The organism is Kitasatospora cystarginea, from assembly GCF_039533515.1.
GTDB classification, from domain to species: Bacteria; Actinomycetota; Actinomycetes; order Streptomycetales; family Streptomycetaceae; genus Kitasatospora; species Kitasatospora cystarginea.
The window spans coordinates 56,277-113,947 of record NZ_BAAATR010000024.1; the positions used below are offsets into that span (position 1 = coordinate 56,277).

Consider the following 57,671-nt stretch of genomic DNA (forward strand, 5'->3'; position numbering starts at 1 on the left):
GGCACGCGCCTTCCGTCTGCTCTCTCTGATCGACGCTCCCGACCTTCCCCTGAGCGCTGTCACAGATCTGCTCGGCGTCAGTGAGGACGCTGCGGAGCAGCTTGCGGAAGCCCTGGTAGAGGCCAACATGCTGGAGTGCTTTACTCCCGGCCGCTATCGGTACCACGACCTGCTTCGTCTCTTTGCCCAACGACAGAACGAGAAGCTCCGGGACACCACTGCTCAACACGCCGCTCTCCTCCGCCTGCTGGATTCACTGGTGGCAACCATGCGGAATGCCGCCCAGGCGATCGAGCCCGACGACGTGCTGACGGAGTCGCTTCACCAACCCGTCTCCACGGGTTGCTCCTTCAGCGGGGGTGACGCTGCCCGGAACTGGCTTCGGTCGGAACTCGCTCTGGTGCTCAGTAGCATCGAGGCTGCTGTTCAAGGCCCCCTGCAGCTGCTGCGGCCTGCCGTGGACCTGCTCATCGTCCTGAACGGTCTGGTCGAGGACCCAACTCATGGGCAGCGGATAAGAGTGGCGCTGGACACCGCCGACGCCAACGCCCGGTCGAACTCCGACAATGCCGCCCTGGCGCGGATCCAACTGGCTCTCGGCTTCCTGCAGCACGTCGCCGGCGAGTACCACAACGCGGAACTCTCCTTCCGCCGCAGTCTGGACCTGCAGGGGAAGGATGACCAGACGCACCTCCGGGCGAATGTCGCCAACCTGCTCGCCGTCGTCCTGAGCCTGGCCGACCGCCCCGCCGAGGCACTTCCGTTCCTTGCTGAGGCCCGTCTGGTCAGCCGTAGCCTCGGAGCCAGGATCAGCGAGGCACGACTGTTGGGCAATCTTGCCCGGGCACATCTCGACCTGGGTCAGCACGACGAAGCCGTCAGCTCCGCGCAGGCCGCCGTGGAGGCGGCGCGCTCGTCGGGGAACACGCCGTGCCTGGCGGACACGCTGTACCAGCTCGGCGTGGTGCTGCGGTCCACCGGGTCGCCCGGGGAGGCCGCGGCGCAGTTGCGGGAGGCGCACCGGCTGTACCAGTCCGATCAGCGGCGGATCTGGGAAGGCTACTCGCTGGCGAGGCTGGCGCCCTGCCTGCTGGCGGACGGTCAGCCTCCGGAAGCCGCCGAGGCGGCGGAGGAGGCGCTGGCGATCGCACAGGAGCTGGATGCCGCCTACTGCCAGGGCCTGGCGAACGCGGCATTGGGTGAGGCGCTCCTGGAGTTGGGACAGCCCGCACGTGGGTTGGCCTGTCTCCAGGAGGCGCACTCGATCTTCACGCGGCTCGGTGTGCCCGAGGCCCTCCCCCTACGGGACCTCATCGAGCAGCAGCACACCGAGCCCTCCGCTCCCCCTGCGCCGTAATCTCCGTCCCCCGACAGGAGATCCCCCGTGCGTCAGTTCCCCCGTGCCGTCGGCGTTCCCGCAGCCCCCCGGCTGCGGGAACGCCCTGACGCTTCCCCGGCGCTGAAAGAACTCTGACAGACGCCGATTGACGTTCAATAAACGCCGTCGCCAATCGCGTTTCCGCAGTTCAGAGGCGCGGCGCTCGATGAACTGTGCGGCGCGGGGCAGCTGCCCGCACCACCCCCTCCTGCCCCGATGTGCTCCGACGATCCCGGCCAAATTCGTCCCAACGAAGACGAGTTGGCCGGAAAGGGATCCCATCGCCGAGTGATCACGCCTATTCTCAAAGGCCAGTGCAGTGTGCCCGAAGCACTGCCGGGAGGAAAACGGACCGAGCGGGGGCCCGAGCGGGGAAGCCCGGCGCGCCGGCGGGCACGACAGCGAGTAGCGGGACACGGAAACCAGCAGGGCAACAGGCAGCACAGTGACGCGGGAGCGTGGCGGACCGCAGCAGGTGGCGAGGCCGGGGGCCGAGGGCGGCCGCCGGTCCCGCGGCCGTGCTGCGGCCAGGGTGGAAAGGTGCCTCGAAATCGTGACGACCGGACAGATATCCGATCCCGCCCAGAGCCGCGGGCCCGCCTCCGCCGACCAGCAGACCGACCATACGGCCGCCCGGCAGACAGACCACGCGGCCGCCCGGAACTCCGGCCGCACGACCGACCGGCAGACCGGTCGGCCAACCACCCGGCAGACCGGCCCGCACGCGGACGACCGCGCCGGCCGCAACGCCGATCAACGGGAGAGCCGGCGCCGCACCGAGCGCGCGCTGCAGGCGGTGGCCTTCGACACCATCGGCGCCCGCTACGGCGAGGTCTTCCCCGCCAAGGCCGGCCAGCTGGAGTGCGGAGACTGGCTGCTGGCCGAACTCGAGCCCGGTGCACCCGTCCTCGACATCGGCTGCGGCACGGGGGATCCGACCATCCGCCAGCTCTCCGAGGGCGGCCTGCGGGTGACCGGGGTCGATCTCTCCGACGGGATGCTCGCCCTGGCCCGCCACACCGTCCCGGCGGCCGCGTACCACCGGATGGACATGTACGACCTGGCCACGCCGCGCGCCGTACACGCCTGGGGCGTACCGGAGTTGGGCCCGGAGGCGGCGGGCAGCCTCGCCGCCGCGGTCGCCTTCTTCTCGCTGATCCTGCTGCCCCAGGACGAGATACCCGTGGTGCTGGCCCGGATCCGCGACCTACTGCGGCCCGGGGGGCTGCTGGCCCTCGGCATGGTGGAGGCCGACCTCGACTACGCACCGCTGCCCTTCCTCGGGCACGAGATCAGGATCAGCGGCTACCTGCGCGAGGAGCTGGAGCAGACCCTGGCCGAGGCCGGCTTCACGGTCGAGGGCCACTCGGGCCACCCGTACGCCCCCGCGAGCACCACCCTGCCGCCGGAGGAGCAGTTGTTCCTGCGGTGTCGGCGGACCGGCTGACGGCCGCGGTGGATCCACCGGCGGGCCGGGCGGCGAGGCACCCGGCCGCGGCCCGGCGCCCGAGGCCCACCGACCGAGGATCCACCGCCCGCGGGACACATCGAGAAACACGAACGATCGGCCACCGGATCGCTGAACTCCCCCAGACTCCTACGACCTACCGGAACGGGCAGCCCGTGCGCGACCACTACCAGCCCCAGACCGGGCAGCCGCCCACCGTGCCCACCCAGCGCCGCTCGCCACCCTCGATGACACCCATGACCATTCCCCCGCCCGCACCGCCCGCCGCCACCATCCCGCCGCAGACCCCGGCCGGACGCCGGCCGATCGCCGAGCGCCTGGCGTACCTGGACAGCGCCGCCCGGCGGATCAACAGCTCGCTCGACCTGACGGCGACCCTGCGCAACCTCGGGCGGGTCGTGGTCCCGGCGCTGGCCGACGCCGCCGTGGTGCACCTGCGCGACCCGCTGCCGAACCTCGAACGCGACCCGGGCTGCCCGACCGCCCTGCGGATCCACCACGCCCACGGCACCCGGCTCGGCCGCCGCTCGCCCACCCTCCGGGTGGAGCCGGACGGAGTGCTCGCCCGAACGCTCCGCCAGCAGCTGCCGTCCGGTCCGGTGGTCCTGGGCACCCCGTCCGCCGCCGGGCTGCGCCCGCTGCTGGAGGAGCTGTACGGCGCCCGTACGATGGCCCGGCTGGCGGCGGGCACGGCGCTGCTCGCCCTGCCGCTGCGCGGCCGGAAGGCGGCGCTCGGACTCCTGCTGCTGATCCGCCGGCCGGGCAAGGTCCCGGCGCAGCAGCCCGCCGTGGCGGACCCGGTGACGGCCGCCTTCGACGCCGCGACCGCCTTCGATCTCGCGGACACCGCCACCGCCACCCACCTGGCCACCCAGGCCGGGCTCGCGGTGGACACCGCGCTGCGCTACTCCCGCGAGTGGGAGATCGCCGACGAGCTGCAGCGCAGCATGCTGCCCGCCCGTCTTCCGCAGCGGCACGGCGTCCGGCTGGCGCACCGCTACCTGCCCGGCGAGAGCGGCGCCCAGGTCGGCGGCGACTGGTACGACTCGGTACCGCTGCCGGGCAATCGGATGGCCCTGATCGTCGGCGATGTCATGGGCCACTCGCTGACCTCGGCCGCGATCATGGGCCAGCTGCGCACCAGCGCGCAGACCCTGGCCGCCCTCGACCTACCGCCGCACGAGGTGCTCTACCACCTCGACGAACAGGCCCAACGACTGGGCCACGAACAGCACTTGGCCACATGCGTGTACGCGGTCTACGACCCGATCGCGAACCGGGTGGTGCTGGCCAACGCCGGACACGTACCGCCCGTCCTGATCCATCCGGACGGCCGCAGCGAGCTGCTCGACCTGGAGCCCGGCGCGCCGATCGGGGTCGGCGGGGTCGACTTCCAGTCGGTCGAACTGCCCGCACCGCCCGGCTCCGCGCTGCTGCTCTTCACCGACGGACTGGTCGAATCCCGGCGCCGCCCGATCGGCACCGGCCTGGAGGTGCTGCGCAGCCGCCTCGGCAACGCGGAGCCGCGCTCGCCCGAGCAGCTCTGCCAGGAGGCGCTGCGGATCCTCCCGCCCGGCGACCGGGCCGACGACATCGCGCTGCTGGCCGCCGCCTTCGACGGCATCCCGGCCGAGGACGTCGCGTACTGGTACCTCCAGCCCCGGCACGAGACGCCCGGCCGGGCCCGCCGCCTGGCCGGGCACGCGCTGCGCCGCTGGGGACTCGAACCACTGGCCGAGAGCACCGAGTTGATGGTCAGCGAACTGGTCACCAACGCCATCCAGCACGCCACTCGGCCGGTCACCCTGCGGCTGGTCCGGACTTCGGTGCTGCGCTGCGAGATCGGGGACGACAGCCCCGTCCTGCCCCGGGCCCAGCGGGTCGGACCGGAGGACGAACGGGGCCGGGGGCTGCAGATAGTGGCCAGGTGCGCGGACCGCTGGGGCGCGACCAGGCTCGGCGCGGGCAAGGTCGTCTGGTTCGAGCAGCGGCTCCCCCGGCCGGCCGAACGCGGCCGGTGAGCCGGCCGGAGCGCGGCAGGCTGCGCGGGCTGCACGCGCCGAAGGCGTACGGCTGACCGCGCCGACCCGGGCGCCCCGGACGGTCAGGTGAACCGCTCGTCCAGGCAGGCCAGTTGCCCGAGCGCCGCATGGGCGTCCGGGCCGAGGACGGTTTCGGCGAGGGACGGGGTCCGGGCGAGTCGGACGACCGCGCGGAACACGTCGGCCTGCCAGAGCATCGCGAGGGCGTCCGCCAACTCCCGTGCGGTCGCCGGGGACACGCCGCTGTGCTGGTGCCACTCCCGCAGCAGCGCCTTGACCACGGTGAAGGCCAGCCGCCGCCCCCGGACCAGTTCGCCGCGGGCGTTGAGGCCGAACACGTCTATGGTGGTGCGCCCCTTGGCCGTCAGTCCCTGATAGGCACCGGACTCCAGATAGAGCAGCAGGTGGTCGGCGGGGTCCTCGCGGGAGGGGTCGATCAGCAGGTGGGCACCGGTGACGGGGTCGCAGGGGAACTGGTCGCGCTTGAGGTTGCTGTTGCAGTAGGCGCAGGCGAGCAGGTGGTTGTGCCAGTCGAAGGTGCGCAGCGGGGCGCGGGCGATCGGCTCGAAGTGGTCGATGTCGGTGCCGAGGCTGTCGCCGCAGTACATGCAGCGGACCAGACCGGGGGCCATCCCGTGCAGCAGGGTGCGCAGCCGGGCCTTGGTGTCGCGGGCGTCGCGCCAGGCCGCCCGTCCGGTGGCGGTGGTCGCCCCGGAGGTACGGAGCACCTCGGTGCGCCGGGTCAGCTCGGCGGCCAGTCTGCCGCGCAGCTGCGGGCGCTGGAGCGGGATCACCTGTTGCCGCCTCGTCGTGAGCGGGTCTCGTCGACCCGGGCGGTGAGCGGACTGCCCAGGCGGGCACCGAGTGCGTGGTACTCGGCGATGTCGGTCTTGGAGGCCTTGCCCGTGTACAGCTTGCGCTCCAGCGCGATCAGCAGCTGCCGTTCCTCCTCGGCCTGCGGGGAGTGGGCGCTGGGCAGGGCGAAGAGCTCGGTGAGCGCGACGTCGTCGCCACTGCCGTAGGCGATGCGCTGGTGCAGGTCCTCGTCCAGGACGTAGGGCGGGGCCTGCTCGGTGGGACCGGGCAGGCGGACCAGGCCGCCGGGATCGGCCGCCTGGCAGATGTAGGGGCTGTGGGTGGTGACCAGGAACTGGACCTCGGGGAAGTGCGCGACCAGCCACTCGCCGAGCCACTGCTGCCGGGCGGGGTGGAGGTGGGCCTCGGCCTCGTCGATCAGGGCCAGGCCGGGCGCGGGGGCGGTGGGCGATTCGCCGTCGATCACCAACTCCTCGTCCGGATCGGCCGCCTGGGCGCTCCTGAGCAGGTCGAGGACGAGGGCGAGGACGCTCCTGACGCCCTCCCCGAGAGCGGCCGCCGGCCGGGTGCTGCCGCCCCGGGTGACCCAGAGACCGTCCGGGTCGATCCGGGCGATGCGGTGGCCGTCGGGCAGCAGTCCGTCGCCGAGCAGTGCGAGTAAGGAGTCGCCGCGCTGCCCGGCCAGCCAGTGCAGGCCTGCGGCGAGGCCGGCCGAGCCGTGGAGGCGGGTGGCGACGGCCCCGGCGCCCGCGGCGGGGCCCGAACGGTGCTCGGTGCAGCCACCTTCGGTCCGACTGAGCCGCCAGCGCAGTTCGTCCGCCCCGGCGCCGGTGATCCGCACCTCGCCCTCGCCCAGCCAGGACGGGTCGTCGGGCCCGTGCCCGAGCGCGTGGGCGACGGCGTGCAGCAGCGCGGTCTTGCCCGAGCCGCCCGGCCCGGCGAACACCGTCCAGCCGGCGTGCGAGCCGTCGGGCCTGGTCAGCTCCAGGTCGAGGCTGCGTTCGCCCTGGAAGCCCCCGATGTTCTCGATCCCGATCCTGGCGACGTACATGACGACCACCCCTCAACCGATCGGCACGGTGCATGGGTTGAGTACCCGTCGGCAGAGCCGCTCGAACGGCCCCGGTGGACCGCCGGGTCACGACACGATGCGGACCGGCAGATCGCACAGCGCCTCGCGCAGCGAGGCGGCGAAGCGCTCGTACTCGCCACTGCGCGCCGAGCCGGGGCGGGTGGCGAGACCGATCCGGCGGCCGGGGGCCGGGTCGGCGAAGCGGACGGTGGCCAGCCGGTCGGTGCGACCGGCCTCGACGTCCAGGGCCGTGGCGGGCAGCAGGGTGACGCCGAGCCCTCCGGCGACCAGCTGGACCAGGGTGGAGAGCCCGGCGGCCCTGGTCGAGCCGCCCGAGGTGTCGGCACCGACCTCACGGCAGATGTCCAACGCCTGGTCGCGCAGGCAGTGGCCCTCCTCCAGCAGCAGCACGTCGAGGTCGAGCAGCACGTCCCGGGGTACGCCGGTGCGCCCGGCCAGCTCGTGGTCGGGCGGGGTGACCAGCACGAAGTCCTCGTCGAACAGCGGGATGTCGCGGGTGGGTGACGCCCCGCCGGCCGGGAGCGCGAGCAGCAGCAGGTCGAGCCGACCGGCGGCGAGCCCCTCCAGCAGCGAGGGGGTGCGCTGCTCGTGGACGTGCAGGTCCAGGTCGGGGTAGCTACGGCGGACCAGCCTGAGCACGCCGGGCAGCAGGTACGGGGCGACGGTCGGAATCACGCCGAGGTGCAGCGGGCCGGTGAACGGGCGACGGGCCGCCTCCACCTCCTCGGAGAGGTCGTACAGCGAGGCGAGCACCCGGCGCGCGTGCTCGGCCACCCGCTCCCCCAGTGGCGTGATGATGACCTTCCGCGTCGTACGCTCGACCAGCTGTGATCCGAGCGTCTCCTCCAGCGCCGCGACCGCGCCGGAGAGGGCCGGCTGGCTGAGGCCCACGGCGGTGGCCGCATCGCGGAAGTGCAGGTGCTCGGCTACCGCCAGGAAGGCCTTGAGCTGGGCGATGGTCGGGGTGCGGGACTTGGGGTGGCGCAAGATACTGATAGCTCTCTCCGATCAGATGGATCGAGTCTAGCTATTTCCCCGATCAGTGAGCGGTGTGTCAGGCTGGGATCCGTCCGCAATCCGGACGGCCCTCCCCGCAATCGCATCACACAGGAGAAGCGAACGTGCTCACGATCGGTGACAAGTTCCCCGAGTTCGAACTCAACGCCTGCGTCGACCTGGACGCCGCGAACGCCTTCGCGCAGATCAACCACAAGACCTACGAGGGCAAGTGGAAGATCGTCTTCTTCTGGCCGATGGACTTCACCTTCATCTGCCCGACCGAGATCGCCGCGTTCGGCAAGCTGAACGAGGAGTTCGCCGACCGTGACGCCCAGATCCTCGGCGTCTCGGGCGACTCGGAGTACGTCCACCACGCCTGGCGCAAGGACCACAAGGACCTGCGTGACCTGCCCTTCCCGATGCTGGCCGACGTCAAGCACGACCTGATGCGTGCCTGTGGCGTCGAGGGTGCCGACGGCCTGGCCCAGCGCGCCGTCTTCGTCGTGGACCCGAACAACGAGGTCCAGTTCGCCATGGTGACCGCCGGTTCCGTCGGCCGTAACCCCAAGGAGGTCCTGCGGGTGCTGGACGCCCTGCAGACCGACGAGCTGTGCCCCTGCAACTGGAACAAGGGCGAGGAGACCCTCGACGCCCAGGCCCTGCTGGCCGGCTGATCATGGCCCTCGACGAACTGAAGGCGGCCCTGCCGGACTACGCCAAGGACCTCAAGCTCAACCTGAGCGCGGTCATCGGCAACTCCGAGCTCCCCGCCCAGCAGCTCTGGGGCACCGTGCTGGCCTGCGCCATGGCCACCCGGAGCGCCGCCGTGCTGCGTGAGCTGGAGCCCGAGGCCAAGGCGAACCTGACCCCGGAGGCGTACACCGCCGCCAAGGGTGCCGCCTCGATCATGGGCATGAACAACGTCTACTACCGGACGTTGCACCTGCTCTCCAACAACGAGTACAGCACCATGCGCGCCGGGCTGCGGATGAACATCATCGGCACCCCGGGCGTGGAGAAGGCCGACTTCGAGCTGTGGTGCTTCGCGGTCTCCGCGATCAACGGCTGCGGCCAGTGCCTCGACTCGCACGAGCAGGTCCTGCGCAAGGCGGGCGTGGACGCCGCGACCGTCCAGGCGTCGATGAAGATCGCCGCCGTCGTCCAGGCCGTTGCCGCGACCCTCGACTCCGAGGCCGTCCTGGCTGCGCTCTGACGCACGCGACAACGCGGGAGGCCCTGCCGGACGATGTGTCCGGCAGGGCCTCCCGCGTTCTCTTGGCTGAACCCGGCAGTCTCCCCGGCCGTTTCGTGCCGCCCGGTGAGCCTTCCGCGTTCTCTCGAGTGAGCCTCCGCACCGTCCGGAGGCGGCCTGCAGGGCGCTGCTCGCGCCCTGGCAGTACGGCCCTACCGTTCGGCCGCCCCGCGGGCGGCTTCGAGGGCCTCGAAGACCTGCTGGCCGGCCGCGTTGCGCTGGCGCAGGTGGGAGACGACGGTGTTGGTCACCGCGATCAGCGGGACGGCCACGATCGCGCCCCCGATCCCACCGATGATCGAGCCGGTCGCCACACCGAGCACCACGCCCAGCGGGTGCACCCGGACCGCACGGCCGAGGATCAGCGGCTGGAGCAGGTGCCCCTCGATGTTCTGCACCGCGACCAGCACGACTAGCACCATCAGCGCGATGAACGGCCCCTGCGTCACCAGTGCGATCAGCACCGCGATGGTGCCGGTGACCAGTGCGCCGACCAGCGGCACGAACGCCCCGAGGAAGACGATCACCGCCAGCGGCATCGCCAGCGGTACGCCCAGCAGCTGGATGCCGATGCCGATGCAGAGCGCGTCGATGAAGGCCACGCACACGGTGCCGCGCACGTACGCGGTGAGGGTCGCCCACGCCTTCGGGCCCGCACCGGCGAGCGCGTAACGGGAGTGCCGGGGCAGGCCCCGCAGCAGCCAGCTCCAGATCCGGGCGCCGTCGTAGAGCAGGAAGAAGGTGGTGAAGGCGGCGAGCAGGACGCCGGTGAGGACCTCGACCGCTATCGTCACACCGGTGAACCCGGCCGAGGTGATCTGGTCCGAGTTGGTGCCGATCGCGTTCGTGATCTGCTTGGCGAAGTCGTTGATCTGCTGCTGGGTCAGGTGCAGCGGCCCGGTGACCAGCCACTCGCGCAACTGGTTGACACCGGCCTGGACCTTCCCGGTGACCGAGTTGAGGTTGGTGGACACCTGCCAGACCACGAACCAGCCGACCAGTCCGATCCCGGCCAGACCGCTGAGGAAGGTCGCCGCCGCCGCCAGTGAGCGGGGCACCCCGTGCCGCCGCAGCCAGGAGACCGTCGGCTCCAGCAGCGCGGAGATCAGCAACGCGGCCAGCACCGCGAAGGCGACCAGCCGCAGCATGTCCACCACCCGGAAGACCAGGTAGAGAGCCGCCGCGAGCAGCAGCAGCCGCCAGGTGGACTCGGCCGCCACCCGCAGCGTCCACGGCACCGCGTCGACCGGGTCCGCCGGACGGCCCGGTACGACGCCTTCACGGCCGTACGGCGCCTGGGTCCGCTCGGCCCCGGAGCGCCGCTCGGATCCGTCCGGCAGCGGGGAACGAGGTGCCGGGACCTGCTCCATGGACAGCAGGAAGTCGTCCGGGTCCGCTACCTGTTCCTCCACGGCGCGGGCAGCCCGGCGCCGTTCTGCCAGTGCCGCCACCAGTCGCGAGGCGAGGGCTCCAGCCCCCGACACCGCGAGCACTCTTGCGCCCCGCGCCACCTTCGACACACCGCTCCCCGATCGGCTCTTGCTACGCCGTCGGTCATCCCCGTCACGGCTGTCAGGGACGACGCTACCCGCCCGAACGGATCGGTTTCGCCGTTGGAGCGAGGTGGGCGCGGGGAATCTTCAATGTCACAGCGGCAAAAATTATCTCAATATCGGATAATTCGGCGGTTTCGGACCGCGGTTCCACGGGGAGGGGTCGGGTGTAACAGAGGGCCAACTGTCGGCGGACCGGCCGGTGCCGGGGCAAACCAGGACCCTCCCCGGCCCCCGCGTCCGCATCTGGACCGCACCGCCCACCGGCGTCATGGTCAGCGCAGCGCTGGGCGGCGCGGCCCGCAGTTTTCCGGCCCGCAGCTCTTCCGGCGCGAAGCGTGTCCGACCCGCGGCGTGTCCGGCCCCGGCAGCACTCAGGACCTCCGGGCCCGCGGAACGCCGAGAGGCCCCCGACCACGGTCGGGGGCCTCTCGGCGAAGCGGCTGCGCTCCTAGTACCACTGGTGCGCCTGCCAGAAGGACCAGGCGCCGCACGGCGAGCCGTAGCGGTCGTTCATGTAGTTCAGGCCCCACTTGATCTGGGTCGCGGGGTTGGTCCGCCAGTCCGAGCCGACCGAGGCCATCTTCGAACCCGGCAGCGCCTGGACCAGGCCGTACGCACCGGAGCTCGCGTTGGTCGCGGTGTAGTCCCAGCCGCTCTCGCGCTTCACGATCTGACTGAAGCACTGGAACTGGCCGGAGTCGCCGATGATCGAGGCGGCCATTGCCTGGACCGAGCCGGGGTCGGTGGCGACGACGGCGGCCATCTCGGTCCGCGCCTTGGCGCGGTTCGCGGCCTCCTCGTCGGCCTGCCGCTTCTCCTCGGCGGCCTTGGCGGCCTTCTCCGCGTCGGCCTTCGCCTGGGCGTCGGCGGCGGCCTTCTGGCGCGCGGCCTCGTCGGCGGCCTTCTTGGCGGCGGCTTCCTGCGCGGCCTGGTCGGCGGCTGCCTCCTGAGCGGTGGCCTGCTGCTTGAAGTTGTCACTGACGGTCTGTGCGTGAGCGCCCGTCGGGACGTCGGCGAGCAGGGTGGCACCTGCGACGTCGACCGTCTGGGTGTTCTTGCCCTCGCTACCGGACGCCACGCCGACGACGGCACCTACAGCGGTGACCGCGGTGGCAGAGGCCACAGCGACTCCCCGGACCGAGATCCGAGTCACATGGTTTCCTTCCAGCATCGCCCGCGCGTGACCGTTCGGACGCAACATGCCCCTTGGCGCTGGTCCCCACAGGTGCTGGTCACGGGAGACTCGGGCCCGGCGCCGGGCCGAGACTGAGTCGGACAGGCGTGTGGATCGGGCGGCATACGGCTCAAGCGGTGTTCAGTTGTCCGCCCGCCGACCGGAGTTGCCGGGCGAGTTGTGCCGTACGCGGGGCCTGACAGAACCCTCACCATGCCGCACCAGGACGTGTCTACGCAATTCCCGGTTGCGTGGCGCATCTCACAATTCCCGCGAGCAGCGGGTTTGCCGGTACTCCAGAGAAGGGACAGTCAGGTGTGGTGACAGCCAAGGGACCTGCCGCTATGCGGCAGGTCCCTTGATCCAGTTTTAGGGTGATTTGCCCCGGTGTGGCGTGTCATTGACCACCCGTTCGCCTCCGGGCGCCCCGGGCCGGCGCGCCGTCCGGCTCGGGCCGGTCTCAGGGCTGGATGTCCTCCAGCATCTCCGTCACCAGGGCGGCGATCGGCGAGCGCTCGGAGCGGGTGAGTGTGACGTGCGCGAACAGCGGGTGGCCTTTGAGCTTCTCCACCACCGCGACCACGCCGTCGTACCGACCGACTCTCAGGTTGTCGCGCTGGGCGACGTCGTGGGTGAGCACCACCCGCGAACCCTGGCCGATCCGGGACAGGACGGTCAGCAGGACGTTCCGCTCCAGGGACTGCGCCTCGTCCACGATCACGAACGCGTCGTGCAGCGACCGCCCCCTGATGTGGGTCAGCGGCAGGACCTCCAGCATCCCCCGGGCGATCACCTCCTCGATCACGTCCGGGGTGGTGACCGCGGACAGGGTGTCGAAGACCGCCTGGGCCCACGGACCCATCTTCTCGGCCTCGCTGCCCGGCAGGTAGCCCAACTCCTGCCCGCCGACCGCGTACAGCGGACGGAACACCATCACCTTGCGGTGCTGCTGCCGCTCCAGCACCGCCTCAAGGCCGGCGCAGAGCGCCAGCGCGGACTTGCCGGTGCCCGCCCGGCCGCCCATCGAGACGATGCCGACCTCGGGGTCGAGCAGCAGCTCCAGGGCCACCCGCTGCTCGGCGCTGCGGCCCCGCAGCCCGAACGCCTCGCGGTCCCCCCGGACCAGCCGTACCCGGCCGTCCTGCGTCACCCGGCCGAGCGCCCGGCCGCGCTCCGAGGTGAGCACCAGGCCGGTGTGCACGGGCAGTTCCTCGGTACCGTCGACGTCCACCGCGACGTCGTGGCCGGCCCCGAACAGGGCGTCCACCTGGTCGCCGGACACATGCAGCTCGGACATCCCGGTCCAGCCCGAGGTGATCGCCAGCTCCGCGCGGTACTCCTCCGCCAACAGCCCGACCGAGCTGGCCTTGATCCGCAGCGGCAGGTCCTTGGAGACCACGGTGACGTCGTAGCCCTCGGCCTGCAGATTGCGGGCGACCGCCAGGATCCGGGTGTCCGCCTCGCCTCCGCCCGAGCGGTACCCGGCCGGCAGCGCGGAGGGGTCGGAGTGGTTGAGCTCGACCCGGATGGTGCCGCCGAAGTCGCCCACCGGGATCGGCTCGTCGAGCCGGCCGTGGCGGATGCGGTAGTCGTCCAGCAGGCGCAGCGCCTGGCGGGCGAAGTAGCCCAGCTCCGGGTGGTGCCGCTTGGCCTCCAGCTCGGTGACCACGACCACCGGGAGGACCACCTCGTGCTCCTCGAAGCGCGTCATGGCGAACGGGTCGGCCAGGAGCACGCTGGTGTCGAGAACGTACGTGCGCCGGTCTGGTGTCCGACGGCTCTTGGTACTGACCACTAGGCCTCCCGAGCGGATGACCCAGCGTCACCCGCGGCAAGCCGGTCCCCGCGACCCCGGTGGCCGGGGTACCGGTCTGACTGGGGTATTCCCAGGCGAACCATGGTGCATACCCGCCGCACGGAACTGACGGATCATTGTCGGCGAACGTTTACCCGAACGCCTCACGGGCAGACGATCTGAACTCGGTTCAGCGCCCCGGCGGCTTGGAACCGACGTCCGTCACAGGCCCAGTCGGCGGTGGCGCAGCTGGTAGTCGCGCAGCGCGCGGAGGAAGTCGACCTTGCGGAAGGCCGGCCAGTACGCCTCGCAGAAGTAGAACTCGCTGTGGGCGCTCTGCCAGAGCAGGAAGCCGGACAGACGCTGCTCGCCGGAGGTCCGGATGATCAGGTCGGGGTCGGGCTGGCCGGTGGTATAGAGGTGTTCGGCGATGTGCTCGACGGTGAGGATTTCGGCCAATTCCTCGATCGAGGTACCCCGGCCGGCGTGCTCCTGGAGGAGCGAGCGGACGGCATCGGCGATCTCGTGCCGGCCGCCGTAGCCGACGGCGACGTTGACGGTGACGCCCTGGACGTGCTCGGTGGCCTGGGCCGCCTGCTTGAGCACCTCCGCGGTGTGCTCGGGCAGCAGGTCGAGCGCGCCGACCGGGTTGACCCGCCAGCGACGGGCCTCGGCCAACCCACGGACCGCGTCCTCGATGATCCCGAGCAGCGGGACCAGTTCCTCGGCCGGGCGGGAGAGGTTGTCGGTGGAGAGCATCCAGAGCGTGACGACCTTGACGTGCGTCTCGTCGCACCAGCCGAGGAACTCGCTGATCTTGTCCGCCCCGCGCTGGTGCCCGTACGCGGTGGTCCCGCCGGTCGCCTTCGCCCAGCGGCGATTACCGTCCAGAATGACCCCGATGTGGTGCGGGGTGTTGTCGAGGTGCACCTCGACCCGGCGGCCGTAGAGCCGGTATGCGTTGTCCAGCAGGCTGCGCAGACCCGGCGTGCGCTCGACCACATCGCGCAGACCCATGACGTTCGGCCCCTCCGTGCTTGGTCCCCCGGTGCGACTAAAAACCCCCGCCGCAGCCTACTCCCGCACGGGTGCACGAAGGTAAAACCGCACGTAGCGAACCTGTCACAAGAGTGAACAGAAATCCTCGGCCCTATGTGGGTCCGATGTGGCCGTGGTCGCGGGCTGCCCCGACTCGGTCGCGGCCGCCATGGACACGGAACGGTCACCGGTTCCTTAACCGGGCCGTAAGTCGGGCTCCGGATGCTTGACGCCCACCATTGGTCTAGTCCAGTTTTCTGTGTGAGGGCGGCGGACGGCGGCGCGTACCGACCCCGCCCCCGACAGCCCTACCGCGGACCACCCTCCCCCACACGGAGCCGTCGCGCCCCCACCGCGGCGGCTCCCCTCTTCCCACGGAGCGCCTCCATGGCCCGTACGCTGCAGCCGCCGTCCCACCGGCGCCACCGAAGCACCCTCCCCACGGCCCTCGCGGCCGGCACCACCGCGCTCGCCCTGGCCGGCGGCGGCCTCGCGCTGTTCACGGGCAGCGCCGGCGCGGCGGTCGGCGACCTCGTCGCCAACGGCGGCTTCGAGACCGGCACGCTCGCCGGCTGGAGCTGCGCCGGCACCGCGAGCGCGGTCTCCTCCCCGGCGCACTCCGGCTCGTACGCCCTGCAGGGGACTCCGGGCGGCTCGGACACCGCCGACTGCCGGCAGACCGTCAGCGTGCTGCCCAACACCCGCTACACGCTGAGCGGTTGGGTCCAGGGCCCGTACGTCTACCTGGGCGTGAGCGGCACCGGCGGCACGGACCCCTCCACCTGGTCCAGCCAGAACGGCTGGAACCAGCTCAGCACGACCTTCACCACCGGCGCCGGCACCAGCGCCGTCACGGTGTACGTGCACGGCTGGTACGGCCAGGGCGCCTACGGCGCGGACGACATCACGCTGACCGGCCCTGCGGGTACCTCCTCCCCGACGCCGGCGCCGAGCACCTCCTCCTCCCCGTCGAGCTCGCCGTCCTCGTCGCCCGGCGGGCCGAGCAGCAGCCCCACCTCGGCCCCGAGCGGCAGCTCCAGTCCGGCGCCGAGCTCCTCCCCGAGTTCGTCGCCGACCGGCAGCCCCCCGCCGAGCGGGCCCGCCACCCCGCCGAGCGGGCCCCTCCCGGCGCACTTGCTGACCGGCTACTGGCAGAACTTCGACAACGGCGCCGCCGTGCAGCGGCTGCGCGACGTGCAGAGCGCCTACGACATCATTGCGGTCTCCTTCGCGGACGCGACCGGTACTCCCGGCGCGATCGGCTTCACCCTGGACCCGGCGCTCGCGAGCAGGCTGGGCGGCTACACCGACGCGGACTTCAGGGCCGACATCGCCGCCGAGCACGCGGCGGGCAAGCGGGTCGTGCTTTCGGTCGGCGGCCAGAACGGCACCGTCACGGTGAACAGCTCCGCCACCGCCGACAACTTCGCCACCAGTGCGTCCGCCCTGATCCGCAGCTACGGCTTCGACGGTGTGGACATCGACCTGGAGAACGGTGTCGACCCCGTCCACCTGGCACAGGCGCTGCACACCCTGCAGAGCAAGGTCGGCTCCGGCTTCGTACTGACCATGGCACCGGAGACCATCGGGATGTACAGCACCTCGGGCGCGTACTTCCAACTGGCGCTGAACACCAGGGACATCCTGACCGTCGTCAACACCCAGTTCTACAACTCCGGTGGGATGAACGGCTGTGACGGCAAGGTCTACAACCAGGGCACCGTCGACTTCATCACCAGCCAGGTCTGCACCCACATCCAGGGCGGTCTGCGTCCGGACCAGGTCGGCATCGGGGTCCCCGCCTCCGGCAAGGCGGCGGGCGGCGGTTACGTCGACTCCACCGTGGTGAACCACGCGTTGGACTGCCTGGCCACCGGCACCAACTGCGGCAGCTTCGTCCCGCCGGCCAGGTGGCCGGCCATCCGCGGCGCGATGAGCTGGTCGACCAACTGGGACGCCGCCAACGGCAACGACTTCTCCGCCAACGTGGGCGCCCACGTCCACGCGATGCCGTGACCCCCTCGGGACGCCGCCTTTCGAGGGTGGGGCGGTGTCCCGGCCGAGGCTCGTCGTGCCCGCCGGGTGCGGCGGGCCTCCTGGCCGCGGTTACCGCGGCCCCTACCTTGGTCGGGCCGCGGCGGCCGGTCGGGCCCCGCTCTTCAGGAGGGAGACCGCACGGTCGTAGGCGGAGTCGCGGTGGTGGCCGAACTCCTCGTCGGTGAAGACCGGTTCGCGGTACTGCGGCGGGATGCCCGGCCCGTCGAACGTGCGCCCGGAGGGGGTGCGGAACTCCTCGTTGGGCAGGCCGATCTGCCAGCCGTTGGGAAGGGTGCGCTCCAGGACGTCCGAGAAGACGCCCTGGGTGGACTGGCCGATCCGCACCGAGCCGCCAGGGCGGTCCATCAGCGCCTGGGTGAACGTCTCCCCCGCGCTGACCGTGGACCCGCTGGTCAGGACCGCGACCGGGCCGGTGTAGCGGGCACCCGGGGTGGGCTGGACGACGATCGGCTGTGGACGCGTGAACGCGCTGGGATCGGCCGGATCGTCACGCGTCACCTTGCCGTACGCGAGGTACCCGCGGTCGGTGAGCCGCGAGGCGATCTGCAGGCCGAGGCTGTCGGAACCGCCGCCGTTGATCCGCACGTCGATGATCAGACCGCTGAGCCGGGCGGTGCGCTCCGGGGTGAGGATGTCGTCCAGCGCCCGCTGCAGCTCGGCGCTGTTGGCGGCGTAGCTGTCGTCCGGGTCGTCCGTGTAGCCGCCGAAGCCGGAAATCCTGAGGTAGCCCTGGCTGTTCGGCAGGTCCGCGTAGCCGATCCGGCCCTTGGCGTAGGACCGCAGCTGCCCTCCGCCGAGGTCGCGCTCCTCGATGTAGGCACGGAGCCGGTCGTCCAGCTCACTGCTCGGCACGACCGTGCCGGGGCGGCCCTGGGCGAAGCGACCGGTGCCCTTGGCCGCGATGTGGACGTGCGCGTCGTACAGCGGCCGGACCATCTCGCTGAGGACGGCGAACAGTTGGGCGTCGCTGGTCCGCGCGTTGATCTGCGGCCGGTAGTGCTCCCTGACGGCGTGCCAGTCGATGCCCTTGGCAGCGAAGAAGGGGTAGTTCTCCTCGAACGTCTGCCAGAAGACGTCGAAGGTGGCCACCCGATCGGCCGGCGCGGGCCGACCGCAGTCGGCGGGCAGGGACGGAACGCGGTGCAGCATGCGATCGCCGGGTGAGCCGTCGACGTGCAGGGCCGCGCCGGCCTGGCCGGGCAGTACCCGGACGGTGAGGACCGTTGCGTCGGGGCCGGTGAAGGTGACCGACCCCGGGGCGGTGTGCGAGCGCTGGGCGTCGTCGCCCTTGAGGCAGCTGATCGAGGTGGTCTGGTAGGTCTGGAGGTGGTCGCCCGCGATGGTGAGGACGGTGCCGTAGCCGTCCATCCGCCAGGTGCCGTCCGCCCAGTGGGAGGCCGTGGCGTCCGGTGGATGGCCGGCGGCGCTCGCCGGCTGGGCGCCCAGGGCCGATCCGCCCGTGATGACGAGCAGTGCGGCTGTGAGAGCGGTCCTGGCGGAAGAGTTCCTGAGCGGCATGGTCGAGCCTCCCCGTGCTTGGCCTGACGCCGTACGGCGTCCGGTGACCATGCTCCCGACGGCGCCCCCGGAGTGGCGATGGTGCTGGCTACCGAGTTCGGGTGGTGCCTGCACCACCCTGCCAGGACCCCCCGTACGGATGCGCCGGGTACACCACGTGGGCGCCCGGGTGTGCCGGGGCGGCCGCCTCTTGGGAGCGCACCCCTGCCCGGTGTCAGTGGAGGAGGACCGCCAGCAGGGCGCCGAGGAGCATGCAGGGCCCGAAGGGCAGGGCGTCGCCGCCCTTCATCCGGTGGGCCAGCAGCTGCGCTCCGCCCCACAGGGCGGCGAGCACGAAGCCGTACCAGAAGCCGGTCAGCACGGTGCTCCAGCCGTACCAACCGAGGACCGCGCCCAGGGAGGGGGCCAGTTTGGCGTCGCCGAAGCCCATCGGTGCCAGCAGTGCGAGCGCGCCGTAGCAGGCCCCGAGCGCCAGTGCGGCGTAGAGGCAGCGCAGCAGTACGGCGCCCTGGTGTTCGGTCAGGACGAGCAGCAGGGCCGTGCCGAGGGCGAGCGGGAGGGTGAGGACGTCCGGCAGGCGGTGGACGGCCGCGTCGACGAAGGCGAGCACCACGCCGAACAGGGCGGCCCAGGCCAGCGGCAGCACGAGCGGCCAGTGGGCGGCCGCGCCGACCGCCGCGCCCGTCCCGGCCGCGACCAGCCCGACCCGGAGGAGGCCGGGGCCGCCCGGGGCTCCGGGCGCGCGCCACGGCTCGCCGTAGGGCACCGCGTAGCGCGCCGCCGCCGCACGCAGCAGCGGTGCCGCGAGCAGACCGCCCCCCGCTCCGACCAGTTCGCCGACCACAGCCGCCCCCTCCGCCCGAACGGGTCGAGCGTACGGCCCGTACCATCTGCGGAACCAGCGGCCAGTGATGGCGGATCAGCTTGTGAACGGGGAGCAGTGCATGGAGCCCTTGGAGGTCACCGATCCGGAGGCGGTCGGACCGTACCGCCTCCTGGCCCGACTGGGCGCGGGCGGGATGGGACGGGTGTACCTGGCCCGTTCGGCGGGTGGCCGGACCGTGGCGGTCAAGGTCGTCCGGCCGGAGCTCGCGGAGGACCGGGAGTTCCGCAGCAGGTTCGCACGCGAGGTGGAGGCCGCGCGCGCGGTTGACGGCACGTACACCGCTCCGGTGGTGGACGCCGACCAGGACGGCCCGACGCCCTGGCTGGCCACCGCCTACGTACTCGGTCCCCCGCTGACCGACGCCGTGCTGGCGCACGGACCGCTGCCCGAGGAGTCGGTACGGGCACTCGGCGCCGGCCTGGCCCAGGCGCTGGCCGCCGTACACCGGGTCGGACTGGTGCACCGCGACCTCAAGCCGTCCAACGTGCTGCTGGCCGCCGACGGACCCCGACTGATCGACTTCGGGATCGCCAGGGCGATGGAGGGCGACAGCGTCACCCGGACCGGGATCGTGGTCGGCTCACCCGGCTACATGAGCCCCGAGCAGGCGTCGGGGCAGCCGATCGGCCCGGCCAGCGACGTCTTCTCGCTCGGTTCGGTGCTGGTGTACGCCGCCACCGGCGAGGGTCCGTTCGAGTCCGCCTCGGGACCGGCCGCGCAGCTGTACAAGGTGGTGAACGACCAGCCCGACCTGGCGGGGCTGCCCGCCGGACTGCGTCCCGCCGTGGCGGCCTGCCTCGCCAAGGACCCGGCGCGGCGGCCGAGCCCGCAGGAGCTCACCGAACTGCTGGCGCCGGAGGGCACCGCGGCGGTGCTGCGCCACGGCTGGTTGCCCGCACCGGTCACCGGGGCGCTGGCGCAGCACGCCGCGCAGGTGATGGACATGGAGACCCCGGCGCGCGGCACCGCCGCGGCATCGGTGGACGGCTACTCGCCGACCGGGGCGGACCACTCCCCCGCTCCCGGCACCATGCGGCTGGGTCGCGGCGCCAAAGAGCAGGATCCGCCGTCCGTGCACGGCGCGCCGACCTCGTTCACGCCCCAGCCCCCGCAGGCGGTGCCCGACACCGAGCCGGTGGCCGGTCCCCGGCCGTCCCGGCGGGCCTTCCTGTTCGGCGGCGGTGCGCTCGCGGTCGCGGCCGTCGGCGGCGGTGCGGTGTGGGCACTGTCCCCGAACCAGAACCACTATCCGGCGCAGAACCCGACCGCCACCGCACAGCCGGTGCCGAAGCAGTCCCGCCCGGCCGGGGTGCCGCCGGAGCCGCTGTGGACGTACGACGTGCAGGGGCGCGTGTCGGCGGCACCGCCACTGTTGGTCGCCGGGGTGCTCTGCCCGCAGGGCGAGGGCCTGGTGGCGCTGGACCCGGCGACCGGCAAGGAGAGGTGGGCCAGGCGGGACGTACCGGCCACCATCCTGGTGACCGCCAGGGGAATGGTCTTCGCCGCGGTCGACACCCAGATCACCGGCTTCGCCGCGGACAGCGGCGTGCCGCGCTGGACGTTCGCGGGCAAGGACACCGACGGCAACCTGCTCGCCCCCGACGGCCTGCTCGGCGCGGACGACCAGGCCGTCTACACCCTGGCCGACCTGTCGCCCAAGGGGGTGGTGTTCGGCGACACCAAGTCCGGAGTGGCCGCGGTCTCGCTCGACAACCAGCGGGAGCTCTGGTTCCAGGAGCGGAAGAAGAGCGCCAGCCCCTTCGTCTCCGGCCTGGCCGCCGCCGGCAACGTCTACTACACCGACGCCAGCAACAACCTGGTCGCCCGCAGCGGCAAGGACGGCACCCAGGTCTGGTACGCCGACACCGGCTCCTCCGCCGCCTTCCCGGCCGCCGCCGACGACACCCAGGCGTACTGCCTCACCGAGCGGACCGGCCTGCAGGCCGTCCGGCTCTCCGACGGCAGGCAGCAGTGGAAGATCACCGTGCCGGCGGACGAGAAGCGGATGTTCACTCCGGTGGCCGCGGTGAAGGGCGTGGTGTACGGCAGCGACGGCACCTCCTCGGTCTGCGGCTGGGACGCCGCCAGCGGCAAGGAGCTGTGGCGCTGCGCGCTGCCCAGGAACGTCTCGGCGATGACGGCACCGGTACTGGTCGGCAGCACCCTGTTCGTGCCGGGCGCGTTCGGCGCGGGGGTCTTCGCGGTGGACGTCAGGAGCGCGAGCCTGCGCTGGACCTTCTCCGTCCAGGGCACCTCGACGGACGACTGGTACCTGGGCACGGACGGCAAGCGGCTGTTCGCCCAGCTCGGCCCGCACATCTACGCGCTGCCGCCGGAGTAGGCGGTAATAAGGGGAGAGCACCGGGCTGTGGCCCAGAGCACGAGGTGGCCGGCGGCCGAGCACCGTAGAGTACTCAGACATGCAGGTCATCCAGTCCAGCAAGCTCGCCAATGTCTGCTACGACATCCGCGGCCCGGTGCTCGACGAGGCGATGCGTCTGGAGGACCAGGGGCAGCGCATCCTCAAGCTGAACACCGGGAACCCGGCCCTGTTCGGGTTCGAGGCGCCGCCGGAGATCCTCCAGGACATCCTGCGGAACCTGGCCGGCGCCCACGGCTACGGGGACTCCAAGGGGCTGCTCTCCGCGCGCCGCGCCGTGGTCATGCACTACGAGGACCGCGGACTGCACGGCCTCTCGGTCGATGACGTCTTCCTCGGGAACGGGGTCTCCGAGCTGATCCAGCTCGCCATGACCGCGCTGCTGGACGACGGCGACGAGGTGCTGGTCCCGGCGCCCGACTACCCGCTGTGGACGGCCTCGGTCAGCCTGGCGGGCGGCACCGCCGTGCACTACCGCTGCGACGAGCAGTCGGAGTGGTACCCCGACCTGGCGGACATCGAGTCCAAGGTCACCGACCGGACCCGCGCGCTGGTGGTGATCAACCCCAACAACCCGACCGGCGCGGTCTATCCGCGCGAAGTCCTGGAGGGCCTGGTCGAGATCGCCCGCCGGCACAAGCTGGTGGTCTACGCGGACGAGATCTACGACAAGATCCTCTACGACGACGCGGAGCACGTCCCGCTCGCCACCCTGGCGCCGGACCTGTTCTGCGTCACCTTCAACGGCCTGTCCAAGGCGTACCGGGTGGCGGGCTTCCGCTCCGGCTGGATGGTGCTCTCCGGCGACCGGGCGCGGGCTCACAGCTACATCGAGGGCCTGAACGTGCTGGCCTCGATGCGGCTGTGCGCCAACATGCCGGCTCAGCACGCGGTGGCGGCGGCGCTCGGCGGGCGGCAGTCGATCAAGGACCTGGTGCTGCCCGGCGGGCGGCTGCTGGAGTCCCGGGACGCGGCGTACCGGCTGCTGAACGAGATCCCGGGCGTGAGCTGTGTGAAGCCCAAGGGCGCGCTCTACGCGTTCCCGCGGCTGGACCCGCAGGTGTACAAGATCAAGGACGACCAGCAGATGGTGCTCGACCTGCTGCGGGCCCAGCGGATCCTGATCGTCCAGGGCACCGGCTTCAACTGGCCCGAGCCTGACCACTTCCGGCTGGTCACACTGCCGCGCCCGGAGGAGATCACCGACGCGGTCACCCGGATCGGGGACTTCCTCTCGGGCTACACGCAGCCCTGAGGGACGGGCCGCACACGGCCCCGAACTCGCGCTGCCCGTAGCCTTGCGGGTCGGATCCGGGCGCCCGGGGCGACGGAGAAGCGGCCGACGGCCGGAGCGGGGCTCCGGCCGTCGGCCGATGTCTTTTGAGCGCCGCCGCCCCCGGTGAGGAGTAGGGGCGGCGGCCCCTCAAACCCGGGCCCGTCAGCCCAGGCGCTTGACCAGCGCTCGGTACTCGTCCCACAGCTCGGTCGGCGTGTGGTCGCCGAAGAGCTCCAGGTGGGCCGGCACCAGCGCCGCTTCCTGCCGCCAGATGTCCGCGTCGACGGAGAACAGCAGGTCGAGGTCCTCCTGCGGGATCTCCAGGCCGTCGAGGTCGAAGCCCTCGACGGCAGGCAGCACACCGATCGGCGTCTCGACGCCCTCGCCGGTGCCGTCCAGCCGCTCGACGATCCACTTCAGCACCCGGCTGTTCTCGCCGTAGCCGGGCCAGACGAACTTGCCCGCGCTGTTCTTGCGGAACCAGTTCACGTAGTAGATCTTCGGCAGCTTGTCCGCGTCGGCCTGGCCGCCGATCTTCAGCCAGTGGGCGAAGTAGTCGCCCATGTTGTAGCCGCAGAACGGGAGCATCGCGAACGGGTCGCGGCGCAGCTCGCCCACGGTGCCCTCGGCGGCGGCGGTCTTCTCGGAGGCGATGTTCGCGCCCAGGAAGACGCCGTGCTGCCAGTCGAAGGACTCGGTCACCAGCGGGACCGCGGTGGCACGGCGGCCGCCGAACAGGATGGCCGAGATCGGCACACCCGCCGGGTCCTCCCACTCGGGGGCGATGGTCGGGCACTGCGCGGCCGGGACGGCGAAGCGCGCGTTCGGGTGGGCGGCGGGGGTGCCGGACTCCGGGGTCCAGTCGTTGCCGCGCCAGTCGGTCAGGTGGGCCGGCGGCTCGTCGGTGAGGCCCTCCCACCAGACGTCACCGTCGTCGGTGAGCGCGACGTTGGTGAAGACGGTGTTGCTGTGCAGGGTGGCGATGGCGTTGGCGTTGGTGTCCGTGCCGGTGCCCGGGGCGACTCCGAAGAAGCCGGCCTCCGGGTTGATCGCGTAGAGGCGGCCGTCGGCACCGAAGCGCATCCAGGCGATGTCGTCGCCGATGGTCTCGACCTTCCAGCCCGGGATGGTGGGCTGGAGCATGGCGAGGTTGGTCTTGCCGCAGGCGCTCGGGAAGGCGGCCGCGACGTACTTGGCCTCACCGGTGGGCGGGGTGAGCTTCAGGATGAGCATGTGCTCGGCCAGCCAGCCCTCGTCCCGGGCCATGGTCGAGGCGATGCGCAGCGCGTAGCACTTCTTGCCGAGCAGGGCGTTGCCGCCGTAGCCGGAGCCGAAGGACCAGATCTCCTTGGTCTCCGGGAAGTGCGAGATGTACTTGGTGCTGTTGCACGGCCACGGCACGTCCTGCTCGCCCTCCGCGAGCGGGGCGCCCACGGTGTGGACGGCCTTGACGAACTCGCCGTCCTCGCCGAGCTGGTCGATCACGGCCTGGCCCATCCGGGTCATGACGCGCATCGACACGGCGACGTAGGCGGAGTCGGTGATCTCGACGCCGTACGCGGCCAGCGGGGAGCCGACCGGTCCCATGGAGAACGGCACGACGTACATCGTGCGGCCCTTCATCGCACCGCGGAACAGGCCCTTCTCGCCCTGGAAGATCTCGCGCATCTCGGCGGGAGCCTTCCAGTTGTTGGTCGGCCCCGCGTCCTTCTCCTGCTCGGAGCAGATGTACGTCCGGTCCTCGACGCGGGCGACGTCCGAGGGGTCGGAGGCCGCGTAGTAGGAGTTGGGGCGCTTCTTCTCGTCGAGCTTCCGGAAGGTGCCCTGGGCGACGAGCAGGTCGGCGAGGCGCTGGTACTCCTCGTCCGAGCCGTCACACCACTCGACGCGGTCCGGCTGGGTCAGCTCCGCGATCTCGCTCACCCAGGCGAGCAGGGCCTTGTGGCGGGTGGGCGCGGTTGCGAGAGCAGAGTTCTCGTACGACACGATCGCTCCGTTTCACGCCATCTCGGACAGGAGACGGCGTTGCGGGGGTTTGAGGGTGGTTACACCGTAGCCCCGCCATGTCAGCCCGAATACAGCGCCTTGGCGCTTTTGACGGAAGCTTTGCGCCACAGTGTCGAACTTGGGGTCGGTTTCGCGACTCCGCGAGCACGATCACGACCCTCGAACGCCGGGCTCGAACACTCCAGAACGTCCAAAAGTGAGTAGGGCCACTTTCTACGCATTGGTAACCTACGGTTCCGTAAGTAGCATGTTGGCCATGACTGCCGACCAGAGCACGGCCTGTGAGAACCTCCCCGAGCCGCTCGCCGCCCCGGCCGTGCCTGCGGTCGTGGACCAGGCCGCGGCCCTTCCGACGGATCCGGTCACCGGCATGGTCAAGCCGCGATGGCGGGGCTGGCTGCACGCCGGGATGTTCCCGGCCTCGGTCGCCGGCGGGATCGTGCTGATCTGCCTGGCCCAGTCGACGGCTGCCCGGGTCGCCTGCGCGGTCTACTCGGTCAGCGCCTGGCTGCTCTTCGGTGTCAGCGCCGTCTACCACCGCTTCACCTGGGGCCCGCGCGGCGAGGCCGTGCTGCGCAGGCTCGACCACGCGAACATCTTCCTGATCATCGCAGGCAGCTACACACCGTTCACGATCCTGCTGCTGCACGGCGGACGGCGCCGGATACTGCTCTGGCTGGTCTGGGGTGGCGCGCTCGCCGGGATCGCCTTCCGGGTCTTCTGGGTCGGCGCCCCGCGCTGGCTCTACACGCCCTGCTACCTCGCGCTCGGGTGGGCGGCGGTCTTCTTCCTGCCGGACTTCCTGCGGACCGGCGGCGCCGCCGTCCTCACCCTGATCATCGTCGGCGGTGTGCTCTACACCCTGGGCGGTGTGGTGTACGGGCTCAAGCGGCCCAACCCGTCACCGCGCTGGTTCGGGTTCCACGAGGTGTTCCACGCCTTCACCCTGGGCGCGTTCATCGTGCAGTACGTCGGCGTCTCGATGGTCGCGTACAGCCCGGCCGGCTGACGGCGCCGCAGGAGCGGGCCGTCGTTCCGGCTCCGGTCAGTGCCGCCCCAGCCGGGCGCGGGCGCGGGCGCAGCGCTCGCAGTGGGCCGCGTCCGGACCGTGGACGGCGGGCCCGGTCAGTACCCTGCCCCGGAAGCGGCGGGCCACCCAGCCCATGAACACCAGGGTCTCGGCGGCGGCCACCACCCAGACCATCCGCTCCCCGCCGACCAGATAGCCGCCGACCACCGCCAGCGCCGCCGCCACCCCGGCCACAGCCCCCCAGAGCTGCCCATCCCTCGCCATCGGCGCCCCTCCAGCCGCATGACCGCATGCCACACCGTCTCCACCCACGGTGACATGCGTCCCTCCCCTCCGGGGCGAACGGGGGATCAACGTTGCATCAATTCCGTGTGAGGACCGACCCGCAGGCGATCCGGCGAGTGCCCGCGACAGCGACCTCCGGTCAGCGGACCCGAGGAGCGACCCGGGGGTCCGCGGCCCCCGGGCCGCTCCGTTCGCTGGGACTGGGAGTGGCCCGGCGGACCGGATCAACCGAGCTCCAGGACCAGGCCGTCCTCGACCGGACGGTAACCCAGCTTCCGGTAGATCGAGTTGCTGGTCGGATTGGCCAGGTCGGTGTAGAGCACCACCTCCTCGGCGCCCGCCCTGCGGGCGTGGACGGAACCGGCCGCGACCACGGCGCTCGCGTAGCCCCGGCCGCGCAGCTCGGGCGGGGTGAAGACCGGCGCGATCCGGGACATCCCCGCGAGCACCGGGCTGACCCCGGCGAACGAGACCGGGCGGCCCCCGTCCTCCCAGATCCGCAGCTCACCGAGGGCGGTCCGCCGGTCGACCATCGCCCCGAGGTCGGCCGGATGCGATGCCCCGATCTCGGCCGCGAAGGCCGCGAGCCAGTCGGTCAGCAGTTCCCGGTCGTCCACCGTCGCCGGCCGGGCCCGGCCGCCCGGAGCGGGTGAGGGCTCGACCAACTCGCCCAGCCGGTGGAGCCGCTCGTTGGTCCGGACGCGCGCGGTCGCACGGCCGCCCCGGCACCACGCGGCGCCGAACGCCTCCACCGGCGCCTTCCCGCCGCCGACCCCGCCCGGCTCCACGCCCTGCGCCCGGAGCAGCTCGGCCAGCTCCGCTCCCGCCTGGGGCGGGGTCAGCCCCAACCTGAGCTGGCGCGGCGGCGTCTGCAGGAAGACCCCGGCGACCGGCGCACCCGGCCCCGGACGCCACCAGCCGAAGCGCGGGGGCTGCTCGTGCGAGTCGGAGTCGACCGCGGCGAGACGGTCCACCAGGGTGAGCAGCACGGTGTTCTCGGCGGGGTGCGCGGCGAGGAAGGTACCGGCCGCGGAACGGAATTCGTCCAGCGATGAGCTCAGGGTCCACGTCATGGTTCATGATGGCCGCCGCCCGGAGCGCGGTGCAGCTCGATTTCACCCGGGCGCACGGCGGCCGGGCGGCCCGCGCTACCCCTCCCGGACGCCCAGGCTCGCCGCCAGCACCTCCGGGTCCGCCGTCGGGGCGTCGCAGGTGAAGTGCCGGCAGACGTACGCGGCGGGACGCCCGTCCAGCAGCGGACGGTCGGCGAGCAGCGGGACGTCCGCGGTGCCGGGCTCGCCGAGGGCCACCACGGCGCCGGGCGCGGTGCCGAGGAGTGCGGTGCGGTGCAGTGCGGCGGCGGCCGGGTCGTCGGCCGGGCCGACCACGGCGACCTCGCGCGGGCCGTCAGCCAGTGCCTCGGCGACGGCCAGCCCCCAGCCGATGAAGCGCGGCGCCCGGCTGCTGAGCGCGCCGACGATGCCCAGCGCCCGCTCGGCGGCACCGCGGTGCCGGGCCGAACCGGTGTACGCGGCGTACGCGAGCAGGGCACCCGCGGCGGCGGTCCAGCCGGACGGGGTGGCGTTGTCGGTCGGGTCCTGCGGGCGGCGGATCAACTCCTCGGCGTCATCGGCCGTGTCGTACATGGCGCCTGACGCCGCGTCGACGAAGTGCGCCAGCACGGTGTCGAGCAGCCCGCCCGCCAGGTCGAGCCATTCGGCCTCGCCGGTGACCGCGTACAGGGCGAGGAAGCCCTCCGCGGTGTCCGCGTAGTCCTCCAGGACTCCGGCGTTCTCGCCGGCCCTGCCGTCCCGGGAGGTGCGCAACAGGCGTCCGTCGGCGGTGAGATGGACGGCCAGCAGCAGGTCGGCCGCGCGCTCGGCCGCCTCGATCAGGTCCGGGCGCTCCAGCAGTGCGCCGGTCTCGGCGAGGGCGGCGATGGCCAGCCCGTTCCAGGCGGCCACCACCTTGTCGTCCCGGGCGGGCGCGGGGCGCAGGGCGCGCGCCTCGAACAGCCGGGTGCGGATCCGCTCGTACTCCGCCGGGTCCTCGGGGTCGGCCGGAAGCTGCAGGACCGAGGTGCCGTGCTCGAACGTCCCGGTGGGCGTCACGGAGAACAGCCGGGCCGCGAGCGCGGCGTCCGCCGGCCCGAGTACGTCCACCAACTGCCCCGGCTCCCAGGCGTAGTACGCGCCCTCGGCCGGCCGCCCGGTCTCCTCGTCAAAGCTGTCGGCATCCAGTGCGGAGGCGAATCCGCCCTCGGCCGTGCGGAGTTCGCGCACCAGGAAGTCGGCGGTCTCCAGCGCGACCCGGCGGGCGAACGCTCCGCCGGTGGCCCGCCACAGGTGCAGCTGGACCCGCAGCAGCAGGGCGTTGTCGTAGAGCATCTTCTCGAAGTGCGGCACCACCCAGTCCGCGTCCACCGAGTAGCGGGCGAAGCCGCCGCCGAGCTGGTCGTAGATGCCGCCCCTGGCCATCGCCTCACAGGTCCGCTCGGCCATCTGCAGCGCCGCCTCGGAGCCGGTCCTGGCGTGGTGGCGCAGCAGGAACTCCAGCACCATCGACGGCGGGAACTTGGGCGCGCCGCCGAAGCCGCCGCGCTGCTGGTCGAAGCTCCGGCTGAGCGCGACCAGCGCCTGGTGCAGGTCCGCCGCACCGGGCGGGCCGGCCACCCCGGCCCCGGCGCCGTACACCGAGGCCCGCTCGGACAGCTCGGCCCGGATCCGCGCGGCCACCTCGCCGACCTCGTCCCGCCGGTCCCGCCAAGCCGCGCTCACGCCCTCCAGCACCTGCCGGAAGCCCGGCATCCCGTGCCGGGGCTCGGGCGGGAAGTACGTCCCGAAGTAGAACGGGTCCTTCTCGGGCGTCAGGAAGACCGTCATCGGCCACCCGCCCTGCCCGGTGGCCGCCTGCACCGCCTCCATGTAGACGGCGTCCACGTCCGGCCGCTCCTCGCGGTCCACCTTCACCGCGACGAAGTGCTCGTTGGCGTAGGCGGCCACCGCCTCGTCCTCGAAGCTCTCGTGCGCCATGACGTGGCACCAGTGGCAGGCGGCGTACCCGACGCTCAGCAGCACCGGCACCCCGCGCCGCTCGGCCTCCGCGAACGCCTCGGGGGACCACGGCCACCAGTCGACGGGGTTGTCGGCGTGTTGCAACAGGTACGGGGAGGTGGCATCGGCCAGGCGGTTCACCATGTGGGCAGTATCGCAGCACCGGCCGCGGGAACCCCGAAACCGGAACGGACTGGCGGGGTCGGTGCCGGCCGGTCGATCCGTGCGGTCCCGCCGTACGCGCCGCGACTGCGGAGTCGAGCGGCACAGCAATCCCCGTCACCCCCTTCTTGTGCAAGTGACACTGAGAAGTACCGTGAACAGCTGACCGCACGACAGATCGCCCACCAGCGCTGGCAGTCGCTTCTGGACGCCACGCGCCCCAGCGAGCTGGAAATGGAGACCTGGCTCACCTGCGACAAGACTTCCTTCCTCGATGAAGCGCTCCGGCACCACCGGCTCACCTGGCGCGACCTGATCACTCACACCGTCCTGGTGGCCCCAGCCCCTTCCTACAAGCGAGGCCGGGTCAGAGGCGGCCCCTGGCGGTACTCGCACTATGTCTTCCGCCTGTTCCTGTTCACCCAGGACGGGATCCGCGAGATCAGCTCCGAGTTCAAGTTCTCCGACGCAACGCGCAGGAACGAGCAGCGGAGCAACTACCGGTTCGACGCGCTGTCCTCCGTGCAGGTGACGGAGAACGTCGACGTCGGCTACGACCTGGAACTCGTCCTCACCAACGGACCAGCCAGGAAGATCCGCGTCAAGGACGCCGATGCCCATCAACTGGCGCCGGACGAGAACTCTCAGGAAATCTCCGAGATCAACCTCAACGCTGCCGGCTCCACCCACACCTTCCGCCTCCTGGAGGGGATAGCGGCGGACGGGAAGGGCTGGATCGAACGGCACAGCCCCGACAACCTGACGCCCTTCCAGATCGCCGGCTGATCCTGAACTCGAGCATAGGAATGCCTGTGGCCTCCACGGACGATGTCACCGAGAGCAAAATCCTGCTGGCCGAGTACGACTGCCTCAAGGAGGAACAGAAGACCCGCATAGGGTTCCGCGACAACCTGCTCTACTTCACGCTCGCCGCGGCCACTGCGGTCGTGGCAGTCAGCGTCCAGAGCGGCCAGTCCCGACTGCTGCTCTCCGTCCCCGCGATCTGCCTGATCCTGGGCTGGACCTACCTGGTCAACGACGAGAAGATCTCGGCGATCGGCTGCTACGTCCGCGACCAACTGGGACCGCGCCTGGAGGAACTCGCCTCCGCCCACGGCACGGTGTTCGGCTGGGAGGTCTACCACCGCAACGTTGCGGGCCGCACCATGCGCAAGCGGCTTCAGACCGCGGTGGACCTGTTCACGTACCTGGTCCTGCCAATGGTCTGCACGACCGCGTTCTGGTGCTCTCCCACCGTTCAGCCCCTGCTCGTGCTCACTTCTCTCGTACAGACGCTCGCCCTGGCCGTACTGGGCTGGCAGTTCCTGCTCCGTGCGGAGCGGTAGCACCAGCCCCGCCGGACCCGCTCCACACACGCGTACGACGCCTCCGGTGCGCGGAGGCGCCGGCCGGGCTCCGCTATACGGTCAGCAGGCGTCCGGCTCGGGCCGGGGCAGTTCGTCCAGGTCGAGGGTGTAGGTGCGTCCGTCGGCCAGCTCGATGGGCAGCTTGCCCGAGCCGTACTTGTGCGTGTGCGCCGCGATGTAGCCGGAGCCGGTGGGCCGGGTGTGGACGACGACCTCGGCGGCGTACGGGTCCACCACCAGGTAGACCGGGATGCCGTAGCGGGCGTACTTCGCCGTGCAGTCGTCGTAGTCCTTGCGCGCGGAGGAGACCGACACCACCTCGGCGATCAGCAGCGCGTCCTCGAAGCCGTAGCGCTTGCCCCGCCGCTGCGCGTCCTCCCGCATGATCGCGAAATCGGGAGCTGAGTTCTCGTCCGCCGGGAAGTCGATGTACACGTCGGAGATGACCTTCGCATGTCGACCGAGGGCCAAGGAGTCGATCTGCATCGACCTGATGGTGCTGGAGTGCTCCTCGCTCTGCGGAGTCATGATCACCTTCCCGTCGGCACCGAAGAAGACCACGTACCCCGTGGGGAACTCGGTGTGCATGACCGCGTCGACGCTCATCAACAGCTCCTTCCCGTCGCCCCTCAGCATATGGGCCCTGGCCCGCGCAGGGCGGCCCTTGCTCGGCAGCGCCGGCCGGCGGAGACGAGGCCGCCTCCCACCAGGTACCGACGGAGTGTGGCGTACTGCTCAGGCACCCACTCGGGCGAGGCGGCCAACTTGTCTTCAACCCGGCGTCTGTGTCCTGTCCCAGCCGCTCGCCATGCGCATGCATAGCGCTACTCCCCGGAACAATCCCAGTTCAGATCTACCGGGTTGTGCACATCTAGTAGCACCAGTGGCAGGCGGCGTACCCGACCGACAGCAGCACGGACACACTCCGGCGCCGCGCCTCCTCGAACGCCTCGGACCCCCAGGACCACCAGTCCACCGGGTTGTCGGCGTGCTGCTGCAGATACGGCGAGGTCGCGTCCGCGAGTCGGTTCGGCATGCCCCCGTCCTCGCGCATCCAGGCGCCTCGCGGTCGGCAGGCGCAAGCGCCGAACGGCGGCCCCGGCCGCCGTTCAGGTCCCCCGGCGGCCGAACGTCACCCCTCGACGGCCGCGGGGCCCCCCTTCGCTGCCGGACGTCACTCCTTCGCGGCCTCGGGCTCCTCCGCGAAGTCCACGCGCTTCATCTGCTTGTTCATCGACTTCACCAGGAACCAGGTGGCGACGCCCAGGGCGGCGAAGACGACGAAGCCGAGAAGGCCGGGGGTCACCTTGGCGTCGTCGAGGGCGAGGCCGGTGGCGAGGTCGGTGAAGCTCATCGGGGTGCTCATTCCTCCATGGTGACCCGGCCCGACATCGGCCGGGTCACCGGGGTGGGGCGTATCGCCCGTCTGGCGGACAGCCGCAGGTCAGGCGACCGGGCTCGGGGTGCGCAGACCGGCGAAGAGGTCGTCCTCGGGCAGGTCGGTGTCGATCAGGGTACGGGCCAGCTCGTAGTCCTCGGTCGGCCAGACGTCCCGCTGGACGTCCAGCGGGACCCGGAACCACGGGCCGTCCGGGTCGATCTGGGTGGCGTGGGCGATCAGCGCCTTGTCCCGGACCTCGAACCAGTCGTCGCAGCGGACCCGGGTGGTGATCTCGCGCTCCTTGCGGCCGCTCTTCTCCCAGCCGGCGATCCACTCGCCGTACGGCGAGTCGAGGCCGTGCTCGGTGAGGTAGGCGTGCAGCGCGCGGATCCGGCCCATCGGGAAGCCGTGGTTGTAGTAGAGCTTGGACGGCTGCCAGGGCTCGCCCGCCTCGGGGTAGGCGTCCGGGTCGCCCGCGGCATCGAAGGCCAGCATGGAGATCTTGTGGGTCATGATGTGGTCCGGGTGCGGGTAGCCGCCGTTCTCGTCGTACGTCGTGATGACGTGCGGACGGAACTCACGGATCAGCTTCACCAGCGGCGCCGCCGCCTCGGCCACGTCCTGGAGCGCGAAGCAGCCCTCCGGCAGCGGCGGCAGCGGATCGCCCTCGGGCAGGCCGGAGTCCACGAAGCCCAGCCAGGCCTGCTTGACGCCGAGGATCTCGCGTGCGGTGTCCATCTCCTTGCGGCGGACCTCGTGGATGTTCTTCTCGATGAACGGGTCGCCCTGGAGCTTCGGGTTGAGAATGGACCCCCGCTCCCCGCCCGTGCAGGTGGCGACCAGGACGTCCACGCCCTGGGAGACGTACATGGCCATGGTGGCGGCACCCTTGCTGGACTCGTCGTCCGGGTGCGCGTGCACCGCCATCAGTCGCAACTGCTCAGTCAACGCCTGGTTCCTTCCGGGTATCTCCGGTTCGTCGGGCCGGCTCCCCCGCCGCGTCCGGCGCGGCCATGCCCCTCCTATAGTGACTGACTGAAGGGCTCGTCCATTCCCTCCACCGGCCGATCGCCCCTCGTCGAAAGGACCGAGCCCGCCATGACCTCCAGCCCTACGTCCGTCCGGCCGCTGCCCGAGGGCCGTTACAGCCGCCGCAGCGACGAGGAGGCGGACCGGAAGCTGCGGATCGCCGCGATCGTCTGCGGGACGCTCTTCCTGGCCCTGGTGGCCTGGCTCGGCGGCTCGTACCTGCTGCGCGAGACGGCGATGAACGGCACGGTCCCGACCTTCCAGGTGGTCTCCGCGCACGAGGTGCAGCTCCAGCTGTCGGTGCGCAAGAGCGACGGCACCGGCGGGGTCTGCACCGTCCGTTCCCAGGACAAGAGCGGCTCCGTGGTCGGCCAGTACGACTTCCCGGTACCGGCCGCCGGCAGCAGCTACAGCAAGGTGGTCACCCTGAAGACCACCGACTGGGGCACCACCGCCGAGCTGCTGGGTTGCACCCCGGGCAAGTGACCCGGGACGGGTGAGCCGTCCGGACCGGCCGCAGGCCCGCCCCAGGCGCACCGGCGCCCGGTCGGCGCATACTCCCCGGTGCGGCCGGGAATCTCTCGGAAAGCGGCTCCGGCCGGCCGCACGCGTTGGCGCGTCAAAGCTCCGTACCGTCCTCTCCCGCTCCGGATCGGAAGTTGTTAGGCTCGTGGTTTCGCCCCTTCCGCGCCGGTCGGCCCGGGAGTGGGCGTTGCTTTGTAGTACGACCAACCTTTGCAATGCACGGCACCACCCCTGCTGACGACCAACCTCAGCACAGCCCAGCACCGACGAGGAGCACCCGTGACCCAGACCAGCGAGAACGTGACCTGGCTCACTCAGTCCGGCTATGACCAGCTCAAGGCCGAGCTGGAGCACCTGACCGGCCCCTGGCGCATCGAGATCGCCCAGAAGATCGAGGCCGCGCGTGAGGAGGGTGACCTCAAGGAGAACGCCGGCTACCACGCGGCCAAGGACGAGCAGGGCAAGTACGAGGCCCGGATCCGCCAGCTGACCCAGCTGCTGGAGCGCGCCAAGGTCGGCGAGGCTCCGGCCGACTCCGGCGTGGTGGCTCCCGGCATGGTCGTCACCGTCGCGTTCGACGGCGACCTGGACGACACCATGAAGTTCCTGCTCGGCTCCCGCGAGGCGGGCGGCGACGACCTGGACATCTACTCGCCCCAGTCCCCGCTCGGCCGCGCCATCGACGGCAAGAAGATCGGCGACGAGGCCTCCTACGAGCTGCCGAACGGCAAGCAGGCCAGCGTGAAGATCGTCGAGGTCAAGCCCTACGAGGGCTGATCCCGCCACGTGCGCACGAGAGAGCGGCCGCGCCCCGGCGAGGGGCACGGCCGCTCCGTCGTGTGCGCCCGGTGCTCAGCCCGCGGCCTTGCGGTACTTGCGGACCGCCAGCCAGGAGAACACCACCGTGATCACCACCGACCAGCCGGCCGAGACCAGCGCGGCGTGCTGCATCGGCCAGGACGGGTCCACCGGGCCGACCTGGTTGCCGAACAGGTGGCGGGCGGCCTGCACCGTCGCGCTGAACGGGTTCCAGTACGCCGCCGCCTGCAGCCAGCCCGGCATGCTGGTGATCGGCACGAAGGCGTTGGAGATGAACGTCAGCGGGAAGAGCCAGATCAGGCCCGCCGAGGTGGCCGCCTCCGGGCTGCGGACCAGCAGCCCGATCAGCGCACCGATCCAGGAGAAGGCGTAGCCGAGCAGGAGCAGCAGCGCGAACCCGCCGAGCGCCGGCAGGAAGCCGTCGTGGATCCGCCAGCCGACCAGCAGCGCCACCACCGCCAGCACCAGCAGGGTGAACGCGGTCTGCACCAGGTCCGCCAGGGTCCGCCCGACCAGCACCGCTGAGCGGGCCATCGGCAGCGAGCGGAAGCGGTCGACCAGGCCCTTGGTCATGTCCTCCGCGATACCTGCGGAGGCGCCGGCCGTTGCGAAGGTCACGGTCTGGGCGAAGATGCCGGCCATCAGGAACTGGGTGTACGCGGAGGAACTGGCGTGTGTCCCGGGTATCTGGATCGCGCCGCCCATGACGTACGAGAACAGCAGCACGAACATCACCGGCTGCATCAGCCCGAAGACCACGATCTCGGGGATCCGGGTCATCCGGCGCAGGTTGCGCTTCGCGACCACCCAGGAGTCGTGCAGGGTGGCGGCGATGCCGCTCCGGTGGACGGGGGCGGGGCGGCCGACGGCGGGTTCGGTGGCCGTGGTGGTGGTCATCTCAGGCGTCCTTTCCACTGCCTCGGCGGCCCTTGGCCGACTGCTGCCCGTCGCTCTCTCCGCCCTCCCGGCCCTCGGCGGCGTGGCCGGTGAGGGAGAGGAAGACGTCGTCCAGGGTGGGGCGGCGCAGACCGATGTCGTCGATCTCGATCGAGCGGGCGTCCAGCTCGCGGATCACGTCGGCGAGCACCTTGGCACCGCCGCTGACCGGGACGGTGATCCTGCGGGTGTTGTTCTCCACCGCCGCGTCGCCCTTGGCGTACTGGGTGAGGGCGGCCAGGGCCTCGGAGAGGTCTTCGCGCCGGTGCACCACGACCTCCACCCGCTCGCCGCCGATCTGCGCCTTGAGCTGGTCGGCGGTGCCCCGGGCGATCACCCGGCCGTGGTCGACCACCGCGATGTCGTGGGCGAGGCGGTCGGCCTCCTCCAGGTACTGGGTGGTGAGCAGCAGGGTGGTGCCCTGCTCGACCAGGGACTCGATGACCTCCCACAACGCCAGCCGGTTGCGCGGGTCGAGACCGGTGGTCGGCTCGTCCAGGAACATCACCGGCGGCCGGACCACCAGCGCGGCGGCCAGGTCGAGGCGGCGGCGCATACCGCCGGAGTAGGTCTTGGCCGGGCGGTCCATGGCCTCGGTGAGGTTGAACCACTCCAGCAGCTCCAGCGCGCGGGCCTTCGCGTCGCGGGAGCTCATCTGGTAGAGCTCGCCGACCATCCGGAGGTTCTCGCGGCCCGTCAGGTACTCGTCCACGGCGGCGTACTGGCCGGAGAGACCGATCAGGCTGCGCACCTTGTTGGGGTGCTTGAGCACGTCCATCCCGGCGACCGTGACCCGGCCCGAGTCGGGCTGGAGCAGCGTGGTGAGGACTCGGACGGTGGTGGTCTTCCCCGCCCCGTTGGGGCCGAGCAGGCCCAGCACCGTACCTTCGGGGACGTCCAGGCTGACGCCGTCCAGGGCGCGGACGTCCCCGAAGGTCTTGACCAGGTTCTCGGCTTGGATGGCTGGCGCCATGGGCCTGTCTCAACTCCCGTGAGCGATTCGAGGTTCGAGCGTTCTGTCCGCCCCGCCCCGCCGCACAGGGCGCACTGCACCCAGTCGGCAGAGGAAGACGCGATACATCGCGAGAATGGCAGATTGCGATATATCGCGTCAAGGCTCGGTTCCGTGGCATGTTTCAAAGTCCGGTACGGCCCGGCTCCCCAGCCTGCCAGGCAACACTGACAACGCCCACCGGTTTTCCGGCCCGCCGCCCCTACTGGGCTACCGGGCTACTGGGCTACCACGTACCCCGCGGCACGCAGCTCGCTCATCACCTGCGTGCAGTGGTCCGGGCCCTTGGTCTCCAGGTGCAGGTCCACCTCGACCTCGGTCAGGCCGAGCCGGGGGTCGGTCCGCACGTGCGCCACGTCCAGCACGTTGGCGTCCACCTGGGTCAGCACCGCGAGCAGGTCGGCCAGCGAGCCCGGCTTGTCGGCGAGGCGGACCCGCAGCGAGAGGTAGCGGCCGGCCGCCGCCAGGCCGTGCCGCAGCACCCGCTGCATCAGCTGCGGGTCGATGTTGCCGCCGGACAGCACGGCCACCACCGGGCCCCGGAAGCCGTCCGGCTGCTCCAGCATCGCCGCGATCGGGCTGGCTCCGGCCGGTTCGACCACCAGCTTGAGCCGCTCCAGGCTGAGCAGCAGCGCACGGGAGAGCGCGTCCTCGGAGACCGTACGGACGCCGTCAGCCAGGGTGTTGACCACCTCGAACGGGATGTCTCCGGGCCGGCCGACCATGATCCCGTCAGCCATGGTGCTGAAATGGTCCAGCGAGACCGGGCGCCCGGCCGCCAGTGAGGGCGGGTACGCGGCGGCCGCGGCCGCCTGGACTCCGATCACCTGGACGTCCGGCCGCAGCGGCTTCACCGCGGCCGCGATCCCGGCGATCAGGCCGCCTCCACCCACCCCGGCCAGGATGGTGCGCACCTCCGGGCACTGCTCCAGGATCTCCAGGCCCACCGTGGCCTGGCCGGTGACGATGTCCCAGTGGTCGAAGGGGTGGATGAAGACCGCGCCGGTCGCCTCCGAGTAACGCTGTGCGGCCTGCAGCGCCTCGTCCACGGTGGCGCCGTGCAGCCGCACCTCGGCGCCGTACTCCCGGGTGGCGGCGACCTTCGGCAGCGGGGCCGCCAGCGGCATGAACACGGTGGAGTGCACCCCCAGCAGGGACGCCGCCAGGGCCACGCCCTGCGCGTGGTTGCCCGCGCTGGCCGCGACCACGCCCGCCGCGCGCTGCACCGGGGACAGCCCCGCGATCCGCACGTAGGCGCCGCGCAGCTTGAACGAACCGGTGCGCTGCAGGTTCTCGCACTTCAAGTGCACTGGGGAGCCGATCAGCCCGGAGAGGTGCCGGCTGCTCTCCATCGGGGTGACCCGGGCCACCCCGGCGAGCATCTTGTGCGCGCCCCGGACGTCGTCCGTGGTGATCGGCCAACTCTGCATGCCGCCAGCCTAGAACCGCGCGGCGCGACCGGCCGGGCGCTGCACGCGGCGGGGCCACCCGGTCGGGCCGCACCGTTCGGGGCGCGGGGAACGGCGCGACCGACTCTCGGCGGAGGTACGCGGTCGCGCCCGGTTCCCCGCGGCCCGGAAGGTCACTCCCGCCCCGGGGGCCCGGGGCGGGAGTGACGATCAGCCCAGGGCCTGCTGGAGGTCGGCCAGGAGGTCGTCGATCGACTCGATGCCGACGGAGACGCGGACCAGGTCGGCCGGCACCTCCAGCTTGGAGCCCGCCACCGAGGCGTGGGTCATCCGGCCGGGGTGCTCGATCAGCGACTCCACACCGCCCAGCGACTCGCCGAGGGTGAACAGCTGCGCCCGGTTGCAGACCTCGACCGCAGCCTCCTCGCCGCCGGCGACCCGGAACGACACCATGCCGCCGAATGCCTTCATCTGCTTGGCGGCGATGTCGTGGCCCGGGTGCTCGGCCAGGCCGGGGTAGAGGACCTGGGAGACCTTCGGGTGGCGGGTCAGCAGCTCGACGACCTTCTCGGCGTTGGAGCTGTGCCGGTCCATCCGGACGCCCAGGGTCTTGATGCCGCGCAGCACCAGCCAGGCGTCGAACGGACCGGAGACCGCGCCCATCGCGTTCTGGTGGTAGGCCAGCTGCTCGCCGAGCTCCGCGTCGGCCGCGACCAGCGCACCGCCGACCACGTCCGAGTGCCCGCCCATGTACTTGGTGGTGGAGTGCACCACCACGTCCGCGCCGAGTGCGATCGGCTGCTGCAGGTACGGGCTGGCGAAGGTGTTGTCGACCACCAGCAGCGCGCCCGCGCCGTGTGCGATCTCGGCCAGCGCGGTCAGGTCGGCGATGCCGAGCAGCGGGTTGGACGGCGTCTCCACCCAGACGGCCTTGGTGTTCGGCCGCAGCTGCGCGCGCACGTCCGCCAGGTCCCGCATGTCGGCGACGTCGAACTCCACGCCCCAGCGAGCCAGCACCTTGGCGAACAGGCGGAAGGTGCCGCCGTACGCGTCGTTCGGGATGACGATGTGGTCGCCCGGCTGGAGCACGGCGCGCAGCAGGGTGTCCTCGGCCGCGAGGCCGGAGGCGAAGGCGAGGCCGCGGGCGCCGCCCTCGAGTGCCGCGAGGCACTCCTCCAGCGCGGTGCGGGTGGGGTTGGCGGAGCGGCTGTACTCGTAGCCGCCGCGGAGGCCGCCGACGCCGTCCTGCTTGTAGGTGGACACCTGGTAGATCGGCGTGACGACGGCCCCGGTCTGGGGGTCTGCTTCCTGACCCGCGTGGATGGCGAGGGTCTCGAAGCCCTGGGGAAGCTGGTGCTCGGTCATACCAGTGAGCCTAGTGCTCACTGGGCGCGGCACCGGGCAAACGGTCGGGACGGCAGCGGGCATCCCGCCGGTTTTCGGCCGCACCGCGTCCTGGCGCGGCGATCTCCACACTCTGTGCACATGTGCGGTACGCGCCGGCTGACGCCCGCCCGGGGCGGGCAGGACAGCGGCCCCGCCTGGTCGCGGGAAGCGGGCGGGGCCGGCGGCCGGGAAGCGGACCCGGCCTAGCTCTCGAACATGTCCTTGAAGTCCTGGTACGTCAGGTCACCGCTGCGGGCCATCAGGCGGATCGTCTCCTCGGAGACGCCGCCCGCCTTGGCGAGCTCCTTGACCTGGTCGTCGGTCAGCTTCGAGGTCGAGCCCTTGGAGCCGTCGCCCTCCCCCTCCCCCTCCCCCTCCCCCGACCCCGCACCCGCACCCGCGTCGCCGGGTGCGACCGGAGCGGCCGAGGTGCCGGGGGCCGGCTCCTCGCCCGTGGCGGGACCCGGCTGGTCGTCGTCGGCTCCGCTCACCGCGGCCATCAGCACCGCGGTCATCGCGCCCCGGATGTCGGCCGCGGTGAACTCGGTCGCGCCGGACGGCGCCTGCGCGGCGGTGGCGTCCTGGCCGAAGGCGACCTTCACCGGCAGGTGGACGTCCCGGCCGGCCTTCTCCGACAGCTGGGCGACGTCGAAGGTGGCCGAGGACAGCGCACCGTCCTTGACGTAGAGGTCCAGATCCAGCCTGCGGTCCGGGAGCAGGGACGGCTTGCCGACCGGCAGCCCGGCCAGGCCAGGCGTCTTCGCGGACAGCGGACCGACGGCCTTCAGCAGGTCCTCGGCCAGGCCGCGCGCGGGCGCCGAGGCCACGATGTGGTCGGCGCCGTCCTTGCCGCCCTTGTCCTCGAAGCTGAGCCGCTTGGACAGGATGTCCCGGACGGACTTGCCGAAGTCCCTGGCCGTGCTCGCGTCCAGGGTCGGCGCCGTGGTGGGCGCGGCCTTGCCCGAGCTCTTGCCGAGCTGCTCCATCGCCTTGGCGTCGAAGGAGATCCAGTGGCCGGCCAGGGCCTCCCTGGCGGCCTTGTCATCGGCCGGGAGCCGGTCGGCCAGCTTCCGGATCGCTGCCGGGTCCTGGCCGACCAGCGCGAGGAAGCCCTCGATGTCGAACTTCTCGTACGCCCGGTCGCCGACCTTCCGGACGTCCGCGTAGACCTTGCCGTCCTTGCCGGCCAGCGCGTACGAGAAGTTGACCGCCGGGTCGGAGTACAACGCGTTGTAGTCGCCCGAACCCTTGGCCTTCTTGAACGTGTCGAGCTCCTTCAGCGGCTTGTCGGCGCTCATCGAGTAGGAGAGGCTGAGGCCGGTGACCGCCTCCGCGCTCTTCTGATCCATCGGCTTCCCGGGATCCACGGCCCTGCTGAAGGCGAGGAGCTGTGCCGCGGTGGCATCGACGGAGACCTCGACCTTCAACGACTTGCCATCGCCCAGCTTTCCGAAGGCGGTTGACACCTTGTCGGCGGCGCCGAGCTCCTTGACCGTGCCGCAGGCGGCCAGTCCGGTGGCGAGCACGACAGTGCAGGCGGTGGAGGCGACGGCGGTACGGCCGACACCTCGACGAGCGGTGTTGATCTGAGTCTCCCCTGTAGAACGAGGCGCTCCGGGGCCGCAGTTGGGCGCGGCAGCGGGCACACGAAACCTTCCACAGGGAAGCACAGATTCCACGCTTAGTCATGCGATTATCGGCTCATTAGCACCACTTGACCGGATATCCGGACCCACCGGGTCCGAGTGCCCGACCCGCGCCGCCACGTGCGGGATCCGCCGGAGGCTCCACCGGCCCACCCCGCCGAGCCGCCCCGGTCCGGCCACCCGGCGGGGCGCACCGGACCAGGGCGAACCGCCTACCGGGACGGCCCGGGCCGTGAAGCCGGCGGACCGCGGTCGGCGTGCTCGGACGAATCCCCCGGCGTCAGGCCGAGTTGCTGCGCAGAGCTCCGATCAGCCACTCGAAGACCGGGCCGAAGGTGGGGACGGACGGCCAGCCGTTGATCAACGCGATCAGCTGCCAGTACCGCTCCATCCGGGGGTCGTTCCCGGTCTCGAACCGCTCCAGCAGCCACCCCCGGAACTCCGCGCCGTCACTGCGGCCGAAGACCTCGGCGAAGGCGGCGGCCAGTTCGTCCAGTACCGGCCGGGCCGCCGCGCTGTCCGGCTCGGTACCCTCTGCCAGCGCGGTGCCGGCCCGCTCCTGGACCAGTGCGACCAGTCGCGAATCGGCCTCGCTTCCGGTCCTGGCCCCCTCGGCCCGCTCCTTCGCCTGGTACGCGGCGGCCCTGCGGACGCTCGCCCGGAACGACTCGTCCTGCACCAGTTCCGCCAACTCGACCCAGGCGTCCACCTGTTCCGGCTTCGGGTCCTCGGGCAGCTCGGGCATGGCACCGCGCATCTTCGCCACGAACTCCGGTCCGACGTCCAGCCCTTCGAAGGCCTCGTCGATGAAGTCGCTGATCAGGCGGCGGCGTTCCTGATCGGTGAGCTTGGCCAGCTTGTGCATGAGTTCCAACTCCTCCGGATCGGACCCGCGTCTGGCCACCGCCCTGAGCACCGCGCGGCGCAGCCGGAGCGTCCGGATCTGGACGTCCAGCGCCTCGGCGTGGGCCGCCGCCACCTCGGCCACGGTGGTCTCCCGCGCCAGCACCCGGTGGATGGTGGCGAGGTCGACGCCGAGGTCGCGCAGCGTACGGACGAGGTCGAGGCGGGCCAGTGCAGCACGGTCGTAGAGCCGGTAGCCGGCGGGTGTGCGGTCGGTCGGCGGCACCACTCCCGCATCGGACCAGAACCGGATGGTCTTCACCGGTATCCCGGTGAGCCGGGACAGGTCGCCGATGGTGCGGAGGGCGTCGTCGTCCATGTCCGCCACTCTGGGGCCTCCCGTCGCTGGAGACTCAAGCGTAAGGACCGGGGCAAGCCCCGACGGGTGCTCGAAGGCGGGCCGAGGGGCGACCGGGGACGCGGTCGGGGGCTTCGCGCCGGACCTCGGCAGCCCCGGGTGCGGCGATCAGAGGGCGCTGCCGGCCCTCCAGTCGGCCCAGGAGAGGTTCCAGCCGTTCAGGCCGTTGGACGGATCGACCGTGCGGTCACCGGAGTTGACGACCTCGACCACGTCTCCGACCATCGAGCTCCGGAAGAACTTCGCCCCGCTCGCCCCCGGGTCCCCCGCCCCCTTGACGTCCCGCAGGGCTATGCAGCCGTGGCTGGTGTTGGCGCGGCCGAACGCCGAGGCGGGCGACCAGTAGTTGCCGTGGATGAAGGTGCCCGAGGTGGTCAGGCGTTGGGCGTGCGGCACATCCGGAATGTCGTACTCGTCGCCGAGGCCGACCGTGGAGGAGTCCATCCTGGTCTGCTGGTACTGCTCGGATATCACCAGCTTGCCCGCCCAGGTACGGTGCTGGGGCGAGCCGCCGATGATCGGGTAGGTGGCGGTGACCACCCCGTCCGTGGTGACGGTGAGGGTGCCGGCGCCGAGGTCGGCGACACTGGTCTGGCTGCGCCCGACGGTGAAGCGCACGTCCCTCGACTGGGTGCCGTAGACACCCGTCGCCCCCTCGACGTCCTTGAGCCGCAGCTTGACGGTCACCTCGGTGCCCTTGGCCCAGTACTGCGCGGGGCGGAAGTCCAGCCGGGTGCTGGAGAACCAGTGCCCGACGATCTCCACGCCCGAGTCGGCGGTCACGGTGATCGCCTGCTCGACGACCCGGCGGTTGGTGACCGGCTCGCTGAACCGGATGGTGACCGGCATCCCGACACCGACGACCGAGCCGTCCTCGGGCGAGAAGTAGCCGGTGAAGGTGCGGGCGGGGGTGGCGGTGGTGAATCGGGTGTCGACGTCGGCCCGCAGTTCGTCGCCGTCGGCGGCGACGGCCGCGAGCCGGTACTCGGTACCGCTGCCGAGCCGCCCGGTGGAGGTCCAGCCGGAGCCGTCGGGAGCCAGTCGGCCGGCCACCTCGTCACCGTCCGCGTCGACCAGCCTGACCGAGGCGAGGGTGCCGTCGGCCACCCCGACGGTGACCGGCCTGCTGAAGGAGGCGTCCGTGGTGCCGTCGGCCGGCGAGACGGTGATCTTCGCGGTCGAGGCCTTCGGGGCGGGCGCCGCGCTCGCGCCGGCGCTCGCAGCGTCACCGGCCCCCGTGCCTGCACCCGCACCACTGCCTGCGGCACTCCCCGCCCGCGTCTTGCCGTCGCATCCGGCCACCAGCACCAGCGGGGCACTGAGCAGCCCCGCGAGTACACCACGACGGCTCCAGCCGCCGACGGTGGGGGACTGCCGCTTCTCCGGTGCCGTCACTTCGCGCCTCCTGCTCGTCGAGATGTTACGGACAAAACAACGCGATATCGGGCGAAGCGGTTCCGCACTTAAGGGTTGAGATCGTATGAGACTACTCAAGATCAACTCAAGATCCATCAATAACCACAAATGACAACAAAAGCCCTAATCGCCACCAAAGTTAGATAATGGAAAAACCGCCCGATCCGGACATTTCGGATCGGGCGGCTCGTGGCGCTCGGGATGGCTGGTCAGTCCTCCTGGCCGACCTGGTACTCGTCCCAGGACTCCTCGTCCGGGTCGAAGTCGGTCCGCGCGGACTCCCAGGTGGCGGAGGTCAGCTCCACGCCGGGGACGTCGCCGAGCAGCGCGACCGGGTCGACGAAGTGCGCGAGCGAGCCGGACGGGTCCAGCTCGATGGCCTCGACGGACTGGGCGCGCTCCTCGTCGTCGAGGTACTCGTCGCCCTCGACCTGGGTCAGGGCGGCGGTCTTCAGAGCCTGCTCGTCGGTGATCTCGGCGATGAGCTCGATGGTGAGGCGAACGTAACGGGGGGCGTCCTGCTCCGGCAGGTCAGTGCTGGTCATGTGTGCGAGCGTAGGCGAGCCGGACCGTCCGGTGGAAACGCCGAGCCGGTGCCGCCCCGCGGAACCCGGGGAAGCGGTACGGGCCGGCCCACGGAACGTGGACCGGCCCGACCGGCCCTCCGGCCCGGCTCCCCCACCCGGGAGCCGCCGGAGACGCGCCTGACGGCGCGGTGTGCACCGCGAGGGCCGCCGCACCCTGTCGGCCTGGACCGACCGGAAGGCCGGGATCTTCGGCACAGGGGCGGGACGACGGCAGCCCCCACGAGGGCCCCTCCGCCGCCGGAGACCGGGACGGAGGACAGGACGCGGCGGGCGGTTCAGGGCCGACCGGCGCGTCCGGGCGACCGCAGCACCAGGGAGCCGCTCCCGGTCGCTGCCGTCACCTTGCTCGGCGTCTTGCCGTTGACCCCTACGATGCCCGACGTTTGTTAACCCCTTGCTGCGTGCACATGTCGTCGGTGTACCACTTCGCGCCCGGACGGATCCCCATCCCGCCGCCCGGGAAGCACCGTTGACGACTGATCAGTGACTGCCGCGCCCGGCCAGGAAGGCCAGCAGGTCCTGGCGGGTGACGATGCCCTGCGGCTTGCCCTCGACCAGCACGACGGCCGCGTCGGCCTTCTCCAGCACGGTCATCAGGCTGGTCACGGTCTCGCCCGAGCCGACCACCGGCAGCGGCTTGGACATCACCTTGTCCAGGGTGTCGGTGAGCTGGATCTCCTGCGCGTGCAGCCCGTTGAGCAGCTCGCGCTCCACCACCGAGCCGATCACCTCGCCCGCCATGATGTCGGGGTGGCCGGCACCCGGCGAGACCACCGGCATCTGCGAGACGCCGAAGTCGCCCAGCACCTTGATGGCCTCGCCGACCGTCTCGCCCGGGTGCATGTGGACGAACTGCGGGATGCCGTCCTGCTGGAGGGCGACCTTGCGGGCCAGCACCTCGCTGATGTGCGCCTCGTCGGTCTCGGACGGCAGGAAGCCGTAGTCGGCCATCCAGTCGTCGTTGAAGATCTTCGAGAGGTAGCCGCGGCCGCCGTCCGGCAGCAGCACCACGACCACGTCGTCCGGGCCGAGCTCGCGGGCCACCTCCAGCGCGGCCACCACGGCCATGCCGCAGGAGCCGCCGACCAGCAGGCCCTCCTCCTTGGCCAGGCGGCGGGTCATCTGGAAGGAGTCCTTGTCGGAGACCGCGACGATCCGGTCGGCGACGTTGCGGTCGTAGGCGGTCGGCCAGAAGTCCTCACCGACGCCCTCGACCAGGTACGGACGGCCGGTGCCGCCCGAGTAGACCGAGCCCTCGGGGTCGGCGCCGACCACCTGGACCTTGCCGCCGGAGGCCTCCTTCAGGTAGTTGCCGGTACCGGAGATGGTGCCGCCGGTGCCGACGCCCGCAACGAAGTGGGTGATCTTCCCCTCGGTCTGCTCCCACAGCTCCGGGCCGGTGGAGTGGTAGTGCGAGGCCGGGTTCTCCGGGTTGGAGTACTGGTCCGGCTTCCAGGCGTTGGGGGTCTCCCGGACCAGGCGGTCGGAGACGTTGTAGTAGGAGTCCGGGTGCTCGGGCGCGACGGCGGTCGGGCAGACCACCACCTCGGCACCGTAGGCCCGGAGCGTGTTGATCTTGTCGGTGGAGACCTTGTCAGGGCAGACGAAGATGCACTTGTAGCCCTTCTGCTGAGCCACGATGGCCAGACCGACACCGGTGTTGCCCGAGGTCGGCTCGACGATCGTGCCACCGGGCTTGAGCGCGCCGGACGCCTCGGCGGCCTCGATCATGCGCATCGCGATGCGGTCCTTGACCGACCCGCCGGGGTTGAAGTACTCGACCTTCGCCAGCACGGTCGCGCTGATGCCCTCGGTGACCTTGTTCAGCTTCACCAGAGGCGTGTTGCCGACCAGCTCGATGATCGAATTGTGGTACCGCACGGGGGTCCTCCCGGTAAGTGCGCGATGCGGGTGTTCTTCGGTATGACCAGCCTAGGGCCTGTCTCGGAGGTCCTGTCGGCAGTCTGTGCGAGCGCCCGCGGGTGGCGGGCCGGGCAGCGGGATGCCCGCGCGGGCCCGGCGCCCCTCCGTGACCGGCCCCGGGGCCCGGATGGCCGACCTTCGCCGATAACGCTCGACTCCAGCGGGTACCAGCAGGGATACGGAGCCGGGAGCAGCACCAGAAGGGGGCCGGGGTGTCGGGGTCACAGGAGTCACGGGCCCGGGTCGCCCGCCGCATCGCCACGGCGGCGGCGTACGGCGGAGGCGGGATCGGGTTGCTCGGGGTCGGCCTGGTGGGCCTGCTGCTCACCGAGACCAGGATGGCGGTGCGCGCGGTCGGCCTGCTGGAAGGTGACCCGCCGAAGGCTGACGGGGTGTACGGCGCGGCCTTCGCCGATCCGCTGGCGGCCGAGCCGCCGATGGTGCTGGTCTTCCTCGGCGACTCGACCGCCGCCGGTCTCGGAGTGGCGCGCGGGCACGAGACGCCGGGAGCACTGCTGGCGGCCGGGCTCGCCTCGGTGGCCGAGCGCAGGGTGCGGCTGCTGAACGTCGCCAGGTCCGGCGCACGGTCGGCGGACCTGGCCCGGCAGGTGGAACTGGCCCTGCCGCACCGGCCGACCATCGCCGTGATCATCATCGGCGCCAACGACGTGACCACCGGGCACAGCTCGGCCGCCCACTCGGTACGGCAGCTGGGCCAGGCGGTGGCGGCACTGCGCACCGGCGGCTGCGAGGTGGTGGTGGGCACCTGCCCGGACCTCGGGACGATCAAGCCGGTCCGGCCGCCGCTGCGCTGGGTCGCCCGGCGGCTGTCCCGCCAGCTGGCGGCCGCGCAAACCATAGCGGTGGTGGAGAACGGCGGCCGGACCGTCTCGCTGGGCTCGCTGCTCGGCCCCGAGTTCGCCACCCGTCCGGAGATGTTCGCCTCGGACCGCTACCACCCCTCCGCCCAGGGGTACGCCACGGCCGCGATGGCGGTACTGCCCTCACTGTGCGCGGCCCTGGACCTCTGGCCGGACGAGATCCGGCCCGACGGCGGCCGCGAGTCGGTGCTGCCGGTGGCGATGGCGGCGGCCACGGCGGCGGGGTACTCGGGCACCGAGGTGACGGCGGCCGACCGGGCGGGCCTGCCGGACATCGGACGGCGCTGGGCGCAGGTCGTGCACCGGCTGCGGTTCGGCCTACCCGGAGCCGGGCAGCAGACTGGTGCGGCGGCCGCCCCGCCCGACGACTCCCCGGACGCCTCGCCGGGCGCGCCGCCGGATCGGCCGCCGACAGAGGAGGAGGCGCAGGCCGCGGGGTGAGCCGCGTCGGCCAGCTCACATCCGGACTCAGGTGACGCACGGGCTACTTAACGGTAACTTTCCTCCCGAGCGTCCCACTTGGCACTGCCGTGCCCGGCGGCGCCCGTAGCCCAGGGTCACCCAGCGAGGAGCCACCATGCCCGAAGCCGTCATCGTCAGCGCCGCCCGTTCGCCGATCGGCCGTGCCTTCAAGGGCTCGCTCAAGGACGTCCGACCGGACGACCTCACCGCGCAGATCATCACCGCCGCCCTCGCCAAGGTCCCCGAGCTGGACCCGCGCCAGATCGACGACCTGATGCTCGGCTGCGGCCTGCCCGGCGGCGAGCAGGGCCACAACCTGGCCCGGATCATCGCGGTGCAGATGGGCATGGACTACCTGCCCGGCGCCACCATCACCCGGTACTGCTCCTCCTCGCTGCAGACCACCCGGATGGCACTTCACGCGATCAAGGCGGGCGAGGGCGACGTCTTCATCTCGGCCGGCGTCGAGACCGTCTCGCGCAGCGTCAAGGGCACCTCCGACGGTCTGCCGGACACCCAGAACCCGGTCTTCGACGAGGCGGTCGCCCGCACCGCGCACCGCGCCGAGGTGGGCGGCGGAGAGTGGCACGACCCGCGCGAGGACGGGCTGCTCCCCGACGCGTACATCGCCATGGGTCAGACCGCCGAGAACCTGGCCGCCCTCAAGGGCATCACCCGGGCCGAGCAGGACGAGTTCGGCGTCCGCTCGCAGAACCTGGCCGAGGCCGCCATCAAGGCCGGCTTCTGGGAGCGCGAGATCACCCCGGTCACCACGCCGGACGGCACCGTGGTCAGCAAGGACGACGGCCCGCGCGCCGGGGTCACCTTGGAGGGCGTCTCGGGCCTCAAGCCGGTCTTCCGCCCGGACGGCACCGTCACGGCCGGCAACTGCTGCCCGCTGAACGACGGCGCCGCCGCACTGGTGATCATGTCCGACACCAAGGCCCGCGAGCTCGGCATCACCCCGCTCGCCCGGGTGGTCTCCACCGGCGTCAGCGCGCTCTCCCCCGAGATCATGGGCTACGGCCCGGTCGAGGCGTCCAAGCAGGCCCTCGCGCGGGCCGGGCTGAGCATCGGCGACATCGACCTGGTCGAGATCAACGAGGCCTTCGCGGCCCAGGTCATCCCCTCCTACCGGGACCTGGGCATCGACCTGGACCGGCTGAACGTCAACGGCGGTGCGATCGCCGTCGGCCACCCGTTCGGCATGACCGGCGCCCGGATCACCACCACGCTGATCAACTCCCTGCAGTGGCACGACAAGCAGTTCGGCCTGGAGACCATGTGCGTCGGCGGCGGCCAGGGCATGGCGATGGTCATCGAGCGCCTGAGCTGAGCTAGTTGAGAACAGGGCCGGCCGTGAACCCCCCGTTCGGGGGTGACGCACGGTGATTGAGGGCTGGATCACACGCCGAGTGTGATCCAGCCCTCATTTGCCACCCGGAGCGGCGTTTCGCGAACACCGCGAAATCGGTCAACTCCGCAGCGTATAACGGGTCCGGGAGATGATTTCCGGACAAGGATGCACATCACACTCAAATCGGACATCTGCCACTGCAGTAACAGCGCTCCATACGGCAGTGTGGACGTGTAACCCCGTTCCACTCCTCGCTAGGAGTACGTTCCGTGAGCGCCGTCGACACCATCCTGCTGCTGGCCCTGATCGCCGTGTGTACCGCCGTCCTGCTCCACGTACGTCGTCTCTCCCGCCGCCTGGACGAGCAGCAAGAGGCCGCAACCGCCGCTTCCACCACCGGGGTTGACGAGGCCGTCATACGCCGCGCGGTCACCGAGGCACTGGCGGCGGACCGGGAGCGGGAGATCGCCGAGGCACGGGCGTTCTGGGCCGAGCAGGAGGCCAAGGCGGCCGAGGACGCCCCCATCTTCGACTCGCCTTTCACCGGCGCCCACTTGACCGCCGCCGAGGAGTGGCCGCTGTTCTTCCCGCGCCCGACCGGACCGCAGGAGGCTGCGGACAACGGCGTCATGGATCCCGGGTTCGGCGAGGCGCTGCGCTCCGCGCTGGAGGACCTCATCAACGAGGGGCACGACGGCGAGGGTGCCAAGGGCGGTCCGGGCCACCCCGCGCAGCCCCTCCCCGGCCAGCCGGTGCCCGGCGGCACCGAGAACTCCGGTGAGGCCCGTGCCCGCCGTGAGGCCGACCTGCTCGCCACCGGCCTGGAGTCCGGCCTGCTCGACACGGGGTCGACCACCGCTCCCGACCCGCGCCGCCACCCCTCGCACCCCGACTTCGTCCCCAGCCCGACCCCGTCCCACGAGTGGACGGACACCAAGCTGACCACGCTGGCCGAGGAGGGCACACCGCTCAGCGACGTCCGCCCCGGCCCGCTGGGCACCCTGGACGTGTACGCCTTCGCCGACGGCACCACCCTCTGCGTGGCCCCCGGCGACCGCGAGGCTGCCTACCGCCTGATCGACGCCGTCCGGGCCGGCGAGGACGTCCGCCTCCTCGGCGGCTCCCGCTTCTCGGGCTCGTACTCCCTGACCTTCTCCACCAACGAGGACGCCGTCTACGTCCTGGCCGACCGCGTGGTCGCCAGCATCTGACCCGACGCCAGCGGAAAAGACCCTTCCGGGCGCGCGGGCACGCAGTGCCCGGCCCCTCGGGCGGGCGCGGGCGCGGCGAGCCCGGGCGGCTTCGCCGGGGCCCGCGCGCCGTTCTCCGCGCTCTACGTGATCAGATCGAGGACGGCCCTGACCTCGGCCAGGGCCGCGGACAGCTGCGCCTCGTCAGCCTCCTCGGCGAATTCGTACCCGGCGACCGCGATCTGGTCCCCCACCGCGAACGGGCCCGCGTCCGGGAACACGTGCGGCGGTTCACCGGCCGCGGCCAGCGCCGCGTCGGCCAGCTCCCTGGCCAGCGCCAGCCCGGCGGCGGCCCGCGAGGGGTGCCCCGGCACCTCGCCCATCAGCCGGCTCTGCGGCATCGTGCGGTAGCGGTCCGCCAGGCTCTCCACGGCGTCCAGCAGGGCGCTCCGGTCGGCGGACAGATGAAGTTCAGCGGACATACTCCGAGGCTATCCCGTCAGCGCGGGCACCCGGACGGCCACGGAGCGCCGGCGTGGGAGGGCCGCGGGCCCCGGAACGGATGCCCCGGGGCCCGGATGCGGCCGGCTCGCGAGCCCGCCGTCAGTCGTCGCCGCGCAGGATCGCGATCAGCCGGAGCATCTCCAGGTAGATCCAGACCAGCGAGAGGGTCAGCCCGAAGGCGGCCCGCCAGGACTCCTGCTGCGGGGCACCGCCCCGGATGCCCGCCTCGATCTGCGCGAAGTCCAGCGAGAGGAAGAACGCGCCGAGGCCGATCCCGACCAGGCCCACCACGATCCCCAGCGGCCCCGAGCGCAGCCCCATGTCGGCGCCGAACATCGACGCCACCAGGTTGACCAGGAGCAGGATCACGAAGCCCATGGCGATCGCCGTACCGACCCGGGTGTAGCGGGCGGTGACCCGGATCCGACCGCTCTTGTAGGCGATCAGCATCGCTGCGAAGACCGCGGCCGTACCCAGCACGGCCTGGATCGCGATGCCCGGCAGGGCGGTGTTCAGCGCCTTGGTGATCGCTCCGAGGAAGAAGCCCTCGAGTGCCGCGTAGACCAGGATCAGCGGGGCGCTGACGCTCCGCTTGAAGCTGATCACCAGGCCGACCACGAAGGCGGCCACCGCGGCGCCCACGGCGAAGCCGTAGTTCTCCGCGGGAAGCACGAACCAGGCGGCCGAGCCGGCCGCGACCAGGGTGAGCAGTGTGAGGGCCGTCCGGGCCACCACGTCGTCCATGGTCATCCGGCCGGTCTGCAGCGGGCCGGCCTCGGGCGCCTGGTACATCTCGTACAGCTGCTCGTCAGTGAGCTGCTGCCCTCCGTACTGCTGCCGCGCGTACGGGTTGTTGCCGTAAGGGCCGCCGGAGTAGGGGCTGCCGGCCTGCGGCTGCCGGGCAGTTCCGGTACCGAACCCCGCGTATCCGGCACCGCGGGTGAAGGCCCCCTCCCGCGAGAAGACCGGGTTGCTGCTTCTCATGCTCATTCCCTCCGGGGCGGCAGGGCACCGCCCACGCCCCACAAGGGTAATGCCTTGGCAAAGGGAAGCGCCTACGCCGCGAGGAGGATCTCGCAATCGCGGCGGGGACGGAGTTGGTGCCCGGGGCCGGACTCGAACCGGCACGGCCTGGAGGCCAAGCAGTTTTAAGCTGCCCGTGTCTGCGTTCCACCACCCGGGCGTGCACCCCTCCGCCCCTGTAACGGGCTACCCCTGAGACTAGTCTCCCGGCCGCCCCTTTCGCATGTTCCCTGGGCGGAATTTGTCATGTTTCCTTGCCATCTGACGAACCGTCTGTGATTTGGACAGCCTGCGCCGATATTCAGCCATCCGCGCCGTGTCAGGGTCGGAGTCATACCCGAGGAGGAGGCGCGGTTCGCCGCGTACGACCAGCGGCGGTCCGCCCAACCGTTCCCCCGGGCGACTAATTTCCATGATCGCTAAACGAGCATGGAATAGCGGCCGGTGCTCTGCGCCCGGCCGATCCGAGCTTCACCAACCCATCACGGCTGGCCGACGGCCGACCGACCACTGTGCAAGGAGCCCTCCCGTGACCACGACGTCCGCGTACGCCGTCCGCACCGGCCAGGCGGCCGCCCGCGCCACCGGCCTCAACAAGGTCTACGGCGAGGGCGAGACCCGAGTGGTCGCCCTCGACAACGTCAGCGTGGTCTTCCCGCAGGGCGAGTTCACCGCGATCATGGGGCCCTCGGGTTCCGGCAAGTCCACCCTGATGCACTGCATGGCCGGCCTGGACACCGTCTCCTCCGGCTCGTCGATGATCGGCGAGACCGAGCTGGTGGGTCTGAAGGACAAGCAGCTGACCAAGCTCCGCCGGGACAAGATCGGCTTCATCTTCCAGGCGTTCAACCTGCTGCCCACCCTGACGGCGCTGGAGAACATCACGCTGCCGATGGACATCGCCGGCCGCAAGGTCGACCAGGCCTGGCTGGACCGGGTGGTGGACACCGTCGGTCTCTCCGGCCGCCTCTCGCACCGTCCGTCCCAGCTCTCCGGCGGTCAGCAGCAGCGCGTCGCCTGCGCCCGCGCGCTGGCCGGCAAGCCGGAGATCATCTTCGCCGACGAGCCCACCGGCAACCTCGACTCCCGCTCCGGTGCCGAGATCCTCTCCTTCCTGCGCAACTCCGTGCGCGAGCTGGGCCAGACCGTGGTGATGGTCACCCACGACCCGGTGGCCGCCTCCTACGCGGACCGCGTGGTCTTCCTCGCCGACGGCCGGATCGTCGACGAGCTGACGGCTCCGACCGCCGACGGCGTCCTGGACCGGATGCGCCGCTTCGACGCCAAGGGCCGGACGAACTAGGAGCCGGACGAACTGACGCCTCGCCAGTAGCCGCCCCGACTCCCAGGACGCAACCCATGTATCGCACCGCACTGCGCAATGTGCTGGCCCACAAGGGCCGCCTGTTGATGACGGCACTCGCCATCCTGCTCGGCACCGCTTTCGTCTCCGGCACCCTGGTCTTCTCCGACACGCTCGGGCAGGCCATGAAGAACAGCTTCGCCAAGAGCTACACCGACGTCTCGGTGCTGGTCACCGACCCCTCCGCCGGTTCCCGGATGGGCCCCCGGAACAAGGAGGACGCGAAGAACACCGCCAAGCTGACCGACGCCACCGTCAAGCAGATAGCCGCCCTGCCCGGCGCGGCGAAGGCGCGCGGTGTGGTCTCCGGCTTCATCGGCGTGTCCGACAAGAAGGGCAACCTGATCGGCGAGTTCTGGAGCGCGATGGGCGGCAACTACGTGCCCGACGCCTCCGGCAAGGACAGCCGCTACCCGCTGGTGGAGGGCAAGGCCCCGTCCGGCCCCAAGGAGGTCGCGCTCGACAAGGCGACCGCCGAGAAGGGCGGTTACCACGTCGGTGACACCATCCGGATCGCGAGCAACGGCCCGGCCCTGGACGTCAAGCTGACCGGCATCGTCACCACCGACGACCCGCAGATCACCTCCGGCGGCACGCTCACCCTGCTGGACACCGCCAGCGCGCAGAAGATGCTGCTGACGCCCGGTCAGTACAGCTCCGTCTCGGTGCTGGCCAAGTCCGGTACCAGCGAGTCCGCGCTGCTCGACCAGGTGGGCAACGTCCTCCCCAAGGACCACGGCAACTTCCGCACCGAGACCGGCCAGGAACTCAACGACGAGCAGGCCAAGGCGATCGCCTCCGGCACCGACGGCATGAAGACCATGCTGCTGGTCTTCGCGATCATCTCGCTGTTCGTCAGCATCTTCATCATCGCCAACACCTTCACCATGCTGGTCGCCCAGCGCACCAAGGAGCTGGCCCTCCTCCGCGCGATCGGCGCCAGCCGCTCGCAGGTCACCCGCTCGGTGCTGGTCGAGGCGCTGGCCCTCGGCGTCGCCGCCTCGGTGGCCGGCCTGCTCGCCGGCATCGGCATCGGCGCCGGGATGCAGTCGCTGATCCACGCGACCAGTGCCGGCATGCCCACCGGCCCGCTGGTGATCGCGCCGACCACGATCGTGGTGACCCTGGTGGTCGGTGTCCTGGTCACCGTCCTCTCCGCCGTCCTCCCCGCCCTCCGCGCCTCCCGGATCGCCCCGGTGGCCGCGATGAGCAGCGGCGACCAGCCGGCCACCCAGAAGAGCCTGGTGATCCGCAACGTGATCGGGTCGGTGGTCACCATCGGCGGCCTCGGCCTGGTCGTGATGGGCGCCGCCACCAAGAGCAGCTCCGGCCGGGTGCCGGTGGGTGTCGGTCTCGGGCTGGCGATCATCGGAATCTTCATCCTGCTGCCGCTGCTGTCCCGCCCGGTGATCGCCCTGGTCGGCCCGCTGCTGGCCAAGCTGGCGGGTACGCCCGGCAAGCTGGCCCGCCGCAACGCGGTGCGCAACCCGCGCCGCACCGCCGCCACGGCCGCCGCGCTCACCATCGGCCTCGCCCTGGTCACCGGCCTCACCGTGCTGGGCTCCTCGGTCTCCGACATGGTGGACAAGGCCGTCACCAGCTCCATGAAGGCCGACTACGACGTCACCCTGGCCACCGGCGACCTGACCCCGGAGCTGGCCGCCGCCATCGCCAAGGCCCCCGGTGTCGCGGTCTCCAGCCCGGTCAGGCGCGACTACTGGGAGTTCAACGGCGCCCCGCACTCGGTCCGCGGCTATGACGCCGCCGGCTTCGAGAAGCTGGTCCAGCCGAAGATGGTCAGCGGCTCCGCCGCGGCGCTGAAGCAGGGTCAGATCCTGGTCGACTCCGACATGGCCAAGAAGGAGAACCTGGCGGTCGGCTCCGGCGTCAAGGTGGAGTTCCACCCCGGCAGCGAGGGCACCCTCACGGTCGGCGGTGTGTACGAGGGCAACGCGATGGTCTCCGAGGTCCTGATGGCCAACTCCGAGATCACCAAGCACGTGGAGGACTCCTACCTCAGCGAGGTCCTGGTCAAGGGCACCGACGGCCCCAGCGCCACCCTCAAGCAGTCCATCAAGGACGCCACCGGCAACAACCCGGTGGTCGCGGTCAAGACCAAGCAGGACATGCGCGACGAGTTCGACAAGGTCCTCACCTTCGCGCTGAACATGATGTACGGCCTGCTGGGCATGGCCGTGGTGATCGCGGTCATCGGCGTGATCAACACCCTGGCCATGTCGGTCTTCGAGCGCAAGCGTGAGATCGGCATGCTGCGGGCGATCGGTCTGGACCGCCGCGGCATCAAGCGGATGGTCCGGCTGGAGTCGGTGGTGATCTCGCTCTTCGGCGCGGTGATCGGCGTCGCGCTCGGCACCTTCGCCGCCTGGGCGATCAACCGCACCCTGATCTCCAGCCTGCCGACCCTCAGCACCGTGATCCCCTACGGCGAGCTGCTGCTCTTCCTGGCGCTGGCCGGACTGGTCGGCCTGTTCGCCGCCCTGTGGCCCGCCCGCCAGGCGTCCAAGCTGAACATCCTGGAGAGCATCAAGACCGACTGACGGTCCGCTGGACAACGGGAATGCCCCCGCCGAAGGGTTCGGCGGGGGCATTCCCGTTGTCTCCGCATGTCACCGGCCACCCGGCCGGACCGGCCGACACACCCCGCGGAGAGCTGGCGGGCGCACCGACGCCGCAGACGGCGAGCGCCGAGCACCGGGTGACAAGTGGCAGGCAGCACTCGCCAAGTGCCGGGCGGCAAGCGGCGATCAGCGAGCAGCGGCAAGCGACGAGCACCAAGCAGCAGACCAGCCAAGCGAGTTCCGGAGCCGGTCCCCTCCCTCCCGGGCCCGCGGGCGCACGCAGGGGAAGGCCCCTGCCGGAGGATTCCGGCAGGGGCCTTCTCGGTACTTCTGTACTCCGCCCGGTCGCACGGCCGGCTGAGCACCACGGAGGTCGTGGTCCGGCGACACTGCCGGGCGGAGGGCCTCCGACTCGTACCCGGGCTACTCCTCCGCCCGGATCTGGTCGCTTACTTGCTGCTCGCGAGTTCCTTCTCGGCCGGCTTGGCGGCCTCGACGGGCTTGGGGGCGGGGCCTGCTGCCTCCTGAAAGGCGCTGAACGGCTTCTCCATCTCGGACAGGCCGACCGTCTCGCGCTTCAGGAACATCGCCAGCGTCCAGTCGGTGAAGACCCGGATCTTGCGGTTCATGGTCGGAACCATGGCTCCGTGGTACAGGCGGTGGAACCACCAGGCCGGGCGGCCCTTCAGCTTGTACTTGCCGAAGAGGATCGCCACACCCTTGTGCAGGCCGAGACCGGCGACCGCACCCAGGTTCTTGTGCTTGTACTCCTTCTGCGGGAAGCCCCGCATGCCGGCCACCACGTTGTCACCGAGGACGACGGCCTGGCGGCACGCGTGCTGCGCGTTCGGCGGGCACCAGGCGCCCTCGCCGGCGGCGAGGTCCGGCACCTGGGCGTTGTCGCCGGCGGACCAGACGTAGTCGAAGCCCTGGACCTGCAGGGTCGGCGCGGTGTCCACGTGGCCGCGCGGGCCGAGCGGCAGGCCGAAGTTGGCCAGGACCGGGTTGGGCTTGACGCCCGCCGTCCACACGATGGTGGAGGCGTCGACCTCGACGCCGTTCTTCAGCACCACGTGCTGGTCGACGCAGGAGTCCATCGAGGTCTCGATGAAGACCTCGATGTTGCGCTCCTCGAGCTTCTCCTTGGTCCACAGACCGAGGTCCGGGCCCACCTCGGGGAGGATGCGGTTGGCCGCCTCCACCATGATGAAGCGCATGTCGTCGCGGCTGACGGTCTTGTAGATCTTGGCCGCGTCGCGGGCCATGTCCTCGATCTCGGCGATCGTCTCGACGCCGGCGAAGCCACCGCCGATGACGACGAAGGTCAGCGCCTTGCGGCGGACCGCCTCGTCCGTGGTGGACTCGGCCTTGTCGAGCTGCGACATGACGTGGTTGCGGAGGCTGATGGCCTCCTCGACCGTCTTCATGCCGATGCCGTGCTCAGCGAGACCCGGGATCGGGAAGGTGCGGGAGACCGAGCCGGTGGCCACGACCAGGTAGTCGAAGGGCAGCTCGTAGGAGTCGCCGGCCGCGGGCTGGATGGTGGCGACCTTGCGGGCGTGGTCCACACCGGTGACTGAACCGGTGAGCACCTCCGCCTTCTTCAGGGCCGTGCGCAGCGGCGCGACGAGGTTGCGAGGCGCGACGTTGCCGCCGGCCGCCTCCGGGAGGAAGGGCAGGTACGTCATGTACGACCGCGGGTCGACGACCGTGACGGTCGCCTCTCCGTAGCGCATCTTCTTGAGGATGCGCATCGCGGCATACAGGCCGACGTAACCACCGCCGACAATGAGGATGCGAGGACGCTCCGTGGTGCTCATATCGGAAAGTATCCAGCACCGCCCGACGGACCTTTCGTGAGCCCCGTCACATCACCCTGGACACCGTCTGCTACACTACGCGGCCCCGTCCGGCGGGGCCTGACGCGCGTTCACAACCCCGCGCGGCCCGCGGTGAGCACCGGAACGCGGACGGCACTCCTGAGCAGCAACGATCCTGGTGACGCGGGGGTTCCCGCGCGCCGTTTCGAATTCACCGGCCAGCCGGGAGCCCCGCCTGCGATCCAACGAGCCGGTCAGCGAGTCGACCTTCGGTCCCCCATAACGGGCGTAGCGGGCGGCAAAGTGCGACGAAAGACTGGATCGTCATGTGAAGAAATTCACGAAGGTTTTCCCGGCACCCCCGCCGGCGACCGCTCCCGGGCCCACCGAAGGTGCCCCGAAACCGGCCAACAGGACCGACCGGCGAAAGGGAGCGGCGACGCCGCGGGCCCTGTCGCCGGTCGGTCCAAGTGAGGGGTCGGGGACGTGAGCGCCCCCGACCGCCGCGCCCGACCACGGTCAGGCGATG

At 71.3% G+C, this 57,671-nt stretch carries 46 protein-coding genes, 1 tRNA gene and 2 pseudogenes (2 of these 49 cut by a window edge); 18 read left to right on the forward strand and 31 right to left on the reverse strand.

Features of this window, described 5'->3' with window-relative positions:
* From ABD369_RS24435 to ABD369_RS24445, 3 genes are all read left to right on the forward strand, one after another.
* A protein-coding gene (locus ABD369_RS24435; RefSeq protein ID WP_344638675.1) for an AfsR/SARP family transcriptional regulator crosses the window boundary here: on the forward strand, positions 1-1,357 show its 3' end. It extends 1,613 nt beyond the left edge of the window; only the last 1,357 of its 2,970 coding nucleotides appear in the window; the start codon falls outside the window, past its left edge; it ends in the stop codon at positions 1,355-1,357.
* 574 nt (positions 1,358-1,931) lie between these two features.
* The gene (locus ABD369_RS24440; RefSeq protein ID WP_344638676.1) at positions 1,932-2,825 is read left to right on the forward strand and encodes a class I SAM-dependent methyltransferase; all 894 of its coding nucleotides are present in this window, start codon (positions 1,932-1,934) and stop codon (positions 2,823-2,825) included.
* Positions 2,826-3,001: 176 nt separating this feature from the next.
* Positions 3,002-4,867 (forward strand): ATP-binding SpoIIE family protein phosphatase, encoded by a 1,866-nt coding sequence (locus ABD369_RS24445; protein WP_344638677.1) that lies wholly within the window; start codon positions 3,002-3,004, stop codon positions 4,865-4,867.
* Between the two features lie 83 nt (positions 4,868-4,950).
* Here ABD369_RS24445 and ABD369_RS24450 read toward each other — a convergent pair whose 3' ends face one another.
* The 3 genes from ABD369_RS24450 to ABD369_RS24460 all read right to left on the reverse strand — a co-directional run bounded on the left by ABD369_RS24450 (position 4,951) and on the right by ABD369_RS24460 (position 7,784).
* Positions 4,951-5,682, reverse strand: coding sequence for an HNH endonuclease (locus ABD369_RS24450; RefSeq protein WP_344638678.1), 732 nt, complete (start codon positions 5,680-5,682; stop codon positions 4,951-4,953).
* Positions 5,679-6,755: an AAA family ATPase gene (locus tag ABD369_RS24455; protein WP_344638679.1), complete on the reverse strand. Its 1,077-nt coding sequence runs from the start codon at positions 6,753-6,755 to the stop codon at positions 5,679-5,681. The genes ABD369_RS24450 and ABD369_RS24455 overlap by 4 nt, the downstream gene beginning before the upstream one ends.
* A gap of 87 nt (positions 6,756-6,842) precedes the next feature.
* Positions 6,843-7,784: a LysR substrate-binding domain-containing protein gene (locus tag ABD369_RS24460; RefSeq protein WP_344638680.1), complete on the reverse strand. Its 942-nt coding sequence runs from the start codon at positions 7,782-7,784 to the stop codon at positions 6,843-6,845.
* A gap of 134 nt (positions 7,785-7,918) precedes the next feature.
* On the opposite strand from ABD369_RS24460, the gene ABD369_RS24465 reads away from it, so the two are divergent.
* Positions 7,919-8,470 (forward strand): peroxiredoxin, encoded by a 552-nt coding sequence (locus ABD369_RS24465; protein ID WP_344638681.1) that lies wholly within the window; start codon positions 7,919-7,921, stop codon positions 8,468-8,470.
* Positions 8,471-8,472: 2 nt separating this feature from the next.
* Positions 8,473-9,009, forward strand: a complete 537-nt coding sequence (locus ABD369_RS24470) for an alkyl hydroperoxide reductase (protein ID WP_344638682.1) — start codon at positions 8,473-8,475, stop codon at positions 9,007-9,009.
* A 191-nt stretch (positions 9,010-9,200) separates the two neighbouring features.
* On the opposite strand, the gene ABD369_RS24475 is transcribed toward ABD369_RS24470, so the two are convergent.
* The 4 genes from ABD369_RS24475 to ABD369_RS24490 all read right to left on the reverse strand — a co-directional run bounded on the left by ABD369_RS24475 (position 9,201) and on the right by ABD369_RS24490 (position 14,590).
* Positions 9,201-10,532 carry an AI-2E family transporter gene (locus ABD369_RS24475; RefSeq protein WP_344638683.1) on the reverse strand — a complete coding sequence of 444 codons (1,332 nt, stop codon included), beginning with the start codon at positions 10,530-10,532 and terminating at the stop codon, positions 9,201-9,203.
* A gap of 520 nt (positions 10,533-11,052) precedes the next feature.
* Positions 11,053-11,757: an aggregation-promoting factor C-terminal-like domain-containing protein gene (locus tag ABD369_RS24480; protein WP_449806468.1), complete on the reverse strand. Its 705-nt coding sequence runs from the start codon at positions 11,755-11,757 to the stop codon at positions 11,053-11,055.
* Between the two features lie 481 nt (positions 11,758-12,238).
* Complete coding sequence (phoH2, locus tag ABD369_RS24485; RefSeq protein ID WP_344638685.1) at positions 12,239-13,573, reverse strand: RNA 5'-3' helicase PhoH2; 1,335 nt, start codon at positions 13,571-13,573, stop codon at positions 12,239-12,241.
* Between the two features lie 222 nt (positions 13,574-13,795).
* On the reverse strand, positions 13,796-14,590 hold the full coding sequence (locus ABD369_RS24490; protein ID WP_344638686.1) for an isoprenyl transferase: 795 nt from the start codon (positions 14,588-14,590) through the stop codon (positions 13,796-13,798).
* A 408-nt stretch (positions 14,591-14,998) separates the two neighbouring features.
* Here ABD369_RS24490 and ABD369_RS24495 point away from each other — a divergent pair, with 408 nt between their 5' ends.
* Complete coding sequence (locus ABD369_RS24495; RefSeq protein ID WP_344638687.1) at positions 14,999-16,627, forward strand: chitinase; 1,629 nt, start codon at positions 14,999-15,001, stop codon at positions 16,625-16,627.
* A gap of 102 nt (positions 16,628-16,729) precedes the next feature.
* Here ABD369_RS24495 and ABD369_RS24500 read toward each other — a convergent pair whose 3' ends face one another.
* Together ABD369_RS24500 and ABD369_RS24505 are read right to left on the reverse strand one after the other, a co-directional pair.
* Positions 16,730-18,187: a S41 family peptidase gene (locus tag ABD369_RS24500; RefSeq protein WP_344638688.1), complete on the reverse strand. Its 1,458-nt coding sequence runs from the start codon at positions 18,185-18,187 to the stop codon at positions 16,730-16,732.
* Positions 18,188-18,401: 214 nt separating this feature from the next.
* Positions 18,402-19,031, reverse strand: coding sequence for a prepilin peptidase (locus ABD369_RS24505; protein WP_344638689.1), 630 nt, complete (start codon positions 19,029-19,031; stop codon positions 18,402-18,404).
* 100 nt (positions 19,032-19,131) lie between these two features.
* Between ABD369_RS24505 and ABD369_RS24510 the strand changes: the two genes are divergently transcribed.
* A complete protein-coding gene (locus ABD369_RS24510) occupies positions 19,132-21,414 on the forward strand; it encodes a protein kinase domain-containing protein (protein ID WP_344638690.1) in 2,283 nt (760 codons plus the stop codon).
* Positions 21,415-21,493: 79 nt separating this feature from the next.
* Positions 21,494-22,708 (forward strand): pyridoxal phosphate-dependent aminotransferase, encoded by a 1,215-nt coding sequence (locus ABD369_RS24515; protein WP_344638691.1) that lies wholly within the window; start codon positions 21,494-21,496, stop codon positions 22,706-22,708.
* Between the two features lie 183 nt (positions 22,709-22,891).
* On the opposite strand, the gene ABD369_RS24520 is transcribed toward ABD369_RS24515, so the two are convergent.
* Positions 22,892-24,715, reverse strand: coding sequence for a phosphoenolpyruvate carboxykinase (GTP) (locus ABD369_RS24520; protein ID WP_344638692.1), 1,824 nt, complete (start codon positions 24,713-24,715; stop codon positions 22,892-22,894).
* A 391-nt stretch (positions 24,716-25,106) separates the two neighbouring features.
* On the opposite strand from ABD369_RS24520, the gene trhA reads away from it, so the two are divergent.
* A complete protein-coding gene (gene trhA, locus ABD369_RS24525; RefSeq protein ID WP_344638737.1) occupies positions 25,107-25,745 on the forward strand; it encodes a PAQR family membrane homeostasis protein TrhA in 639 nt (212 codons plus the stop codon).
* 36 nt (positions 25,746-25,781) lie between these two features.
* On the opposite strand, the gene ABD369_RS24530 is transcribed toward trhA, so the two are convergent.
* The 3 genes from ABD369_RS24530 to ABD369_RS24540 all read right to left on the reverse strand — a co-directional run bounded on the left by ABD369_RS24530 (position 25,782) and on the right by ABD369_RS24540 (position 29,248).
* Positions 25,782-26,030, reverse strand: a complete 249-nt coding sequence (locus tag ABD369_RS24530; RefSeq protein WP_344638693.1) for a hypothetical protein — start codon at positions 26,028-26,030, stop codon at positions 25,782-25,784.
* Positions 26,031-26,275: 245 nt separating this feature from the next.
* Complete coding sequence (locus ABD369_RS24535; RefSeq protein ID WP_344638694.1) at positions 26,276-27,124, reverse strand: GNAT family N-acetyltransferase; 849 nt, start codon at positions 27,122-27,124, stop codon at positions 26,276-26,278.
* Between the two features lie 75 nt (positions 27,125-27,199).
* Complete coding sequence (locus ABD369_RS24540; RefSeq protein WP_344638695.1) at positions 27,200-29,248, reverse strand: thioredoxin domain-containing protein; 2,049 nt, start codon at positions 29,246-29,248, stop codon at positions 27,200-27,202.
* A 168-nt stretch (positions 29,249-29,416) separates the two neighbouring features.
* Here ABD369_RS24540 and ABD369_RS24545 point away from each other — a divergent pair.
* Positions 29,417-30,052, forward strand: a pseudogene (locus ABD369_RS24545) (hypothetical protein); the annotation flags it as partial.
* 20 nt (positions 30,053-30,072) lie between these two features.
* Complete coding sequence (locus ABD369_RS24550; RefSeq protein ID WP_344638696.1) at positions 30,073-30,612, forward strand: hypothetical protein; 540 nt, start codon at positions 30,073-30,075, stop codon at positions 30,610-30,612.
* Between the two features lie 81 nt (positions 30,613-30,693).
* Here ABD369_RS24550 and ABD369_RS24555 read toward each other — a convergent pair whose 3' ends face one another.
* The 4 genes and pseudogenes from ABD369_RS24555 to mca all read right to left on the reverse strand — a co-directional run bounded on the left by ABD369_RS24555 (position 30,694) and on the right by mca (position 32,962).
* Positions 30,694-31,239, reverse strand: coding sequence for a Uma2 family endonuclease (locus ABD369_RS24555; protein WP_344638697.1), 546 nt, complete (start codon positions 31,237-31,239; stop codon positions 30,694-30,696).
* Positions 31,240-31,507: 268 nt separating this feature from the next.
* Positions 31,508-31,669 (reverse strand): annotated as a pseudogene (locus ABD369_RS24560) (DUF255 domain-containing protein); the annotation flags it as partial.
* A gap of 138 nt (positions 31,670-31,807) precedes the next feature.
* Positions 31,808-31,999 carry a hypothetical protein gene (locus ABD369_RS24565; protein WP_344638699.1) on the reverse strand — a complete coding sequence of 64 codons (192 nt, stop codon included), beginning with the start codon at positions 31,997-31,999 and terminating at the stop codon, positions 31,808-31,810.
* A gap of 78 nt (positions 32,000-32,077) precedes the next feature.
* Positions 32,078-32,962 (reverse strand): mycothiol conjugate amidase Mca, encoded by an 885-nt coding sequence (gene mca / locus ABD369_RS24570; RefSeq protein WP_344638700.1) that lies wholly within the window; start codon positions 32,960-32,962, stop codon positions 32,078-32,080.
* Between the two features lie 150 nt (positions 32,963-33,112).
* Here mca and ABD369_RS24575 point away from each other — a divergent pair, with 150 nt between their 5' ends.
* Together ABD369_RS24575 and greA are read left to right on the forward strand one after the other, a co-directional pair.
* A complete protein-coding gene (locus tag ABD369_RS24575; protein WP_344638701.1) occupies positions 33,113-33,529 on the forward strand; it encodes a DUF4307 domain-containing protein in 417 nt (138 codons plus the stop codon).
* A gap of 318 nt (positions 33,530-33,847) precedes the next feature.
* On the forward strand, positions 33,848-34,345 hold the full coding sequence (greA, locus tag ABD369_RS24580; RefSeq protein WP_344638702.1) for a transcription elongation factor GreA: 498 nt from the start codon (positions 33,848-33,850) through the stop codon (positions 34,343-34,345).
* Positions 34,346-34,420: 75 nt separating this feature from the next.
* Here the strand turns inward: greA and ABD369_RS24585 are convergent, their stop codons facing one another.
* From ABD369_RS24585 to ABD369_RS24625, 9 genes are all read right to left on the reverse strand, one after another.
* Positions 34,421-35,284, reverse strand: coding sequence for an ABC transporter permease (locus tag ABD369_RS24585; protein ID WP_344638703.1), 864 nt, complete (start codon positions 35,282-35,284; stop codon positions 34,421-34,423).
* 1 nt (position 35,285) lies between these two features.
* Positions 35,286-36,296 (reverse strand): ATP-binding cassette domain-containing protein, encoded by a 1,011-nt coding sequence (locus ABD369_RS24590; protein WP_344638704.1) that lies wholly within the window; start codon positions 36,294-36,296, stop codon positions 35,286-35,288.
* A gap of 257 nt (positions 36,297-36,553) precedes the next feature.
* Entirely contained in the window at positions 36,554-37,765 is a 1,212-nt protein-coding gene (gene ilvA / locus ABD369_RS24595; RefSeq protein WP_344638705.1) for a threonine ammonia-lyase, read from the reverse strand.
* A 189-nt stretch (positions 37,766-37,954) separates the two neighbouring features.
* A complete protein-coding gene (locus ABD369_RS24600) occupies positions 37,955-39,109 on the reverse strand; it encodes a cystathionine gamma-synthase (protein WP_344638706.1) in 1,155 nt (384 codons plus the stop codon).
* A gap of 224 nt (positions 39,110-39,333) precedes the next feature.
* Positions 39,334-40,656 (reverse strand): hypothetical protein, encoded by a 1,323-nt coding sequence (locus ABD369_RS24605; RefSeq protein ID WP_344638707.1) that lies wholly within the window; start codon positions 40,654-40,656, stop codon positions 39,334-39,336.
* A 400-nt stretch (positions 40,657-41,056) separates the two neighbouring features.
* Positions 41,057-41,998: a helix-turn-helix domain-containing protein gene (locus ABD369_RS24610; RefSeq protein ID WP_344638708.1), complete on the reverse strand. Its 942-nt coding sequence runs from the start codon at positions 41,996-41,998 to the stop codon at positions 41,057-41,059.
* A gap of 147 nt (positions 41,999-42,145) precedes the next feature.
* A complete protein-coding gene (locus tag ABD369_RS24615; RefSeq protein WP_344638709.1) occupies positions 42,146-43,432 on the reverse strand; it encodes a L,D-transpeptidase in 1,287 nt (428 codons plus the stop codon).
* A gap of 230 nt (positions 43,433-43,662) precedes the next feature.
* Positions 43,663-43,998 (reverse strand): hypothetical protein, encoded by a 336-nt coding sequence (locus ABD369_RS24620; RefSeq protein WP_344638710.1) that lies wholly within the window; start codon positions 43,996-43,998, stop codon positions 43,663-43,665.
* Positions 43,999-44,520: 522 nt separating this feature from the next.
* Positions 44,521-45,921, reverse strand: coding sequence for a cystathionine beta-synthase (locus tag ABD369_RS24625; protein WP_344638711.1), 1,401 nt, complete (start codon positions 45,919-45,921; stop codon positions 44,521-44,523).
* Between the two features lie 254 nt (positions 45,922-46,175).
* On the opposite strand from ABD369_RS24625, the gene ABD369_RS24630 reads away from it, so the two are divergent.
* The 3 genes from ABD369_RS24630 to ABD369_RS24640 all read left to right on the forward strand — a co-directional run bounded on the left by ABD369_RS24630 (position 46,176) and on the right by ABD369_RS24640 (position 49,874).
* Positions 46,176-47,285, forward strand: a complete 1,110-nt coding sequence (locus ABD369_RS24630) for an SGNH/GDSL hydrolase family protein (RefSeq protein WP_344638712.1) — start codon at positions 46,176-46,178, stop codon at positions 47,283-47,285.
* 136 nt (positions 47,286-47,421) lie between these two features.
* Complete coding sequence (locus ABD369_RS24635; RefSeq protein ID WP_344638713.1) at positions 47,422-48,642, forward strand: acetyl-CoA C-acetyltransferase; 1,221 nt, start codon at positions 47,422-47,424, stop codon at positions 48,640-48,642.
* Between the two features lie 290 nt (positions 48,643-48,932).
* A complete protein-coding gene (locus ABD369_RS24640) occupies positions 48,933-49,874 on the forward strand; it encodes a hypothetical protein (RefSeq protein WP_344638714.1) in 942 nt (313 codons plus the stop codon).
* Positions 49,875-49,996: 122 nt separating this feature from the next.
* Here ABD369_RS24640 and ABD369_RS24645 read toward each other — a convergent pair whose 3' ends face one another.
* From ABD369_RS24645 to ABD369_RS24655, 3 genes are all read right to left on the reverse strand, one after another.
* On the reverse strand, positions 49,997-50,335 hold the full coding sequence (locus tag ABD369_RS24645; protein ID WP_344638715.1) for a hypothetical protein: 339 nt from the start codon (positions 50,333-50,335) through the stop codon (positions 49,997-49,999).
* Positions 50,336-50,456: 121 nt separating this feature from the next.
* The gene (locus ABD369_RS24650; protein ID WP_344638716.1) at positions 50,457-51,341 is read right to left on the reverse strand and encodes a Bax inhibitor-1/YccA family protein; all 885 of its coding nucleotides are present in this window, start codon (positions 51,339-51,341) and stop codon (positions 50,457-50,459) included.
* A 114-nt stretch (positions 51,342-51,455) separates the two neighbouring features.
* A tRNA-Leu gene (locus ABD369_RS24655) sits at positions 51,456-51,540 on the reverse strand.
* A gap of 252 nt (positions 51,541-51,792) precedes the next feature.
* Here ABD369_RS24655 and ABD369_RS24660 point away from each other — a divergent pair.
* Complete coding sequence (locus ABD369_RS24660; protein WP_425557757.1) at positions 51,793-52,683, forward strand: ABC transporter ATP-binding protein; 891 nt, start codon at positions 51,793-51,795, stop codon at positions 52,681-52,683.
* A 56-nt stretch (positions 52,684-52,739) separates the two neighbouring features.
* Positions 52,740-55,301, forward strand: coding sequence for an ABC transporter permease (locus tag ABD369_RS24665; protein ID WP_344638718.1), 2,562 nt, complete (start codon positions 52,740-52,742; stop codon positions 55,299-55,301).
* Positions 55,302-55,771: 470 nt separating this feature from the next.
* Here the strand turns inward: ABD369_RS24665 and ABD369_RS24670 are convergent, their stop codons facing one another.
* Positions 55,772-57,142: an NAD(P)/FAD-dependent oxidoreductase gene (locus ABD369_RS24670; protein WP_344638719.1), complete on the reverse strand. Its 1,371-nt coding sequence runs from the start codon at positions 57,140-57,142 to the stop codon at positions 55,772-55,774.
* A gap of 519 nt (positions 57,143-57,661) precedes the next feature.
* Positions 57,662-57,671 carry the end of a Ppx/GppA phosphatase family protein gene (locus tag ABD369_RS24675; RefSeq protein WP_344638720.1) on the reverse strand. It continues 929 nt past the right edge of the window, so the window shows 10 of its 939 coding nt (coding positions 930-939); the start codon falls outside the window, past its right edge — the gene reads right to left on this strand; it ends in the stop codon at positions 57,662-57,664.

Excerpts from the sequence above, each read along its gene's own strand:
- ABD369_RS24455 (WP_344638679.1), bottom strand. The coding sequence starts at position 6,755 with ATGTACGTCGCCAGGATCGGGATCGAGAACATCGGGGGCTTCCAGGGC.
- ABD369_RS24470 (WP_344638682.1), top strand. The coding sequence starts at position 8,473 with ATGGCCCTCGACGAACTGAAGGCGGCCCTGCCGGACTACGCCAAGGAC.
- ABD369_RS24490 (WP_344638686.1), bottom strand. The coding sequence starts at position 14,590 with ATGGGTCTGCGCGATGTGGTCGAGCGCACGCCGGGTCTGCGCAGCCTG.
- ABD369_RS24495 (WP_344638687.1), top strand. The coding sequence starts at position 14,999 with ATGGCCCGTACGCTGCAGCCGCCGTCCCACCGGCGCCACCGAAGCACC.
- ABD369_RS24500 (WP_344638688.1), bottom strand. The coding sequence starts at position 18,187 with ATGCCGCTCAGGAACTCTTCCGCCAGGACCGCTCTCACAGCCGCACTG.
- ABD369_RS24510 (WP_344638690.1), top strand. The coding sequence starts at position 19,132 with ATGGAGCCCTTGGAGGTCACCGATCCGGAGGCGGTCGGACCGTACCGC.
- ABD369_RS24515 (WP_344638691.1), top strand. The coding sequence starts at position 21,494 with ATGCAGGTCATCCAGTCCAGCAAGCTCGCCAATGTCTGCTACGACATC.
- trhA (WP_344638737.1), top strand. The coding sequence starts at position 25,107 with ATGGTCAAGCCGCGATGGCGGGGCTGGCTGCACGCCGGGATGTTCCCG.
- ABD369_RS24530 (WP_344638693.1), bottom strand. The coding sequence starts at position 26,030 with ATGGCGAGGGATGGGCAGCTCTGGGGGGCTGTGGCCGGGGTGGCGGCG.
- ABD369_RS24535 (WP_344638694.1), bottom strand. The coding sequence starts at position 27,124 with ATGACGTGGACCCTGAGCTCATCGCTGGACGAATTCCGTTCCGCGGCC.
- ABD369_RS24540 (WP_344638695.1), bottom strand. The coding sequence starts at position 29,248 with ATGGTGAACCGCCTGGCCGATGCCACCTCCCCGTACCTGTTGCAACAC.
- ABD369_RS24550 (WP_344638696.1), top strand. The coding sequence starts at position 30,073 with ATGCCTGTGGCCTCCACGGACGATGTCACCGAGAGCAAAATCCTGCTG.
- ABD369_RS24555 (WP_344638697.1), bottom strand. The coding sequence starts at position 31,239 with ATGAGCGTCGACGCGGTCATGCACACCGAGTTCCCCACGGGGTACGTG.
- ABD369_RS24565 (WP_344638699.1), bottom strand. The coding sequence starts at position 31,999 with ATGAGCACCCCGATGAGCTTCACCGACCTCGCCACCGGCCTCGCCCTC.
- ABD369_RS24575 (WP_344638701.1), top strand. The coding sequence starts at position 33,113 with ATGACCTCCAGCCCTACGTCCGTCCGGCCGCTGCCCGAGGGCCGTTAC.
- ABD369_RS24585 (WP_344638703.1), bottom strand. The coding sequence starts at position 35,284 with ATGACCACCACCACGGCCACCGAACCCGCCGTCGGCCGCCCCGCCCCC.
- ABD369_RS24590 (WP_344638704.1), bottom strand. The coding sequence starts at position 36,296 with ATGGCGCCAGCCATCCAAGCCGAGAACCTGGTCAAGACCTTCGGGGAC.
- ilvA (WP_344638705.1), bottom strand. The coding sequence starts at position 37,765 with ATGCAGAGTTGGCCGATCACCACGGACGACGTCCGGGGCGCGCACAAG.
- ABD369_RS24600 (WP_344638706.1), bottom strand. The coding sequence starts at position 39,109 with ATGACCGAGCACCAGCTTCCCCAGGGCTTCGAGACCCTCGCCATCCAC.
- ABD369_RS24610 (WP_344638708.1), bottom strand. The coding sequence starts at position 41,998 with ATGGACGACGACGCCCTCCGCACCATCGGCGACCTGTCCCGGCTCACC.
- ABD369_RS24620 (WP_344638710.1), bottom strand. The coding sequence starts at position 43,998 with ATGACCAGCACTGACCTGCCGGAGCAGGACGCCCCCCGTTACGTTCGC.
- ABD369_RS24635 (WP_344638713.1), top strand. The coding sequence starts at position 47,422 with ATGCCCGAAGCCGTCATCGTCAGCGCCGCCCGTTCGCCGATCGGCCGT.
- ABD369_RS24645 (WP_344638715.1), bottom strand. The coding sequence starts at position 50,335 with ATGTCCGCTGAACTTCATCTGTCCGCCGACCGGAGCGCCCTGCTGGAC.
- ABD369_RS24650 (WP_344638716.1), bottom strand. The coding sequence starts at position 51,341 with ATGAGAAGCAGCAACCCGGTCTTCTCGCGGGAGGGGGCCTTCACCCGC.
- ABD369_RS24660 (WP_425557757.1), top strand. The coding sequence starts at position 51,793 with ATGATCGCTAAACGAGCATGGAATAGCGGCCGGTGCTCTGCGCCCGGC.
- ABD369_RS24665 (WP_344638718.1), top strand. The coding sequence starts at position 52,740 with ATGTATCGCACCGCACTGCGCAATGTGCTGGCCCACAAGGGCCGCCTG.
- ABD369_RS24670 (WP_344638719.1), bottom strand. The coding sequence starts at position 57,142 with ATGAGCACCACGGAGCGTCCTCGCATCCTCATTGTCGGCGGTGGTTAC.